This window comes from Achromobacter sp. D7-1 (genome assembly GCF_059760445.1).
Genome location: NZ_JCBAMT010000023.1, coordinates 1 through 52,430, shown reverse-complemented (window position 1 = coordinate 52,430; position 52,430 = coordinate 1). Strand labels below are relative to the sequence as shown.

Sequence of the window (52,430 nt, the reverse complement as noted above, 5' to 3'; positions counted from 1 at the left end):
CAAGGTGGTGTCGGTGACGAATTCAGGCGGGCTGTCGCCGGTGGGTTTCGTCGATGTGCAGCCGCTCGTCAACCAGCTCGATGGGGCCGGCAATGCCGTGCCACATGGCGTCCTGCATCGCCTTCCTTACTTCCGCCTGCAGGGCGGAGCGGACGCCATCATCCTGGACCCGAAGGTCGGTGATGTTGGCATGGCGGCTTTCGCGAATCGGGACATCTCGCTAGTGAAGACTTCGAAGGCGCAGAACAACCCTGGTTCCTGGCGTTCGCACGACATGGCGGATGGACTGTATTTCGGCGGTCTGCTGAATGGGACGCCGATCCAGTACGTGCAGTTCACGGCCGGCGGCATCAACGTGGTCTCACCCTCCAAGGTGACAGTCAGCGCGCCCGACATCGAATTGAACGCCAGCGCGCAATGCGCGTTGAACTCTCCCCAGATCGTGCTTAACGGCACGGTGCGGCAGGGCGGCGGATCCTTGGGCGGCACGTCCACCTGGCAAGGCGACATGAACACGCTGGGTACGCTGCGCAACAACGGCAAGGACGTGGGCAGTACCCACACGCATTCCGGCGTGCAGAGCGGGCCGGCAAATACAGGAGCGCCTAATTGAACACCCTGCTGCTAGACCGGACGGCTTGGGATCTGGTGCTCGACGCCGCGGGCAATATCGCGCTGGCGTCCAAGCCCTACGCCGTTGCGCAGGACGTCGCCAGCGCCATCAAGCTGTTCAAGGGCGAACTGTTCTACAACACCCTCCCTGGCGTTCCCTACTGGGAAGAATTCCTGGGCCATCAGCCGCCGCTGGCCTTGGTGCGAGAGCACGTCAGGCGTGCCGCGATGACGGTCCCCGAAGTGGCCAGCGCGATTTGCACGCTGACCTCCTATACCGACCGCGCCCTGGCGGGCTACGTCGAGATCACCCTGCAAGACGGAACGACGCATACCGTCAGCTTCTGAGGAAACCATGCCGAACAACTCGAAAGTGCCGCGCGTGCAGTTCACGCCGGAAGGGCTGGTGTTGCCCAACGAATCCGACATCCTGGCCGGCGTCCTGTCCGACATGGACGCCGCGTTCGGCGGCGGGCTGAATCCCGCGCTGGAAACGCCCCAGGGCCAGTTGGCCTCCAGCACCACCGCCATCATCGGCGACAAGAACAACGAATTCGCGGCCTACGTGAACCAGGTTGACCCGGCCTTCGCGCAAGGGCGCATGCAGGACGCCATCGGGCGGATCTACTTCCTGGACCGCAAGCCTGGTACGCCCACCGCCGTCATTGCCACGTGCACAGGCCTGGTGGGAGTGACCATCCCAGTGGGCGCCCGCGCCCAGGCGGTGGATGGCAATCTGTACCTGTGCACCCAGGCGGGAACCATCCCTGCCAGCGGGCGCATCGATCTTCCCTTCGCCTGCTCGGTCGATGGACCGGTGGATTGCGCGCCTGGCGCACTGAACCAGATCTATCAGGCCATCCCCGGTTGGGACTCGGTGTCGAACGCAGACGCCGCAACGGTGGGCAGCCATGTCGAAAGCAGGGTGGAGTTCGAGGAGCGCCGGCGGCAGTCGGTGGCGCTGAACGCCCGCGGCTCGATCCCCGCGATCTACGCCAACGTGGCGAACGTGGAGGGCGTCATCGATGTTTATGTGACAGAGAATGATCTCGCCGTGCCGAAGACAGTAGGCGGCGTCGTCCTGCGTCCGCATTCCATCTGGGTGGCGGTGACGGGCGGGGAGGCAGCGGATATTGCCGATGCCATCTGGCGCAAGAAGAGCAACGGTTCCGACTACAACGGCAACACCTCCTACACCATGGAGGACAAGGAGGGCTACGCCTATCCCTATCCCTCGTATGTCGTGACGTGGGAAACGCCTGCGGCATTGCCCGTGCGCTTTGCTGTGCAGCTGGCTGACAACCCGGCCTTGCCGTCCGACATTGTTGCCTTGGCCAAGCAGGCGATCGCGGACGCCTTCAACGGCGGGGATGGCGGGCAGAGGGCGCGCATCGGCTCAACCATTTACGCGAGCCGGTTCTATGCGCCCATTTCGGCGCTGAGTCCCGTGGTCTCCATCCTCTCCTTGCTTCTGGGCTCCGAGACGCCGTCGGCCGCCAGCCTGGTCGTTCCGATCAACCGCCGGCCCACGGTCACGGCGGATGATATTTCGGTGACCTTGATATGAGCATCATCCCAAAACCGGGACTGGTGGCTCGCACCCTCATCAGTCAGTACGCCAACAGTCCCACGCTGGTCCAGTTGATCAACGACATGGACGACTACATCAACCCGGACGCTGATTTCGACGCCTTCCATGACTTCGTCTGGAACGTCGAGACTGCGCAGGGCTTTGGCCTGGACATTTGGGGCAGGATCGTCGATGTCGGCCGGATGCTGACCATCCCGGGCGACGTCACCTATTTGGGCTATGACGAGGCGGCGAGCTGGCAGCCCTTCAATCAGGCGCCGCTGTACATCGGCGACCAAGCGACGCAGACCTATCGGCTGGCGGACGATGCGTACCGCCGTCTAATTCTGGTCAAGGCGTTGGCGAACATCACCGATTGCACGTCGCCGAGCTTGAATCGCCTGCTTTCCAATCTATTCGAGGGGCGCGGCCGGTGCTATGTGAGCGATACCGGAAACATGGAGTTCCGCTATGTGTTCGAGTTTGCTCTGGAACCGTATGAAATCGCGATCCTGACCCAGTCAGGAACCATTCCAAAGCCGGCCGCCGTTTTGGCCAACGTTCTGCAGGTCGACCTGCCTTCCACCTTCGGATTCATCGAGGGGCTGATGCAGCCTTTCGGGTCCGGCGTATTCTTTACTTCATCGAGGCTCATCAATGCAGGCTAGCAACGCACCTTCCAAGTCGCCGGTCCCCTTCGCCGAGAGCGGCTCCAAGAACACGATCCCTGTAGCGTCGCAGATCGGCGTCACGCCAGGCCTGGCGTCCTTCACCGACGGATTTCCGCCCTTGACCATGACGCCACTGGCGGCTGGTGGCATCCCGCCGCGTGGGCAGGACTTCAACGGCATTCTGTACTTTCTTAGCAACGCGGCGCGCTGGAGTCAGGCGGGTGGCCGGTACCCCTATGACGCAGCGTTTGCTACAGCGATCGGTGGGTACCCCAAGGGAGCCATATTGACAGCGGCTACCGGAAACGGAAGTTGGCTGAACCTGGTCGAAAACAATACCGGGAATCCAGACGCTGGCGGTGCAAATTGGGTTGCGTTGGCCGCAGGGATCGCGACCACCGCTCAAGCACAGGCGTGGACCGACGACACTGCGACGATTACTGCCAAGAAACTGGCGGATGCGTTCAAGGGTTCCAATCAGGACCTTGCCGTGAGCGGCTACCAGAAGCTTCCAGGTGGCCTGATTCTTCAATGGGGTGTTGCTTCCGGTTCCCTGGGAGGCACTGCTGCCATTACCTTTCCTATCGCATTCCCTAACTCGGTGTTTCACGCCCAAGCATCCTATGTCGCAGGCGTTGACCCTGGAACGGGTCCTTCCCCGGGAACGGGCGGGACGCTTTTTTTTCCTCTGACGAATACAGGCGTAAGCGTTCGTTTCGCCTCTGGCTATGCAAGCTGCCGCTACCTTGCGTGGGGTTATTGACGGTCTTATCAGAGTAGGGAAAGAGCTATGCATACTTATTACGCCGCTTCCACGGGCGGATTCTATCTCGACGGAATTCATGATCAAGCGGCCATACCCTCAGACGCCGTGGCGCTCATTGGGGGAGATGCCGAGCGCCTGAGGTTGCTCGATGGAATATCGAGAAACAAGCGAATTGTTCCCGATGAATCCGGTTATCCAATCTCGCAGGACTACCCCCCGGTTTCGGACGAAGAAGTGGTCCAATTGATTCGACAGGAGCGGACCTTGAAGTTGCGGAACAGCGACTGGTCTCAATTGGCGGACGTACCTGAATCTATCAGGGCCGCGTGGGCAATATACCGTCAGGCCCTCAGGGATGTGACGAAACAGCCAGGATTCCCCCATCAGGTAGATTGGCCCGTTTTCCCAACCGAGAATTGGCAGGCGCCATAGATGTGAGTTCGTACGTACCCGCAACCGCCCTTTGAACGTTTGACGAACAGTCGAGCCTACGCCATGGACATTACCTATCATGACCAGGCGATTTGAGCCTCAATCGACCATGTCGCAACCCGCTATGGCGGGTTTTTTTTGCGCCTGTAGGGGAAGCAAGCAATGAGCAATTTCGAACTATCGCAATGCAGCCTGTCCCGTCTCGTAGGCGTGCACCCCGATCTGGTCGAGGTGGTGAAGCTGACCATCCAGCGTACGGCTGTCGATTTCACTGTTATCGAGGGTGTGCGCACGCCGGAACGCCAGTTGGAATTGGTCGCGCGGGGAGCCAGTCGGACTCAGAACAGCTATCACATCAAGCAGGCCGACGGTTACGGCCACGCGGTCGACCTGGCTCCCCTGGTGGGCGGCGCCATCCCCTGGAATGACTGGGCGACGTTCCGCGGGCTGGCGGACGCTGTGAAGGCGTGCGCCGCCGAGCTGGGCGTGCCGGTGGAATGGGGCGGTGATTGGAAGCGCTTCAAGGACGGTCCGCATTTCCAGATCCCGCGCGATTGGAAGGGCCCTACTGGCGGCACGTTGTTGGGGTAGCGATGGATTTCGAAAAGGGAGTCTACGCAGGCCTGGCGCTGCTGGTTACCGGATTCGTCGGCAAATGGCTGGTGCCGCTGCTCATGCGGATGCTGGAAAACAGCGTCGCCAGCGCCGCGGCGTCAGGCGGTGCGCTAGCCACGATCACCCTCGAACGCGACCAGTGGAAGATGCGGGCGATCGACCTCGACCGGCAACTTCAGGAAATGCGCGCGGATTGGGCATCGATGAAAGGTGACATGCGCCTGATCAAATACCAGTTGCACGAGGCGCGTGTCCGCATTGCTCAATTGACAGGCGAACCGCTGCCTGCGAGCGAGGACGATATGGGAGAGGATCTTGGGAAAGGTCACTGAGCGGATGAACCCGTTCTGGAAGATGGCCGCGCCTTGGATCGGCGGCGCGGCCGTGGCGCTGGTGCTGAGCGCCGGCGTCGTGCTGTACGGATCCAGCCGCTACCACGACGGCGTGGCCAAGGCGAAAGCCGACCATGCGTTGGCCGAGCTCAACGAGTTCAAGGTCCAGACCGGCCGCCTGGCCGGCATCGCTACCACATTCGAGGCGAACGTAGCCGCGCTGCGCGGCGCCGAGCCCAAGGTCATTGAGAGGTACACCCGTGTCGAAGGCCAAAGCCCTTTGCCTGCTGGCTGCCGCATTGATGCTGGCCGGCTGCGGCATATCAACGAAGCCGCCCGCCTGGCCAATGCTCCCAGCCAATTTGGCGTGGCCGTGCCCGCCATTACCGGAAGTGACAAGCGATAGTTGGGACGACTTCGCTCGGAGCTACATTGTCTTGGCGATTCAATATGGAGAGTGCGCCGCGCAGCATCGAGCGGTGGTGGAAGCTTGGCCGGGGCCAACTTATGGCCCGGTCCACAACGTAATGCAGTCCAGCAATCAGGGGAGTAATGGCTGGTGACCTGCGTCGAATGCCCACTACGGAGGGAGACGCATGTTCATGCCACGTGACGGCCGGCCGCAGACCGTCTTTCACCACCCCAAGCAAAAGCCCGCAAGCGCAAGCCGCGGGCTTTTCATTCCTACCCTTCAAAAGGACTCTTCTTCTTCCTGCGATTCACCGGCCGGAGGATTTCACCTGATTTGAGCCGGTACACGTCTTTACCCTCCCAGATCACGGTGCCGCCGGTGGACAGGCGGCATTGCAGCACTATGTGTGGATCGGGACTGTCGTCCGTCGCGGGTTCTTGAATGATATGTCGCTCGATCCGGTATTGGTCTCCAGCTGCCGAGACCGCAATCACATCCTCCAGTCGTCTACATGAGATTGACATGATGAGCCTCCTTCACTGCGCCACGTTGAAACCTGTGGTGCCGAGGTCATCGTCTCGATTGGCCGTATCGCTGTCAATGCTGCTGGGGCCCATCATCCAAGCGTATGCACGGCGCTTCCCCTGGGAGCGTCGTGCATACGCATGAGGCGGTGCATGCGTTTGATCTAGGCTGTTTTCAAGGCCGGGCGGGCGTTGAAATGAAGTCGCGGTTTGATGTATCGGCGGTCGCCGCGGAGCCTGGACTCGACCTTATTCAAGCTTCACGTTGGCGGACTGGATGACGCCGCGCCACTTCTTGTAGTCTGCCGCGATGGTCTGCGAGAACTGCGCGGGCGTGGTGGGCATGGCAGTTGCGCCTTGCGCCGCCAGCGCATCCTGTACATCCTTCAGCGCGAGGATCTTGTTGAGTTCCGTGTTCAGCGTCTGGATGATGGGCTTGGGCGTGTTCGCGGGGGCCAGCAGTCCGTACCAGACGCGCACGTCGAAGTCGGGATAGCCGGATTCGGCGATGGTGGGTACGTCGGGCATGGCCGGGCTGCGCTTGAGCGAGGTCACGGCCAGCGGGACGGCGCTGCCGGCCTTGATCTGCGGCGCGGCCGAGGGGATCGACGTGAAGATGACGGGCACCTGGCCGCCGAGCAGGTCGGCCATGGCCGGCCCCGATCCCTTGTAGGGCACGTGGACGAGCTTGATGCCTGCCTGGAGCTGCAGCAGTTCGGCGGCCAGGTGGGTGATGGTGCCTGCTCCCGGCGAGCCGTAGTTGATTGTTCCCGGCGCCTTCTTGGCGGCAGCGATCAGGTCCTTGAGGGATTTGTACGGACCGTTCTTGCCGGCCACGACCACCAGCGGGGCTTCGCCGACGATACCGATCGGCTCGAAGTCCTTGACCGGGTCATAGGCCAGCTTGGTGTAGAGCGAAGGGGCGACGGCCAGGTTGTCGACCTGGCCCATGACGATCTCGTAGCCGTCCGGCTTGGCGCGCGCGGCGGTGGTGATGCCTATGGTGCCGCCGGCGCCGGGCCGGTTCTCGGCGACGACGTTCCATTTGACCGAGTCGGACAGTTTGGCGGCGACGGTGCGCGACAGGAAGTCGGTGCCGCCGCCAGGGGTGAACGGCACGATGACCCGTATGGGCTGGTTCGGGTACTGCTGTGCGGCGGCGGGGGCGCAGGCGGCGAGCGCGCAGGCCGAGAGCATAAGGGCACGTAGCATGGTTGTGGTCTCCATTCCTTGGTGGGTGCGTCCGGTCGTGAGCGCCAGACGTCGGTTACTGCGGATGCTGCTGATGCGTACTGCGGGTTCGGTTGCCGCGGGCGGCCATAAATAAGGTCATGCTGGCTAGACGGCTCCTGTCTCGTGAAGTTCCCGGATCCGGTCGCGGGACAGGCCCAGTTCCTCCAGGACCGCGTCGGTGTCCGCGCCTAGCGCGGGCGCGGCGCAGCGGGCCTGGCAGGGGGCCTCGGCGAATTTGATGGGAAAGCCCAGCATGCGCACCTGCTGGCCGTCGGGATGCGGGACGTCGATCGCCATTTGCTGGTCCGCCACCTGCGGATCGTCGAAGACTTCCTGCAGGTTCAACACTTGCCCGCAAGGCACGCCATACTGGTTCAGGCGTTCGATCCAATAGTGGCTGTCCCTCTGGCGGGTGCGGGCTTCGATGGCGTTCTTGATGGAGGCGCGATTCAGCATGCGGTCGGCGTTGGCCCGGAAATCCGGATGCGCGCGCAGTTCGGGCAGTTCCAGCGCGTCCAGCAGTTTCTCGTACATGGCGTCGTTGGACGGAGCGATCGCGACCTGGCCGTCGGCGGTCTCGAACAGCCCGTAGGGCGCGACGATCCCGTGGTCATTGCCGGTGCGCGGGGGCAGCTCGCCGCTGGCGAAGTAGTTCGACGCCTGGAAGCTGAGCAGTCCTATCATGCTGGACAGCAGGCTGACGCTGATGGAGTCGCCGCGGCCGGTGCGTTCGCGGCGCAACAGCGCGGCGACCACGCCCAGCGCGCCGTTCAGGCCGGCGACCAGGTCGCTGATGGGCGGGCCGGCGCGCATGGGCGGATCGTCCTCGCCGCCGTTCAGGCTCATGAAGCCGCTCATGGCCTGGGCTATGAAGTCGAACGCGGGCCGGTCGCGATAGGGACCGGAGGTGCCGAAGCCGTTGATGCTGCAATGGATGATGTCCGGCCGCAGGGCTTTCAGGGCCTCGTCGCCGAAGCCCATCTTGTCCATGATGCCGGGTCGGTAGTTCTCGACCACGACGTCGCAATGCGGTATCAGCTGGCGCAGGATGTCCTTGCCTTCCGCGCTGTACAGGTCCAGCGTCACCGAGCGCTTGTTGCGGTTGTAGTTGGCGAAGTACCAGCTCAGGCCGTCCTTGACCACGCCCTGGCGGCGGATAGGGTCGCCTTCGCCGGGGGCTTCGATCTTGATCACTTCTGCGCCCATGTCGGCGAGGATGGAGGTGCAGTACGGTCCCGAGATGATGCGGGTCAGGTCCAGGACGCGGATTCCGGTAAGTGGCATGGTGTGCATCTGCTCAGGTTTTGGTTTTCGGTCAGCCGCCCAGTCCTGGCAGCCATAAGGTCAATGGAGGAAAGGCGCAGATCAGCGCAAGCACGATCAGCGACCAGATGAAGAAGGGAATGATCTCGCGCACGATGGGGCCTATTGGAGTGCGGCCCACGGCGGATGTGACGAACAGCAGGATGCCGACAGGCGGGGTCAGCATGCCCGTCATCAGGTTCAGGATCAGGATCATGGCGTACTGGATGGGGTCCATGCCCAGCTGGACTCCGATAGGCAGCAGCGCCGGCAAGGTGATGATCATCGCCGGCAGCGGCTCCAGGATCTTGCCCACCAGGATCAGGAACACGTTCACCGTCAACAGCACGACCCAGGGCTGGTCGGAAATGCCCAATATGCCCTGGGCAATGGTGGCCGCCACGCGCGACTCGCTGATCAGCCAGCTGAACGGACCTGCGGCGGCCAGCAGGAACAGGACCACCGCCATGGTGCGTCCGGCCGAATAGAACGCCGATCCCAGTTCGGCCGGCTTCAGTTCCCTGTACACGGCCAGGCCCACGAGCAGGGCGTACATGGCAACGAACGCGGCCGCTTCGGTGTCGGTCAGGAGGCCGAAGCGTATGCCGGCGATGATCAGGACTGGCATCATCAGCGCCCAGATGGAGGCGCGCGTGACCTTGGCCCGTTCGGGCCAACTGGCCCGTGGACGCGATTTGTAGCCGTGCCGCCGCGCCTGCCAGGCGCAAATCGCCATGTAGCCTGCCAGCAGCATGAAGCCGGGAATGATGCCGGCCAGGAACAGGCGGATGATGGAGAGGTTGGCCAGCACCGCGTACACGATCATCGGGATCGACGGCGGCAGGATGGGGCCCAACATGGCGCCGCAGGCGATGACGGCCTCGGGATAGCCGCGCCGGTAGCCCTCCCGCTTCATCGAGGGGATCATCGCGGTGCCGATGGCGCTTGCATCCGCCACGGCGGAACCGCTGATGCCGGCCATGACCAGGTTGGTGGTCAGGGACACTTGCGACAGGCTGCCGCGCATGTGTCCGACCATGGCCATGGACCAGTTGATGAGCCGCAGCGTGACGCCGCCGCGGTTCATGAGTTCGCCCGCCAGGATGAACAGCGGAATCGCGACCAGCGCGGTCTCGTCTATGCCGCCCAGCATCGAGAGCGGAGCCTGCGCGATATCGACCCCGCCGCCGCCCTTGAACAGCATGCCGATCAGGGCCGCGGTGATCATGGCGAAGCCTATGTCCAGCCCCACCAGGATGAGCACAACGAAAAGCACGACGGAGAAGAGGATCATGGATGCGTTCCCTGAGTGTCCAGCTCGTCGTGCGCGAAGGCGTCATGCGGCGGGGGAGCGTTGGGGATCAGCAGGCGCAAGGCGAGGAACAGCATGAAGAACACCATGCCCACGGTCAGCGAGGCGTAGCTGACCGCGTAGGTGAACGGCGTCCCCACGATGTCCTGGAAGTTCCCCACGGCGACGACGTCCAGGCCCTTGTAGAACAGGGTCGCTGCCAGTGCCAGCAGCAGGACATCGAACAGGCGGTCGCGCGCGCGCCGCAAGCGTTCCGGCAAATGGCGGTCGATGATGTCTATCACCACGTTGCGGCGTTCGCGCAGGGCCATGGCGGCGCCGACGAACGCACACCACAGCATGCCTATGCGGGCGACCTGGTCCCAGGCGTCGAACTGCGTTTTCAGCAGATACCGGTCCAGTACCTGGGCGAAGCAGAACACCAGGATCATGGCCAGGGTGAGGGCGACAGCGAGCCGGCCGATCCAGCACACGGTGCGGTCGGCTCGCAGGACCAGGCCGCGCCAGCCGGATGTGGCGTGAACCGCCGGGCGTACCGTCGTCGCGGGCATGGGCGCGGTCATCTGCTACTCCTGCATCTTCTGGATGCGCTCGACCATACCGGCCGGCCAATCCTTGCCTTCGTACTGCTGATAGACGGTGGCCAGGGCCGCCTTGAACGCCGCCTTGTCGGGCTGCGTGTACGTGACGCCGGCTTGCTTCAGGATCTTGACCGCGTTGTCGTCCAGTTCCTGGTCGAGCTTGGTGGCGACCTTGCCGCCGGCCTTGGCTGCCTCGGTCAGCGCCTGGCGCTGCTTGGCGTCCAGGCTTTGCCAGACGCGCTCGGAAATGAACCAGCCGGTCAACTCGTAGGCGTGATCCGTGGTCGCCCAGTACTTGGCCTCTTCATGGAAACGCAGCGGAATCGACAGGTCGAAGCCGTTGTCCTGGCCGTCTATCATGCCGCGGCCCAGCGCGGTGTAGATCTCGGTCATGCCCAGCGGCACGACCTGCGCGCCGAGCTTCTCGAAGGTGGTTTTCAGGATGGGAATGGACGGAACGCGCAGCTTCAGGCCCTTGACGTCTTCTGGCTTGTTGATCGGGCGCGACACGGTTTGCAGCGCGCGCGGCGAGCGTATGCCGAAGGCCGCGAATACCCTGACGCCTGATTTCTTGGCCACGTCGTCGAAGATCTGGGCGAACTCGTCGCTGTTGATGATGCGCTCGGCCTGTTCGCCGCTCTTGAACAGATAGGGCGCGTACAGGATGTTCAGCGGCTGGGCGCCGCGCAGGAACACGACGGAGCCCAGGCCGAAGTAGCCCATGTCCAGGGTGCCCAATTGCATGGAAGACAGGATCTTGCTGATGTCGCCCAATTGCCCGTCTGTGTAGATGTGGACTTGCAGGTCGTTCTGGGATTGCTTGGCGGCTTCCTCGGCGAAGGCGCGCATGGCGTGGTCCCAGGGGCTGTTGGACGCGGCGATGGTCGCGATCTTCATTTCCCGCGCCTGCGCCTCGTCCATGGGCGCGAACACCCCGGCGAGGGTTACCGACAGCGCCAGCAGGGATGCCGAGGCGCGGACCAGGAACGGCGAGTGTTTTTTGTTCATGATGTCTCCTCCGGAATGCGGATCCGGCCTACCAGTTCCAGTGCACGGGCTTGATGCCCGCTACCGGCGAATCGAACACCGCCAGGCTTGAACCATTGATGCAGCCCATGTATGCGGTCTTGCGGTCGGGGCCGCCGAACGCCAGGCTGGTGATGTTCTGCAGCCGCTTGCTGTGGTTGTCGTAGACCATGGGGCGGCTCAGGCGGTTGGCCAGGTACTCGGCCTCCAGCCGATCGATGTGCGCGGCGTCGCCGTCTTCCAGCACGAGTTGCTGCTCCCCTTTGGGGCTGACCCGTATCACCCGGTTGGAGACCACGCTGACCACCCAGATGTGGCCTTCTTCATCGACCGCCATGCCGTCGGGATAGGTGCCCTTGCCGAACTCCGTGATGACTGTGCGTTCGCTGAGGTCGCCGTTGGCGCCGATGCGAAAGCGCAGCAGGCGCCGGCCGAAGGTTTCGTTGACGTACAGGTGCGTGCCCGCGGGATCGGTACGGCATTCGTTGGTCCAATGCACGTCCTGCGCGACGATGCGCGTGCCATTTTCATCATGCAGGGCGATGAAGCCGTCGGCGATGTCGCGGCGGAACTGATGGTCGCCGCGGCGCACGGTGCTGACGCAGATCCACAGGCGCTCACGGTCGTCCAGCCAGACGAAGTTGACGCTGGGCAGGCCCACGCCGTCGATCTCCATGATGTGAGGCGCGGCGGCGCCGTCGCGCTGCACACGCCAGACGCCGCCGTCGTCGGCCAGGTTCGCCACGGCGAACGAGCCGTCGCGCAGCAGCGCGAAGCCGTTGGGGATCAGGCCAGGCTGGGCGCCGATCAGGCGGGCGTCGCCGTTGGGCAGGATGTGGCGTATGCCACCGGCCTTGTCCGACACGTAGAGATCGCCCGCCGCGGTGCTCAGCACGCATTCGGGGCGGTTCAGGTTGACGCCGGTCTCGCGCACGGCCGAGAGGCCGATCAGCGGGTCGCGATTCGATTCTCTGTCCATGCGGCCTCCTTAACCGACCGCGCCGGCGGCGACGTTGTAGTCGTGCAGACGCAGGCGCGGCCCCGCCTTCATCAGCTGGCCGGGCAGGCCGCGGCCGACGATGCCTTCCAGCCGCTGGGCCACCTTGATCAGCGCGCCCAGGTCGATGCCGCTGTCCACACCCATCTCGTCGAGCAGGTAGACCAGGTCTTCAGTGCAGATGTTGCCGGTGGCGCCGGGTGCGAACGGACAGCCGCCCAGCCCCGCCAGCGAGGATTCGTAAGAGGTGACGCCGGCGCGCAGGCCTTCCACCACATTCACCAGACCGATGCCGCGCGTGTTGTGGAAGTGCAGCGAGATCTTGACGTCGGGATGATCGGCGCGCAGCGCTTCCACCGTGCTGCGCACCAGTTTGGGCGTAGCCATGCCGGTGGTGTCTCCCAGCGTCACGGCGTCGAAGCCCTGCCGGACGAAATGGTCGAAGATGGTCCGGATGCGGCCCAGGTCGACGTCGCCGTCGAAGGGGCAGCCGAAGGCGACGGCGATCGCGCCCTTGCGCTTGATCGGATGGCCCTTCAGCAGTTGCGCGATGTCCTCGATGTCGCGCAGCGACTGTTCGACGGGACGGTTCAGGTTCTTGGTGTTGTGGCTTTCGGTGGCGGACAGGAACACGACGATCTCGTCGGCCTGCGATTGCAGGGCGCGTTCGACGCCCTTGCGGTTGGGTGCCAGCGCGCCCAGCACAACGCCGGGGCGCTTGCGCACGCCCTGCAGCACTTCCTGGGCGTCGCGCATCTGCGGCACGGCGCGTGGCGAGACGAAGGACGTGGCTTCGAAGTGCCGTACGCCTGCATCTATCAACGCGTTCAGGATCTGGATTTTGGTGTCGGTGGGCACGAATTCGGACTCGATCTGCAGTCCGTCGCGCAGGCCGACTTCCACGATTTCGACTCGGTCTGGAAGGCTCACGGCTTCGGTCTCCTGGCGCCCGGATCCTGCGCCCGCAGGGGCCTTGCGCGGCGATGTCCGGGACATGGGTTGTCGGCCACCATCTTCTGCGATGGGACCCAGGCAGGACAAATCGTGAATCTTCGGCGGGGTATCGCGAAATGCGATGGCTGGAGCCGGATGCTTCGCGCGCGGGCAGACCTGGTTGCCTTATTGCTGCGTTGCGGCTTGGACGATCAGGTGATCCAGCAGCAGCCGGGCGGCTCCCGACAGCGATTCGTTGCTGCGCACGCACAATTTCAATTGGCGGCGCGCCCAGGCATCGGTCAGCGGAATGATGCAAAGCTCGTCACACACGTACGCGGACAGAGCCTTGGTGGGCACGATGCCTATCCCCAGGTCCGCGCGCACCATGGATACCAGCGCGTCATAGGATGTGACCTGGAAGCGCAGCCGAAGCGAGCGGTTCATGGAGGCGGCCTCGCGCGTGAACAGATAGTTTGCGGCGCTGCCCCGGTGCATGCCCACGTGGTCGTAATCCAGCGTATCGGCGAACGATACCTGCCGGTGCCGCGACAAGGGATGCCCCGCCGGCGCCACCAGCGCCATGACGTCGCGATGGTAGGGAAATATGTCCAATCCGTTCTCGTCATCGGACTGCGTGTAGACGCCGATGTCGGCAGCGTTGTCGATCACGGCGCGCGTGACGCCGGCGCTGACGGATTCCTCCAGATCGATCTGCACATTGGGATGCTGCGTCAGGAAGCGGCGCAATTCCATGGGCAGGAACTGGGCGATGGAGGACAGGTTCGCCGCGACGCGCACGCGGCCGCGCAATCCGGTGGAGTAGTCGCGGATCTCCGCGGCCAGATCCTGGGTTTGATGCAGCAGGGTGCGTGCGCGCCGCGCCAGCGCATGCGCGGCGCTGGTCGGCTCCACGCCGCGCGCATGGCGCTGGAACAGCGGCACGTCCAGGACGCGTTCGAGCTCGGACAGGCGCTTGGAGAGCGCGGATGGCGCGATGTGCTCGCGCGTGGCGGCAGCGGCGATGCTGCCTTCTTCCAGCACTGCCAGGAACACCTGCAGGGTATATAGATCCAGACGAGGGGTCATGGGTAGCTGCGCATAGACACGTCCGCGAGGATAGCGGGTGTCTCGCGCGGCGGACCTAGGGGATTACGCCTAGCCGATTTCCACCCAGCCCGACGCCGCGTCCTGGGCCAACAGCTCGCCGATGGTGGTTACTGCTATCCGGCCGTCGGCTGTTCCCAGGGCCAGTTGTTCGCCCTGCGCGTCCATGGCGTGGACCAGCGTAGGCAGACCGTCCAACCGCATTGCGGCGCGCAGCCGGACTGCGCCCGACGCGGCGTCCAGCAGCAACAGGCCGCCGTCCAGGAATGCGGCCGCGATCAGTCCGGGGCGGGGCAGGAATATGACCGCGCTGGCCGACGCGGTGGTTGGATGGCGCCAGAGTTCGCGGTCGCGCTCCAGCGGCTTGCGGTATATGAAGCCGGCGCAGGCGACGTGGACGGCGGGAGAGTAGTGCCGGCCGCTGACGACCAGGCCGGCGCCTTGCGCATCCTCGAGATAGCAGCCGCAAAGCTCCATGGCGTGGCTGTCGGGCTTGCCGTTGGCCTTGAGCACGGGCCAAAGCGGTTTGATCTGGCCATCGGGCGCGACCATGCACAGGCGCTTGGCCTCGTGGGAGCTTGCGGGTGTGCCCTGCACGCAGAACAGCGACGGCGCGCCGCTGATGCGGATGTAGTGATTGAAGCAGTCGTAGTGTCCCAGGTCCACGCGCCGTTCGGCGCCCGAATGCAGGTCGCGCAACCGATCCTGCGCGTTCCTGGCCGCGGGGACGCGGTTCATGCGCCCCAGCAATATGCCGGGGGCTGATGCCGAGAATGTGAATTCGCCGTCGTACTCGGCGACGAGGTTCAGTCCTTCGTCCGTCAGCGAGTAAAGCCTGGAGTCCTGGCGCCACGTCATGCCGGGCCGGTTCGAAGGCTCCACGACGTGCACGTGGATGCCCGCCGCCCGGATGATCTCGGTTCCGTATCCGGCGCCCGTGTATGTTGCTATCGGGCCGCCGCCGGTGTCATGGATTTCGAGCAGGCAACCGTCGTGCGCCACGGCGATGCGTTGGTGGTCCAGCCAGGCGAGATCGCAGATCGCGCCCCGGTTCGCCAGCTCGGGCAGACCGAGCCATTGCGCAAGGCGGGCCTGGGGCGCCGGCGTGTCGGCGGACGGCTCGTCCGCTGATGAGCCCCCATCGCGGGAGAGTTCCAGATCCTTGGAGCAGGGCGAGGACCAGCTCGCTTGGTCGTAGGGGATGCGCACCGCAAACAGGGTGTTGAACGCGGCGTCGTGTACGTCCTCGGGCAGTCCCTCCCACTCCTCGTCCCAGGGCCGGACCCACGCTTCGATCTGGTCGCCGGCGGCGTTGTAGGCGCAGCGCACGACTTCGGGGATGCGGTTGAAGAATCGCTGCCGCAGGCCGCTATGCCAGTCCCAGGCGAGCAGGTCGCCTTCGAACAGGTAGCCGCCGTCATAGCTGCCGGCGCCAATCGCAACGACGCTCTGGGCCGGATGGAAGGCCACGTCGTTGACGGGGAAGCGCAGATCGTCGAGGGCGGCGAAAGGGGCGAGGCCGCCGCGGCGGTACAGGGCGACGCGGTATCGCAAGGCTTGTCCGCCATAAGCGGCGCGCGCACGCGGATTCGCCAGCAAGGGAAATTCGGAAGCCACGGCGGCGATTTCGCCGGTCGGGTCGAAAAAAACTCCGGTAATCTTGCCGCTGCCTCGCAGCGGCGGATCCGTGATCATGGCCATTGCCAGTTCTCCGCGCGGCTGCGCCTTGTCGATGCCGAATGCTAGCGCAGCTTGCGCAGTCGTTCCGCCTGCGCCGCTAGCGCTCGGCCACCGTCCGGAGCAGGGGGGAATCGAACATGGCGGCAGGCGAAATGATGGGTTCATCCCAGGGGATGTCCCGTCCGTAGCGCTCCTGCATCTTGGCGCGCACCGCCGGGGATGAAAGGTCGAAGCGCTTGAGCGGCGCGAGCGCCCCGATTTCCACGCCCAGCGCGCGCTGGTAAACCTTCCAGACCAATTCCGAGCAGTAGATCCTGTCGTCCGACCAGGCAAACACCAGGTCGTAAGGCTTGCCCACGAACGCGGCGCCGGCGTTTGCCAGCTGCGTCTGCGCGACAGGCGTGAGCCGCGCATCGTCGCGCAGGCGCTTGATCACGTAGTGGCCGCGTTCGCCTTGCGCGGCCCATTGTTCGAGCGGCGTGTAGCTGACGCTGGCCGCGGCTTCCAGCACATAGGGGGCGCCCTGGCGCATGACGATCATGCCCATGTGGCTGTATGGCGAATGCGTGGCCTGCTGGATGGCCAGGCTTTGCGCAGAGCGGGATTGCTGGAATACCAGGTCGCCCGTCTGGACATCGGCGGTTGCGGCTGCGGCCAGGGAAAGCGCGGACAGTACGGCCGCGGTGGCGGCGCGCGCCCACGGCGCCGGGCTCATGTGCGAGCCCGGCTGGCGGCCGGCGTCTCCTTCTTGGCGCGGGGTTTGGCCGCGGGTTTGGGGTCTTGGGCGGGAGCGTCGAACTCCTGTTTGTTGCGTTCGCCCCGCGGGGTATTTTCCGGATGCGGCTTGGGAAAAGCCCAGGGCTTGGTTTTCTGATCCATTGCATGTACTCCTTGCACAGGCGGAACAGTAGCATTAGCCGTGGCGCTGGGTAAGTGAGGGTTGACGTCAATATTCATCACATCGTGATTTTCAGGTGAAAAAACGATGGATTCGACCCGCTCCAGCCTCTTATGTTCCGCCCTGCAGGATCAGGGCCTGTCAACTCTGACAGGACGCTCCCTTGGCATGGACGCAGGCGCTAGCCGGCTTCCGGCCGGTCTTCCAGCCAGATGCGGTCGAACTGTTCGCGTGCGTGGAGCGCCCAGTCGTCGATGGCGCTGCGCACGTCGTCCGCGGTGGGCTTGCGGTCCGCGGGCAGATTGCCGCCCGTGACGGTGCCCAGCGAGGTGATGAGCAACTCGTTGGTATTGGCGTCGCGCAAGGCGGCTTCGAGCAGCAGGCGCGCGGACTGGTCGCGGTAGCCGGCCGCCTTGACGGTCTGGCCGATCACGAAGCCGATGGGGATGTATTCCATCATCCTGGGGTCGCGTTCGTTGCGGAACGTGCCGGTGATGGCGGCGCTCAGGCGCAGCGCGTGCGGCGTGGGCCGGGTCAGCAGTTGATAGCCGGCTTGTTCGAACTCGCGCCGGAGCGCCTCGTTCAAGTAGGCCAGCGCGCGCTCGCGCATGGCGCTGTCGCCCTTCATGTCCAGTTCGTCCGGCCGGTCGCCTTGAATGTATTGCACCGGTTCCAGGATGAGCTTTTTCTGATACTGGCTGGCGATGGGCGGACCGGGCCGCACCCAGACCATGCCGGCGCTCCAGTCGGGATCCTGCTTGAGGCGGCTTTGGTTTTCGCCCAGAGAGGTGGAGTAGTTCTGCGGCTTGGGCAGGTTGGTGCAGCCGGCAAGGCCGATCGCCGCACAGCAGACGGCCAGAGCGAGGCGGATCTTCATGTTCTTCTCTTTTCCTGAAAGTGATGCCCGGCGCGGCGGGCGGAAAGGGCCGCACGCGCGCCGGGGGCGGGCCAATTATTGCTCCATTCCGATCCGGCTTTAGCGCTACAGGCGGCATGAAACTCTTGTTCCGCCGGAAAGCAGAATTCCATTTTGGGAAAACCGGATGCTGCTTTTGGCAAGCGGAAGCGCCATTCCGGGTAGGCCGCAATAGCCGCCGCAAGAAGCCGCAGCGGGACTACGATGGACGAGTGCACATAGGGAGACAACTATGGACACCGCCAAGCAGTGGTATGCCGCCGTCAAGGATTGGCAGCGGTCCCGCGACGAGCTCACCGCCGCGATCGCCGCGATCAAGTGGCCGAATCCCACACAGGATTGCCTGGACACCTACGACCGCGCCTACGCCAACGAAACCGGGGCGCGGGACCGCATGAACCAGGCATACGAACGCGTGCGACGATAGCCGCGCGCGCATCTGCTTCGAGGCCACGGCGGGCATTGCTACACTGCCGCGCATGACGGACCAACAACAGAAATTCTTGATCAGGCCGGCCCGGCCTGAGGACGCAGCCTGGCTGGAAGACTTGTTGATGCGCACCTACGAAGGCACGTGGATGCCTGAGATGACGGCGGAAAGGGACCGGCAGTTCCGCGCCAGCGGCAAGACGGCCGAGTACGTGCGCACGCGGGGAAACCTCTTCATGGTGTGCGAGATGGACGGCGTGCCGGCGGGCATGGCGGATCGGGAGAACGACTTCATCTGGGCCTTGCATGTGCACCCCGCAAGGCAAGGCCGGGGCGTTGGCGGCGCCTTGCTGGCCTGGATGGAAGCGGCCATCCGCGACGCGGGATTCGGACGCGCGCGGCTGGAGACCGACTCCTTCAACCAGCGCAGCCGCCGGTTCTATGGGAAGCACGGCTACGCCGAAATCGACACCTATCCCGATGAAGAATGGGACAGCGGCTTCACCACCATCCTGCTGGAAAAGCGGTTGCCGGCGTGACGCCTCTGGCTCCATGAAATGGACCCTGGCTGGTCCTGGAAATGGAGCCACGATGGCGGTATGTTGTGGTTTTACCCGCAACCGCCGAATCCGCCATGTACCTGCCGTCCGCCTTTCGCGAAGACTCGCTCGAAGTCCAGCATGATTTCATCCGCGCCCATCCCCTTGCGGTGCTCACGACCAGCGGGGAGGGCGGGCTGATGGCGAACCACATCCCCTGTCTGCTGTATCCCGAGGGGCCGCATGGCGTGCTGCGCCTGCATGTGGCCCGCGCCAATCCGCAGCTTGCCGACCTGGCGTCGGGGCGGGAATGCCTGGCCGTTTTCCATGGGCCGCAGGCCTACGTCACGCCGTCCTGGTATCCGACCAAGGCCGAGACGCACAAGGTCGTGCCTACGTGGAATTTCGTCGCCGTGCATGTGTGGGGCACGCCGGTGATCCAGGACGATCCGGCCTGGCTGCGTGCGCAGCTCGATGCGCTGACCGACAGCCAGGAAAAAGCGCGCGCGCAGCCTTGGCGTGTGGCCGACGCGCCGGAAGATTTCATCGCGGCGCAGATGCGCGCCATCGTGGGCGTGGAGATTCCCATCACGCGCATCGAAGGCAAATGGAAGGTCAGCCAGAACCGCACGGTTGCCGACCGGCGCGGCGTAGCGGAAGGCCTGGCGGGCGAAAACGGCGATGCCGTCATGGCCGGGCTGGTTGCCCGCCGCGGCGGGCTGGAGTAGTCCGCCCCAGGGCAAAACTGACGATGGCGGCGGCCTGCAGGCTGGCTGCCAAGGCCAGGAACCAGAGCAGCGGCTGTCCGGCCTGTTCCGACCATGCCCGCAGCAGGCCGAACAGCGCCGGCGCGAAGGCATAGGCGCCTTGCGATATGGCGACGATCAGCGGCACCACGCGCTGCGTGTCTTCGCGGGCGAATTCGGTTTGCGCGATCAGCGGCGGCAGCGAGGTCGCGTTTCCTATGCCCGAGCCGAACAGCAACACGCCCAGCCAGATGGCCCAGGCGTGTTCAGCGGCCAGCATCAGGACCAGCGAACCGGCGATCTGGATGGCGTAAGCCACGCAAGCCACTTTGCGCCGGTCTGCGCCGGCGGGCATCAACCATCCCACCAGCGTGCGCCCGCCGATGGCCGCGGCCGTCGCCAGTCCCATGGCCAGGCCGGCGGTTTGCGCGCCCAGCAGCGGCGCCAGCAGGGAAAGCAGATGCGCGATCAGGCCGATCTGGGCGAACAGGCCCAATGACATGCCGGCGGCCAAAGTAAGAAAGGGCCGGTTGCGCCACAGGTCCGCCACCGGCGCAGGCGTTGCGGCGCTTATGGCCGCCGCTGGCGTCTGGGTTGGCCCCAAGGCGCCGTCGGGATGCTGCCCGAGGTGTTGCGGCGTAACGGCAAAAACCTTGCGTGCAAGCACGGCGATCACCGCCACCATCGGTACGCCTACCCACAAGGCCGCCTGGGCGAATCCTGCGTGGCTGATCAGGTAGACCCACAAGGGCGAAAAGACGATGCCGCCGACGCTGGCGCCGTTGTAGGCCATGCCTAGCGCGGCAGGCCGTTGACGCACGAACCAGGGCGAGATCAGCGCGTTGACGGCGGCGGCGCCCAGCGTCACCCAGCCCATGCCCGAGAACAGCGCGGAGGCATACAACTGCCAGGGTTGCGCGGCCGTGGCCCAGCCGCCCACGCCCAGCGCCAGCAGCACGGCGCCGCCCAGCGTTACCGCGGGCACGCCGCAGTGCCGGTACAGTCGCGGCAGATTGGCGACCACCAAGGTGCCGCAAAGAAAGTGCAGCGTGACGGCGCCCGACACCAGCGCCACGCCCCAGCCGGTGCGCTGTGCCACCGCGTGCAGGAATACGGGCGGGCCGTAGAAGCCGACGCCCCAGCCGAAGACCGCCAGCGCGAAGGTGGCGTGAAGAACCGTCCAGCCAAAGAATTTCCGGGGTGCGCGCATGAATGTCCGGCGGAGCCGGCTGTCTTGTTGTGTTGAGTCGCAGTATGCTTGAGACTGCACACAACACTTTGGTCTGAGCCGAATCATGGAATCCGAGTTCGCCGACGCCAGTCTTTCCGCCGTGGCGGGCGCCATCGCCGATCCGGCGCGCGCGCGCATGCTGTGCGTGCTGCTGGACGGCCGCGCCCGCACGGCGACCGAACTGGCCGCCGCCGCTGACATCGGCGCCTCTACGGCGAGCAGCCATTTCCAACGCCTGCGGGAGCAGGGCCTGGTGGAAATGGCCGTGCAGGGCAAGCATCGCTATTACCGCCTGGCGAACAGCGAGGTCGGGCATGCGCTGGAGGCCCTACTGGTGGTAGCGGGCGCCGAACGGGTGCCGTTCAAGCCGAATACCCCTTCCGCGCTGCGCGAAGCGCGCACCTGCTACGACCACATGGCGGGCACGCTGGCCGTGCGCATCCACGACGCCATGCTGTCGCGCCAGTGGCTGGCGGCGGACGGGCGCGACTACATGCTGACGCCCCTGGGCGAGGCCGCCCTGGCACAGATCGGCGTGGACGTGGCGCAGGCGCGCCAACGCCGGCGGCGCTTCGCGTGTTCCTGCCTGGATTGGAGCGAGCGCCGTTCGCACCTGGGCGGCGCCTTGGGCGCGGCCCTGCTGGATGCGCTGGCGCGCCGCGGCTGGATCAGCAAGGACCTGGATTCGCGCGCGCTGAGCGTCACGAAAAAGGGCGAAAAGCAGTTTCCTGCCTTCTTCGGCCCAGCCGATGACCAGTCCGCAGCAGGCGCCGCGCAGCGCGACCGGCATGTTGCCGCGTAGCCGCGGCGCGACCGGCGTCGGCTTGCGGCAAAGTGTGCATATGCAACAGATCTAGGGAAATCCCCGGGAGTCGGTGCGTAGAGGTGATGGAATAGCGCTGCGCGTCGCGCCGCAAGCCGCATCAGGCCTTGCCATGCGCGCCTGGCTGGTTCCCTGTGCAGCGGCTCCAAAAAATGGGGACACAATTCGTGCGATGCAACAGTGTTTCTATTTTCTGCGCGCGTTACAAAACATATCCGAACTGTCATGGACAGCCAGGGTATGCTGGGTCGCACAAAGAGGGCATCCGAAGTGCATCAGAACAATTTGATCTACAAGGGATACCGGCTGACGGCCAAAGTGTCCCGGGGCGCAGACGCCGAGGTTCAGGCGCAATCCAGCGGCCCCGTATTTATCGCGTCAGTGATGGTGGTCCAGGCAGGCGCCGTGCTCGAAGGCGGCGACGAATATCCGGTCCCGCGCTTTGCCGAGGGCGGTTTTGTCTACAGTCCGCGCGAAGCGGTGCATGCAGCCATCCTGCATGGCCGCGAAATCGTCGACGGCCTGACCAACATGCCAGCCTGACGCTGGCCTAGCCGGAAAAGACTTCCCGCCAATCGCGCGTCTTGGCCAGCGTCTGCACGCTCGCCGACTGTTCCAGGATGGTCACCGCCTTCTTGAACTCCTCGGCCGAGGCGCCGTCCTCCAGGATGACCATGCGCGAGTTGCGCGCGTCCGCCATCTTCACGTCCGACATCTTGCCGTGGGTCTGGTAGACCTGCGTCCAATCCATTTTCTTGCCGGCCTTCAGGGCGATGGGCTCGATGTACGTCAGCGCGGTGCTGCTGGCTGCGCGCACGGCGAAGGCGAAATCCGCCGTGTGGCCGCTGCTGCCCTTGGCGCGCGCGCCCTTGACCATGCGGTTCGCGCCCACGCCTGCCGCCAGCGCCCGCCCGACTTGCGCGCGGAAGCGCAGCTGGCTGAACTTGGGCATCCACTTGGCGCATTGGAACGACAGCGCCATCGCCAGCTTGACCGCATCCCACAGGGCTTCCTGCAACTGCTCATTGGGGCCGGACGCGACGATGGCGCCGTCGCGGTCGAAATGCGCCAAGCTGACGCCCGGGGTTTCGTTCAGGATGTCGATGCGCTTGGCCGCCAGGTCGATGCCGTAGCTGGACGCGTGCATCGAGGTCTCACAGGCGTCGGTCAGGTAGAACGTGGACTCGTCGGGATGCGCGATGAAGAAGGCCGCGTGCTGTCCGTCCAGGCCCAGCGTCATGGGCGATATGGCGCGGATGGCGTGTTCGCCCGCCGGCAGGACGGTCCAGCCGGAGGCTTCCAGGAAAGTGCTCATAGGATCAGTTCGATTTGGCGGCCTTTGAGGGGATGCGCGAATCCGCCGGTCAGCGTCAGGTTCGCCCGCGGCAGGAAGTACTGCATCAGCGCGCCGATATTCTGCAGGGCGGGCACGATGGGTTCGGCATAGCCTTCGCCTTCGTCCACCCAGATGTGTTCATGGCTGCGGTCCGCAAGCGGCTTGCGGTACTGCGGCCGGCCTTCGCCCACCAGGCTGGTGTGGAAGGAGTCGTCGGTGTCCACGCCGAACACGCGGTGCGGGCCCACGAAGAGGCTGGCACAGAACGCCTCGGCCAGGAAGATGGTGGCCTGGCCGTGCACGGCCGTGCGCGCGCCGCGATAGATCGCGCGGAAGATCACGTCTTCGCGCACGTCGCCCTTGACCCGGCAGGCACAGGCGAATTCCAGCCACTGGAGATTGCTGGCGGCGGGTTTCGGCACCCAGGCGATCGGTTTTACGGTTTCCTTGGGTTCGGCAAGAATCTCTTGCACCTCATCAACGGTGATTAACGGTTCGAACTTGTTGGCCATGGAACTGATCTAGGGTCTTGGAAATGCGCGCGCCGGAAGCGCGCCTGGCATGCGCCGCGCGGCGGCGGGCGCACACGCAACACTGCGAGGGGGCGTCATCTTACAAGATGAAGACCGCGCCGCTCTTTTTGCTGTATGGATGTACAGCTCAAGAGGCGGCGCGGCGGCGGGCGCTCATGCGTCTACAGCGAGGTGGCGCCGAACGTGTCGCACTGCTTGATGCTGCCGCTCTCCAGCCCGCGCTTGAACCAGCGCACGCGCTGCGCCGACGATCCGTGGGTGAAGGAATCGGGCACCGCATAGCCCTGGCTTTGCTTCTGCAGGCGGTCGTCGCCGATCGCGGTGGCGGCGCCCAGCGCCTCTTCCACGTCGCCGCTTTCCAGGATGTTGCGCGCGGCGTTGGCGCGTTGCGCCCACAAGCCCGCGAAGCAGTCGGCCTGCAATTCCATGCGCACCGACAAGGCATTGGCCTGGGACGGATTGCGGCGGCGCAGGTTGTCTACCTGGTCCGAGATGCCGAGCAGGTGCTGGACATGATGTCCGACCTCATGGGCGATCACATAGGCCTGGGCAAAATCGCCCGGCGCCTTGAAGCGGTTCTGCAATTCGTCGAAGAAGGCCAGGTCGATGTACACCTTGCTGTCGCCCGGACAGTAGAACGGACCCATGGCCGACTGGCCGGTGCCGCAGGCCGTGGGCGTGGCGCCGCGGAACAGCACCAGCTTGGGCGCCACGTACTGGCGGTTCAGGTCCTTCTGGAAGATGGCGCTCCAGGTGTCTTCGGTTTCGCCCAGCACCTTCGAGACGAAGATGGCCTGCGGATCGTTGGCGGGCGGACGCGTGGCCGGCCCCTGTTGTTGCTGCGCGGGCGGGCCTTCGGCCATCTGCAGGACCACGCTGGGATCCACGCCGAAATACATGGCGACCAGGGCCAGCACGATCGTGCCTATGCCGATGGTGCCGCGGCCGCCGATGCGTGGGCCGCTGGAACGGCGGTCTTCCACATTGTCGCTTTCGCGCGAGTCATCAAGGCGCATACTGTTTCTCCGGGCGGGTCGGCGTTCCCGCCATTTTGCATCGCCGCTCTGTACTGAGCAGCCTTCAAGAGTGTTAGGATAAACCCATGGCCTTGTATTTCGATATCCATCCCGCGAATCCGCAACCGCGCCTGCTGAAGCAGGCGGCCCAATGGCTGGCCGATGGCGGGCTGGTCGCGGTGCCTACCGATTCGAGCTATGCCGTGGTCGCGCGGCTGGACGACAAGAACGCCGCCGACGGGCTGCGCCGCCTGCGAGGCCTGGACGAACGCCATCATCTCACGCTGCTGTGCCGTGACCTGGCCGAAATCGGCCACTTCGCGCGCGTCGACAACCGCCAGTACAGATTGCTGAAGGCCGCCACGCCGGGGCCCTGGACCTTCATCCTCGAAGCCACCAAGGAAGTGCCGCGCCGCGTGTCGCACCCGTCGCGCAAGACCATCGGCATCCGCGTGCCGGATCATGCGGTCATGCTGGGCCTGCTGGAGCAGGTGGGGGCGCCCCTGCTGTCCACCACGCTCATCCCCAAGGACGAGACCGAAGCGTTGAACGACGCGGAAGAAATCCGCGAACGCTACGACCACGACCTGGCGGCCATCATCGACGCGGGCGCCTGCCCGCAATCGCCCACTACCGTGATCGACCTTACCAGCGAAGAGCCGGTGGTGGTGCGTGTCGGACGCGGCGATCCTGCCACCCTCGGTCTTGCCTGAGCGCGTCCGCCGCGCCGACCTGCACGCCGGCACGCGCCGGCGCGCGGCTCATCTACAATCCGGTTCGCCATGAACGACATCATCCAAACCATTGCGGTCTACGCGATACCGGTCATCTTCGCCATTACCCTGCACGAAGCCGCGCACGGCTTTGTCGCGCGCATGTTTGGGGATCCCACGGCCTATGAGGCCGGGCGCATCAGCCTGAATCCCGCGCGGCACATCGATCCGGTCGGCACGCTGCTGGTGCCGGTGGCGATCCTGCTGGCGTCCAAGCTGCTGGGCAGCCCGGGCATGCTGTTCGGCTGGGCCAAGCCCGTGCCGGTGGATTTCGGCCGCTTGCGCCGTCCTAAGCAGGACATGCTGTGGGTGGCGCTGGCAGGTCCTGCGGCCAACCTGTTCATGGCGGTGCTGTGGGCGTTTTCGCTGCGCCTCTTCCTGGAGTCCGGCCTGCAGGAATCGTTCTGGTTCGAAATGGCCGTGGCCGGCGTGAACGTCAACCTGGTGCTCATGGCCCTGAATCTGCTGCCGATTCTGCCGCTGGACGGGGGACGCATCCTCTTCAGCCTGCTGCCCAACCGCCTGGCCTGGCAATACTCGAAAATCGAGCCGTATGGCCTGGTGATCGTCGTCATCCTGCTGGTGACGGACGTGCTCTGGCTATTGATGCGCCCCGTGCTCGCCCTGGGGACGACCATCGTCCAGTGGTTTCTGTAGGATTTCAGCCAATATCCGTTAAACTCAACGGTTTCATTGATTCTGGCCCCGGGGCATCCCGCCGTGGGGTGTTGGAGCCCTACATTTATGGCATCCCCTGCAACCGCCGCAGGCGTTAATTTCCAAGGCAGCATGGTGGCCCTGGTCACCCCCATGCAGCCCGACGGCAGCCTGGACTACGCTGCCTACCGGTCGCTGATCGACTGGCATATCCAGGAAGGCACCGACGCGCTGGTGGTGGTGGGCACCACCGGGGAGTCGCCCACGGTCTCCATGGAAGAACATGCGGAGTTGATCCGCGTTGCAGTCGAACACGCCGCGGGCCGCATTCCGGTCATCGCCGGCGTGGGCGCCAACTCCACCGACGAAGCCATCCACCTGACGCGCCATGCCAAGGCGGTGGGCGCGCAGGCCGGCCTGTCGGTCGTTCCTTATTACAACAAGCCCTCGCAAGAAGGCCTGTACCGCCACTTCCGCACCATCGCGGAAGCCGTCGATCTGCCCACCATCCTGTACAACGTGCCGGGCCGTACCGTTGCCGACATGAGCAACGAAACGATCCTGCGCCTGGCGCAGGTGCCGGGCATCATCGGCATCAAGGACGCCACGGGCGACATCGCCCGCGGCGGCCTGCTGTTGCGCGAAGCGCCGGCCAGTTTCCAGGTCTTCAGCGGCGATGATCCCACCGCCGCCGCCCTGATCCTGCTGGGCGCGCGTGGCAATATTTCCGTTACGGCCAACGTGGCGCCGAAGCTCATGCGCGAGCTCTGTGCCGCCGCCCTGGCCGGCAATGTGCCCAAGGTGCGTGAACTTAATGCGTACCTGGCGCGTCTGAACAAGGCTTTGTTCGTTGAAGCCAACCCCATCCCTGTCAAGTGGGCGTTGGCCGAAATGGGCCGCAGCGCACTGGGTTACCGGCTGCCGCTGGTGGAACTGGGAACACAGCACCACGCGACCGTGCGCGCTGCGCTCCAGGAAACGGGCCTGCTCTAAATATCGTGAGGATACGTATGAACAAGCGTCATGCCGGTTTGTCGGCATTGATGTCTCTGGTGTTGTTGGCCGGTTGCAGCGAGGTCAATCAATTCCTGGGCAATGAAGAGTCCGTCAACTACAAGAGCGCAGTCACGCAGCGTGGAGAGCCTCTCAGCATCCCGCCCGACCTGACCCAGGCCAACGCCGATCCGCGCTACCGCGCGCCGGCTTCGGGCTCGACCACCTATTCGCAGTTCCAGCAGCAGGGCCAGGCGCAAGCCAGCCAGCCGAAGACCAGCAACGTGCTGCCCGGCCGCCAGGACATGCGCGTCGAGCGCGACGGCGACCTGCGCTGGCTGGTGGTGGACCGTCCGCCGGAAGACATCTTCCCGCGTCTGGTCGACTTCTGGACCGAAAGCGGCTTTACCGTGGCCAGCAACAACCCGAGCGCCGGCCTGATCGAAACCGACTGGGCGGAAAACCGCGCCAAGATCCCGGAAAGCTGGCTGCGCCAGGCGCTGGGCATGATCCTGGAATCGGCCTGGGATAGCGGCGAGCGCGAGAAATTCCGCACTCGCGTCGAACGCGTCAACGGCCATACCGAGGTCTACGTCAGCCATCGCCAGATGCTGGAAAAGCGCGTGGGCGCCGACGGCAACCAGGTGCAATGGCAGAACGGCAAGGAAGATCCGGGCCTGAACGCCGCCATGCTGGCGCGCATGATGGTCTACCTGGGTTCCGACGTCGACAATGCCCGCAAGCTGGTGCAGCAGGCCGAGGCCGCGCCGCAGAAGCCCGCCGTGCAGCAGGACGTCCGTGCTCAAGGCGCCTCGCTCGTGGTCAGCGAATCCTTCGACCGCGCATGGCGCCGTGTCGGCGTGGCGCTGGACGGCGGCGGTTTCGCCGTGGATGACCGCGACCGCTCCGCTGGCGACTACTTCGTCCGCTATGTCGACACCGACACGGGCGAGAAGATCGAGCAGCCGGGCTTCTTCAGCCGCATGTTCTCGGGCGACAAGAAGGCCGAGGCGCCCCAGTACCGCATCCACCTGGCCGCCACCGGCGACCAGACCACGGTGACCGTGCTGGACGCCAATGGCGCCCGCGACAACAGCGCCACCGCCCAGCGCTTGCTGAGCGTGCTGAAGGACAAGATGTAAGACCGGCCCGGTTCTGCGCTTATGCGCAGGCCTGCGCAAGAGAGGCCCCGCTGGGGCCTCTTTTTTATTTGAGCGCGGTTTGCAAGGGTCTTGCAGACTGCGGGACGCGCGAACCCTGAGCCGCGATGCGGTACGGTTGCGGTGTCTTGCTCATAGACCATCTGGACACAAAAAAGCCCTGGCTGCAAACAGCCAGGGCTTTTTCTTGCGTCCTCAGAGCGGGGGTTCGTCTCTGCGTTTTTATTAGGACGCGGGCGTGGTCGAGCCGCCCGGGGTGGTCGAACCGCCGCCCGGCGTGGTGTTGGGCGTGGGCGCCGGAGCCGGCGAGGTGGCCGGGGGCGTCGTGGTGGGGGCAGGCGTGCTTGCGCCCGGAGCGGGGTTGGTCGCGGGCGCCGGGGCATCTTCCTTCTTGTTGCAGGCGCTCAGCGCAACGGCCAGCACCGAGGCAATAATCAAGGTTTTGCTCATCATTTTTAGACTCCTGTAGATGACGACTCTTGAAACCCCATTAGGGGAAACCAGAGGTCAGGCTACAGGAACACACGGGCGCAACGCGTATGAAAGTTAAAAAGGTCGCATCCTAACGGCAACAAACCTTTCAGCTTCGTGTTATCTCTTTCTTGATGTGTCCCGCGTATCAGACCTGATTTCCTTCTGTACAGGACTGATACGCGAGGGTGTCCGGATGCTACGCAGACTGGTAGCGGATCCAGCCCGAGTCCAGCCAGTCCGCGAGGCAGGAGCGAGCTTCGTCGGTGAGGCGGGCGCAGGACGGGTCCGAGCAATCCAGGCTGCGCGCATCCGCCAGCGTGCGCAAGGCGGCGTCGGCCGGCGTCATGGCGGTCTCGCCATTGATGAAGAGCTGCTTGCCGCGATACAGCATGCGGCTGCGGCGGTCCAGCACCAGCCTGCCGCTGGCGGGCCAATCCTCTTCCAGATCCACGTCCATGCTTTCGGGCGCGTCGAACACGCTGAGGTTGCTGGGCTCGGTCAGCCAGCAGCCCAGGAAGCGCGAGGCCAGCGCATCGTCGAAGCGCAGCTTTTCCACGGTTTCCAGCGTCGCGGCCACCAGCGCGTCCGGCAGGGCGGCGGGCGTGTCGACGGCGGGCTGGCCGGGGTCGCGATAGACCGCGGACAGTTTGGGGCCGGGCAGGGCGGGTTCGCCGTAGGGGCCGCCCAGGAGGCCGACGCGCGCCATGACCTGGTCCGCGGCCGCTTCCAGCAGCCCGCGCGCCAGCGTCGCCTGCGTGGGCGCACGAAAGCCGATGGAGATGGTCATGCAGCCGTCGCCCACGGCGACGCCGTCATGGGCGGCCTGCGGCGGCAGGTAAAGCATGTCGCCCGGGGCCAGCACGGCGGTTTCCTCGGGCTCGAATCGGCTCAGGATCTTCAGCGGCAGGCCGGGTTCCAGCGACAGGTCCTTCTGGCGGCCATAACGCCATTCGCGCTCGCCCGCCGCCTGCAGCAGGAACACGTCGTAGCTGTCGAAGTGCGGACCCACGCCGCCGCCGTGGCTGGCGATGCTGATCATCACGTCATCCAGGCGCGCGTCGGGGATGAAGCGGAACAGCTGCATCAGTTCGGATGCGGCGTCGCTGTGCAGGTCCACGCTTTGCACCAGCAGGGTCCAGTCTCCTTCATTGTCCTTGGGCAGGCGCGCGAAGGGGCCTTTCTCCATTTGCCACTCGCCGTTCTCGCGCCAGATCAGGCGCGACTCCACGTCGTCGCGGCGCGCCAGCTTCTTGATGGCGGCGATCGTGAGCGGGGGCTTGAAACCGGGGATGGCCTGGCGGATCAGCAAGGGCTTGCGCTGCCAATGGCGGCGCATGAAGTCGTTGGGACTCTGGTTGCCCAGCAGGGCCAAGGGATGGTCGAGGTTCATTGCAGGTGCTTCTTCAGGCGGTAGAGGGCGTCCAGCGCTTCGCGCGGGGTCAGGCTGTCCGGGTCGACGGCGGCGAGTTCCTCGCGCAGGGCGTCCAGGGCTTCCAGGTCGTCGGTGCGGTCGGCTTCGGCATAGGCCTGGGCGTCGGCGTCCGCCGCGGCCGCGAACAGGCCCAACTGCGGCGTGGGGGCGCCCTGGGCTTCCAGGCGTTCCAGTTCGCGCGTGGCCTGGCGGATCACGGCGGCGGGCACGCCCGCGCGCTGCGCCACCTGGATCCCGTAGCTGCGGCTGGCCGGGCCTTCGCGCACTTCATGCAGGAAGACGATGCCGCCGGCTGATTCCGCCGCGGCCAGGTGCACGTTGGCCGAGGCCGGCTGTTCCGCGGGCAGGCGGGTCAGTTCGAAATAGTGGGTGGCAAACAGCGTCAGCGCGCGGTTGTGGGCCAGCAGGCGGCAAGCGATGGCCCAGGCCAGCGCCAGGCCGTCATAGGTCGACGTGCCGCGGCCGATCTCGTCCATCAGCACCAGGCTGTTGGGCGTGCTGGCCGACAGGATGGCGGCCGCTTCGGTCATTTCCATCATGAAGGTCGAGCGGCCGCCCGCCAGGTCGTCGGCCGCGCCGATGCGGGTGAAGATGCGGTCGATCTTGCCGATGCGGGCGCGCGAAGCGGGCACGAAGCTGCCGATGCGCGCCAGCAGCGCGATCAGCGCCACCTGCCGCATATAGGTCGATTTACCGCCCATGTTCGGGCCGGTGATCAACAGCATGCGGCGCGCAGGTTCCAGCCGGCAGCCATTGGGCGTGAAGCGTTCGATGGCATGTTCCACCACCGGGTGGCGGCCGGCCTCGATGTCGATGTCGGCCTGCTCGGACAATTCGGGCGCGATCCAGTCGTGGCGGCGGGCGTGTTCGGCCAGGGCGGCCAGCGAGTCCAGTTCGGCCAGCGCGGCGGCGCAGTCGGATAGCGGCCGCACGTGTTCGGCCAGCACGTCCAGCAATTGCTCGAACAGCCATTTCTCGCGGGCCAGCGCGCGGTCCTGGGCCGACAGCACCTTGTCTTCCCAGGTCTTGAGTTCAGGCGTGATGTAGCGTTCGGCGTTCTTCAGCGTCTGGCGGCGGCGGTAGTCCTCCGGCACCTTGGCGGTCTGGCCCTTGGTGACTTCGATGTAGAAGCCGTGCACGCGGTTGAATTCCACGCGCAGATTGCTGATGCCGGTGCGCTCGCGCTCGCGCGCTTCCAGCTGCACCAGGAAGTCGCCGCCGTCGGCCGCCAGGCCGCGCAGCTCGTCGAGTTCGGCGTCGAAGCCCGCCGCCAGCACGCCGCCGTCGCGGATGGCGACAGCGGGTTCGGCGGCGATGGCGCGCACCAGCAGGGCGGCCAGGGCCGGATCCACCGACAGGTGCGAGATCAGTTCGCCCAGCCGCGGCGAGTCCGCCATCGGTTCCACCAGGTCGCGCAGCGCCGGCAGCGCCTGCAGCGCGTCGCGCAGGCTGGCCAGTTCGCGCGGACGCACAGAACGCAGCGCCAGCCGGGCGGCGATGCGCTCGATGTCCGGGAATGCATTCAGCGCGCCGCGCAGGGACTCCAGCAGGCCGGCCGAACCAAATCCAGCCGCGCCAAAGCCGGCCGCGCCAAAGGTCTGCTCCACGTCCATGCGGCCCGCCAGCAGCGCCGAGATGGCCTGCTGGCGCGCCAGCGCCTGCTCGTTCTCGCGCAGCGGATGGTGCAGCCACCGGCGCAGCAGCCGGCTGCCCATGGGCGTGCGGCAGCCGTCCAATAGCGAGAACAGCGTCGGCGAATCTTCGCCGGACAGCGTCTGCGTCAGTTCCAGGTTGCGGCGCGTGACCGGGTCTAGCAGCACGTACTGGCCGGGGCGCTCCGCCGACAGGCTCTGCACGTGGGCAAGGGCCTGCGACTGGGTGCGGGCCGCGTAGCGCAGCAGGGCGCCCGCGGCGCAGATGCCGGCCGGCATGTCCTCGATGTCGAAACCCGCCAGGGTGTCGGTCTTGAAGTGCGCCAGCAGGTGGGCGCGCGCGCTGTCGCCTTCGAAGTGCCAGTCGGGCACGCGGGCGCGAGCGCCTTCGAAGGGAAAGTCGAATTCGGCGCTCTCGGCGCAGATGATCTCGGCCGGCGCGATGCGGTGCAGTTCGGATTCCAGCTGCGCCGGCGCGCATTCGGTCACGCGGAACTCGCCGCTGGCCAGGTTCAGCCAGGCCAGCCCAGCACGCGGCGCGCGCGCCGTGCCGCCGACGAACACGGCGGCCAGCGCGCGGTCCGCCTTGGCCGGCAGCAGCGCGTCGTCCGTCAGCGTACCGGGCGTGACGATGCGAACGATGCGGCGCTCGACCGGCCCCTTGGAGGTCGCCGGGTCGCCGATCTGCTCGCAGATGGCGATGGACTCGCCCATGGCGACCAGCCGCGCCAGGTACTGCTCCATGGCATGCACCGGCAGCCCGGCCATCGGGATCGGCGTGCCATTGGACGAGCCGCGCTTGGTCAGCGTCAGGTTCAGCAGACGCGCGCCGCGCTCCGCGTCTTCGTAGAACATTTCATAGAAGTCGCCCATGCGGTAGAACAGCAGCAGGGGGCCGGCCTCCGCCTTCAGGCGGAGGTACTGCTGCATCATGGGGGTGTGGCCCGGGTGGGCGTCGGCGGCGGTGTTTTGCGTTGCGGAATTCATGCCCGTGATTGTATCGGGCGCTTGGACTGCTGCGGGGAGGGACGGATGCTGGTTTTATCCGGAACTCATTTGTTCATGATATTGCCCAACTTCTTGATGACCTCGTGCCCTGTGTCGGCGCAGGTCTCTGCTGCCCCAGGTCGCATCAATATGGCCATGCCGACTGCTCGGTCGCCGGCGCTTGGCGAGAACAGAAGCAATTGAATTGCTACGCCGGCAGGCAGGGCGGGCGTACGGAAAATGAGGCCAGGAAACCGACTGAACCGGCCCGAAACCGGCTGAAATTGCTTTGCGCAAAACCGCTGCATCCGCTCGCGGGAATAGTCGCTATGGTGGTCGCCACGCCGCACAACAGCGCGGCGATGACGGCATCAGCCTCCACGCCATAGGAAAAAATGAAAATCGCACCCATGTTGTCTTTCGTCGTGCTTGCCGTGTTCGCAGCCGCGGCCGCCCAGGCGGAAAGATGCACGTCCAATCTGTCGGGCGGGCAAGATTGCACCTATGACGACGGCACTACCTCGCGGAGCACGTCCAACCTGAGTGGCGGCTACGACACGACTTACAGCGACGGGCGGACTTCGCGCAGCACATCCAACTTGAGCGGCGGCTTGGACACGAGGTACAGCGACGGCACCACCTCCCGGAGCACGTCCAACCTGAGCGGCGGCTACGACACGACTTACAGCGATGGGCGGAACTCGCGCAGCACGTCCAACTTGAGCGGTGGCTACGACACGAGCTACAGCGATGGCGCCAGTTCCCGAAGTACGTCCAATCTGAGCGGCGGCTACGACACGACGACCAGCAAGGGGAGAAACAACAAAGCCGATACCCGTCATCCAGCAGGCGCCCGCTGAATTGAAGAGAACGGGCGGTGGTCTTGTCGAAAGCCGCAGGCCGCGGGCATGGCGGCCTGGTTGCAGGTTCCTGCGAAAGAGTGCGATTGCAATCGCCGTCAGTTCTGCAACGGCGGTTCAAACGGCTTGTTCAAGACCGGCTACTTGATCTTGCTGCAGCGGAAGGCCTCGATGCCTTTTTCCACATAGTGCGGTTCGCGTGCGCAGGCCGCGCGCATGGCCTGGTTTGCCAGGCTCATGAGGTTGGCTGCATTGGTCATGGCTTCCAGACCGTCGGCGCCCGGGCCGATCTTGTCGAAGCGTGCCTTGAACTCAGCGGCTTGCTTGCTGTAGGCGTAGGCGCGCATCACGTCGGTATAGGCGATAGCCCGGGAAATGTCGCCTTCCGTGGGCTTTTTCTCGGCGCCGAAGGCAGGGCCGGACAGCAGAGCTAGGGCGAGCAAGGGGATGAGGGTGGTTTTCATGTTCGTCATCAGGAATTCTCTTGCGGGTTGTCCGATGGGAGGCCGGTTGGCGAGGCGCATGGGCGATCCGCCTGGCGCCGCCATCACCACATTTTGCAGGTCGTGCCGTTGTTGACGAGGTCGCCGCCGACGACGATGCCCTTCTCGTCGACGTGGAGCATGGTGTAGCAGCTGGCGACGCCGGTGCGGCGCTGGTAGATGGTGCCCGTGTTGTTGCCGAAGCCGTAGCTGACGCCGCCCGGCGGGGGAACGTAGAAGCTGCCGACGGCCTCGTCCCACGAGACTTCGCCGGAGGTCTGCCACATGTAGACCAATTGCCCGATCGGCAGGTCTTCACTGGCGTACACGCGATCGGGGACGCCCCACTCGGTCACGATGTCGTTGACTGGCTTGCCCTTGTGGCGCAGCATCGCCACGTCCCAGGTGGTGCAGGCGCTCAGCATGGCGCCGCACAGGCAGACTAGCAGGGCCTTGAGAAAACTGAATCGCACTTTTTCTTCCTTGTTCAGATGCTTGACAGGTGCCCTACGCGCCGCATGATGCCAGCAGGTCGCCGACATGGAAAGTGGGGGGTGTGGCGTGTATTCCACATCCCGCGTGCGCCGGAATCCAGCCCAACGGAAAACGCCCCATTGCTGGGGCGTTTCTTGGGTACTTGGGATTTTACGTTTTATTACAGTTGAGGGGGCGTTGGATCCGACGCACGCGGACCTTGCCTGTACCTCATTTGTTCATGATGTTCCCCAACTTCTTGATGACCTCACGCTCCGTCTCCGCGCTGGCCTGGGCAGCCTTGGTGTAGGTCGCGGTATCCATGTATTGCGGCGACACGCCGGACTGGCGTAGCAGGGCGAGGAAAGCCTCGTCCTTGAGGGTGTCGCGGAAGGCGCCGTCGAGCTTGGCGATAACGGCCGGGTCCATGCCCTTGGGGCCGGCGATGCCGAAAGGCGAGGTGTGCACCACGGGATAGCCGGCTTCCTTCAGGGTGGGTACGTCCGGCAGGTCCGGCGAACGCTTGTCGCCCAGCGACGCAAGGATGCGGACCTTGCCCGAGGCCACGTAGGGCAGGATGGTGCTGGCGCCGACCAGCACCTGGATGTGGCCGCCCAGCATGGCGGTCAGCGCGTCGGCGTCGCCCTTGTAAGGGACGTGGGTCCACTTGGCCTGGGCGGCTTCGCCCAGCTGCACCATGGCGATGTGCTGGCTGCTGTAGGCGCCCGGCGTGCCATAGGAAATCGTGTCGGGCTTGGACTTGGCGTAGGCGACCAGGTCGTCCAGCGTCTTCCAGGGCGAGTCCGCGGCGACTGCGACGTAGTAGTTGTAGCCGGCGATCATCGAGATGTAGGTCAGGTCCTTGATCGGGTCGTAGCGCGTGCCGGTGATGTGCGGCATGCGGAAGATGCCGATGGGCACCATGGTGACGGTATAGCCGTCGGGCGCGGTGTTGAGCATCTGGGTGGCGCCCAGCGTGCCGTTGGCGCCGGTCTTGTTTTCGACCACCAAGGTCTGGCCGAGGCGCTTGCCGGACTGCTCGGCCAGGGCGCGGCCGACCACGTCGGTGACGCCGCCGGCGGAGTAGGGGATGATCAGGCGGATCGGGTGGTTGGGGAAGTCCTGCGCCAGCGCGGGGGCGCTGCTTGCGCTTGCCAGGACCATCATGCCTGCTGCCAAGATCTTCTTCATGTCATTCCTCCTTTGTGTGCCGCCGGCTCGCCGGCCGGCTCCAGGTCTAGCGGGATGCCTGGTATTGAACGTCAATCGATAATGCGCGCCCGGCTTGCACCGAAGCCGATGCACTGGAAACCCTCGCGGCTGCAATGGGCCGTCAGGGTGACTTCGTCTCCGGCCTCCAGGAACAGCCGGGTTTCGCCCGAGGGCAGGGTAATGGGCTGTTTGCCGCCATGCGTCAGTTCGAGCAGGCTGCCGTGGCCGCTGTCGTCGGGCGTGGAGATGGTGCCCGAGCCCAGCAAGTCGCCCGGGCGCAGGTTGCAGCCGCCCAGCGTGTGCTGCGCCACCATCTGCGCCGGAGTCCAGTACAGATGGCGCGCATCGGATGCCGCCAGCCGTTGCGGCGCTTGCGAGCGTTCACGCATCAGCGGCGTGGACAGCCACGCTTGCAGCGCGATGGCCAGTCCGCCCGTGGCGGCGTCGTCGGCGTTGCGCAGATAGGGCAGCAGTTCAGGATCGCCATCGCCGCGCGCCATCGCGGCGCTGCGGAACGGGGCCAGCGCTTCGGCAGTCACCACCCAGGGCGAAACCGTGGACGCGAAATTCTTGCCCTGGAAGGGGCCTAGCGGCTGGTATTCCCAAGCCTGGATGTCGCGGGCTGACCAGTCGTTCAACAGGCCATAGCCGGCCACGTGGCCGGCGGCCTGCTCCAGCGGCACGGGCTCGCCGAGCGCGTTGCCGGGGCCGATCCAGATCGCCAGTTCGAGTTCGAAGTCCAGCTGCGCCGACGGCCGGTAGGCCGGGACGTCGACGCCGGTCGCCGTCCTCACCTGGCCGCGCGGCCGCCGCACGGGCGTGTCGGAGGCGCAGATGGAGGAGGCGCGGCCGTGATAGGCGATAGGCACGTGCTTGTAGTTCGGCATCAGCGGGTTGTTGGGCCGGAACAGCTTGCCCACGTGGCTGGCGTGATGGATGCCGGCATAGAAATCGGTGTAGTCGCCCACGTCCGCAGGCAGCAGCAGCTCGCATTCGGCCTGCGGATGTAGCAGGCGCGCGGCCTGCGTCGCGTGCCGCGCGCTGGCAGGGTGTGCGGCGTCCAGCAGCGCGAACAGGGCGTGCCGCACGGCCTTGCGGGCGGCGGCGCGCAAGGCCATCCAGTCGTTGAGCCTGTGCGTCGATAGCGCTTGGCGCGCGGCCGGCTCCAGCTCGTCCAGCAGGCCCAGTTCCACGGCGGCCCGGACATCCAGCACCTGCTCGCCGATGGCGACGCCGATTCGCGGCGTGCCGCCATCGTGGCGGAACACGCCCATCGGCAGATTCTGCAACGGGAAATCCGGATGGCCGTCGGCGCCGTCGACCCAGCTCTTGGCGGTGGGCGCGTGGGTGTGGTCCAGCATCTTGTACTCCTCGGGGGCGTTGTCGGTATCGCTGCGCGGCCTGCGCGCATGTTCAATGGAGGCCGCCGCTGCGGCTTCAGGCTGCGGTGGTGCCGCCGTCCATGGCCCAGGCCACGCCGCGGACTTCGTCGGCGTCGGGCGAGCAGAAGAATTCGCACAGGCCGGCAATCTGTTCCAGGGTGACGAACTTGCCCGAAGGCTGGCGCAGGCCGAGCAGCCTGTTTGTGGCCGCGGCATTGTCCAGCCCTTCGCGTTCGGCCAGCGCGTCGATCTGCTTCTGCACCAGCGGCGTGTGTACCCAGCCGGGGCAGATGGCGTTGCAGGTGATGGCGGTCTGCGCGGTTTCCAGCGCCACGGATTTGGTCAGGCCGATCAGGCCGTGCTTGGTGGCGTTGTAGCCGGTCTTGCCGGCGCGGCCGCGCAAGCCGCTGATGGACGCCATGTTGACGATGCGGCCCCAGTTGCGCGCGCGCATGGCCGGCAGCGCGGTGCGCATGGTGTGGAAGCTGGCCGACAGGTTGACGGCGATCATGTCGTCCCACTTGTCGACCGGAAAGGCCTCGATCTGGCTCACATGCTGGATGCCGGCGTTGTTGACCAGGATATCCAGCGCGCCATAGACCTGGTTCAGCTCGGCCATCATGGCCTCGATCTCGGCCGGCTTGCGCAGGTCGCAGGGCTGGAAGCGGACCGGCACGCCATAGGTGTCGCGGAACTCGGCGCAAAGCGCATCGGCTGCGGCAGCGTCGGCCAGGCCATTGAGCACCAGCGTCGCGCCGGAGCGCGCCAGGCGCCGCGCCACGGCCAGGCCGATGCCGCTGGTCGAACCGGTTACCAGGGCCACCCGCCCCGAAAGATCAGCCATGCTTGTCTCCACGCTGTGTGTTTATTGGATGCGTGGCAGGTTAGGGCTTGGGGATTGAGTCGTCCAATTTATTATCGGAACATCATTTATATTCATGGAATATCAATAACCGATACCCGACATGGAACTGCGCCACCTGCATAGCTTCATGGTCCTTGCCACGGAACTGAACTTCACCCGCGCCGCCCTGCGCTTGCACATCGCCCAACCTCCTTTGAGCCAGCGCATCCGCGAACTGGAAGAGGAACTGGGCGTGAAGCTGTTCGACCGCAGCACGCGCAAGGTCGCGCTGACGGTGGCGGGCCGCGTGTTCCTGGACAGCATCCAGCCCATGTTCCGGCAGTTGGACGGCGCGGTGGAGGCCTGCCGCAAGGCCGGCCGGGGCGAGACCGGCAGTCTGCGGCTGGGCTATACCGGACGCGCCAGCCATGTGCGCCTGCCGGGGCTGGTGCGCGACTGCCGGCGCCTATACAGCGATATCGCGCTGGACATCCAGGGGCCGCTGCCGACTGGCGAACTGCGTCTGAAACTGCTGGACGGCACGCTGGATGCGGCGCTGTGCTTTCTGCCCCTGGAGGGCAAACACATCGTGTCGCACGGGTTCATGCTCAGCGAGTTTTCCATCGCGCTGGCCGATGCGCATCCGCTGGCGAGCAAGGCCGAGCTGGGCGTCGCGGATCTTGCGCAAGAGCCGTTCATCGCCTATCCCTCGGGCAAGGGCTTCCACCTGCGCGGCGCAATGGACGCCATCTGCCTGGAGGCGGGTTTCCTGCCGCGCGTGGTGCGGGAAACGGAAGCGTCCCAGACCCTGCTGTGCCTGGTCGCGGCCGGCACCGGCGTGGCCATCATTCCGCGGGACATCGAGTCCCTCAACATGGAGGGCGTGGTGTTCCGCCCGTTGCCGGCGGACGCGCCCAAGCTGCAGCATGGCATCGCCTGGTTGGAGACCAACCGGAATCCTGCGTTGAGCCGGCTGCTGGCGTTGTGCGGCGTCGAAGCCGAGGCGGGATGAGGCGTCCGGCAGTCGCTTGCGCCCGCCAGTCCGGGGACGGCACAATCGCAGCGCGCGGCCCCGTTTCCGCCGCCGGAGTTTCATTCAAATGCAGGCTTTATCCGTCCCGGCCACGCTCGACGCCAGCGAGCGCATCACCATCGCCAGCGGCCCGCACCAGGCCGAATTCGCGCCGGGCGGCGGCGGTCGCCTGACCCGGCTGTCCACGGGTGCGCACGACTGGATCGTGCCGCTGACCGACACGCAATGGCCCGCCGGGAGCTGGCCGCGGGCAGGCTCATATCCGCTGGCGCCGTACTCCAACCGCATCCGCGACGGCGTGTTCACTTTCAACGGCGCCAGGCACGCGTTGCAATCCGTGCCCGGCCGACCTCATGCGATCCATGGCGCGGGCCTGTATCAGGCGTGGAGCGTGCGCAGCCTGAGCGCGGACAGCGTCGACCTGGTGTTGGCGCAGCCCGCCGGCGTGCTGGGCTGGCCCTGGCCCTTCGAATGCGTGCAGCGCTATCAGCTGGACGCGCGCGGCCTGAGCGTGGCGCTGTCCATCGTCAATCTGGGCGACACGTCCATGCCCTGCGGCCTGGGGCTGCATCCTTATTTCACGGCCGAACGCGTCACGCTGCATGCGCGCCGCGAGTGGACCGCGGACGCAGAGGGACTGCCTGCCGGCAGCAAGGCTGTGCACGTGCGCGAACTGCGGCGCTCGGCCAGCGGCTGCGATACCTATCTGTCGCAGTGGGAAGGGCGGGCCACCCTGCATTGGCCAGATGGGCATCAGTTGTCGCTGCATGCCGATCCGGCCTTTGCGCACCTGGTGGTGTACACGGCGGCGGGCTCGGAGTTCCTGTGCGTGGAGCCGGTCACCAATGTGGCGGACGCGTTCAACCTGGCGGCGGGCGGCGAGGCGCGCACCGGCATGCGAGTGCTGGAACCGGGCGCGCGCTTCAGCGCGACCGCGTTGCTGGGCCTGGAGCCGCCCCGGGCGGCGCGTTCCTGATGGTTGCAAGCGGCGCTTGGAAAGCGCCGCTGCCTGCGGCGATAATCCGGGCAAACCAAGATCAGGAGTCCTCGAATGAAAAAGCTCAGCACCGAACAATTGCAGGCCGCAGCCGAGACCCTGCGCCGCGTGCAGGCCAGGCTGGCGCGCGCCGGCAACCTGCCGCTTGAGCCCACCCTCTACGCCTGCGCGCAAGGATTCCGCCGCAACGTGCCCGATTACCTGTGGTCCTGGCTGTCGGGCCTGCTGGCGCCGCACAAGAGCCTGGGCGCGTGGATGGATGCGCATCAGCCGGGCTGGCGCAGCGGCAAGACGCCCGCCGCGGTGGTTTACGCGCGCAGCGAAAACGGCTGGTTGGAGTGGCTGATCGCCGAACTGGAGGCCGAGATCAACGATCCTCATGCCCGCGCCAAGCGGGAAGGGCGCGCCTGACGGCGTGCGCGCGAGGCGCCTGCGGTCCGGACCGCAGGCTTGCCTGCCGCCTCAGGCCCGCTCGGGGCGCGAGCGGCGCAGCAGCAGGAACAGAAGTTCCAGCACGGCAGCCGCCAGCAAGGCGGCCAGCACCGAACCCAGCACCAGCGCGTCCCACAGGCGCGGCGGGCCTACGCGGAACTGGATGGTGTCGAAGACCAGCCCCGCCGTGATGCCGGCGACGATGACGGCCTTCCAGCCTTGCAGGGGCGCCAGCCTCAGCATCAGCAGGGTAAAGGCCACCATACCCCAGAGCAGGGGGTCAAGCGTCTGATTGAGAATGTGGTCGAGCAGAAGAGACTCCCGATGGCGTTGCGCATGCGATTGCGCGCAGTCGAGTTTGTACTGCTTTCTGCTTGCAATTGCGAGATGCCCCGCCGCGGTTGGCGGCGAGGCATGACGCGGGCATCCTAGAAACCTTCCAGCACGATCTTCCCCTGTGCCTTGCCGCTTTCGATGAAGGCGTGGGCGCGACGCAGGTTCTCGGCGTTGATCTTGCCGTAGTGCGCGCCCAGCGTGGTGCGCAATGTGCCTTCGTCGATCAGGCGGGCGGCCTGATTCAGCAGTTCGTGCTGCGCGATCATGTCGGGCGTGCCGTGCAGCGGGCGTGCGAACATGAACTCCCAATGCAGCGACGCCGACTTGGATTTGAGCAGGCGCACGTCGATCGCGGCGGGATCGTCGATCAAGGCGATCTTGCCTTGCGGCGCGATCGCTTCGGCCATCTGCGCGAAGTGCTGATCGGTCTGGGTCAGGCCGGCGATGTGGCTGACGTGCTGGAAGCCGATGCGCTTGAGTTCGGCGGCCAGCAGCTGGCTGTGGTCGATGACGTGATGCGCGCCCAGTTCGCGTACCCAGGCCTGAGTTTCTGGTCGCGAGGCGGTGCCGATCACCGTCAGGCCGGTCAGCTGGCGCGCCAGCTGCACCAGGATGGATCCCACGCCGCCTGCGGCGCCGATGACCAGCAGGCTGCCCTGGCTGGGCGCGCCGTTATCCAGCACGCGCAGCCGGTCGAACAGCAGTTCCCAGGCGGTGATGGTGGTGAGCGGCAGCGCCGCGGCCTGGGCAAAGTCCAGGCTGGCGGGCATGCGGCCGACGATGCGCTCGTCGACCGCATGCAGCTCGCTGTTGGCCCCGGGGCGGTTCAACGCGCCCGCATACCAGACGCGGTCGCCGGGCTTGAAGAGGCTGGTCTTGGCGCCCACCGCGCGCACGATGCCGGCGGCATCCCAGCCTATGACCTCGGGCTGGCCGTCCTTGGGCTTGCGGTTGGCGCGGATCTTCACGTCCACCGGGTTGACCGAAATGGCGCGGACCTCGACCAGCAGGTCGCGCTCGCCGGGTACGGGGTCGGCGAGGGTGATGTCCTGCAGCGCTTCGGGGTGGTCGGCGGGCAGGTTCTTGAAGTAGGCGATGGCTTTCATGGGTTCAGGCCGTGATCAGATGATGGAGCGCACGACGCCGCCGTCCACGCGCAGCGCGGCGCCATTGGTGGCCGCGGCTTGCGTCGAGCAGGTGTAGACGACCATGTTGGCCACTTCTTCCACCGTGGCCAGGCGCCGCAGCAGCGAAGTGGGGCGGTGCTGGGCGATGAAGTCGCGTTCCATCTGGTCTTGCGTCACGCCTTGCTCCTTGGCCATTTCTGCGAAGAAGTCCGACACGCCTTCCGAACGCGTGGGGCCGGGCAGCACGGCATTGACGGTGACGCCGGTGCCGGCGGTCAATTCGGCCAGCCCGCGCGACACGCCCAGCAAGGCGGTCTTGCTGACGCCGTAGTGGATCATTTCCGCGGGGATCTGCACGCCGGATTCGCTGGAGATGAAGACCATGCGGCCCCAGCCGGCGGCCAGCATGCGCGGCAGGTAATAGCGCGACAGGCGCACGCCGCTCATGACGTTGGTGTCCAGCATGTATTGCCAGTCGTCGTCCGTGATTTCGGTAAAGGACTTGGGCGCGAAGTAGCCGGCGTTGTTGACCAGGATATCCACGTCGGGATGGGCGGCCGAGACCGCGGCCGCGCCGTCGGCGGTGGCGAGGTCGGCCTGCACGGTGCTCACGCGGGCAGCGGGAAACTGCTGCGCGAGCGAGGCGGCGGCCTGCGCCAGCTTGTCGGCGCTGCGGCCGTGCAGCACGACTTCGGCGCCGGCCTCGGCCAGGCCCGCGGCGATGGCCAGGCCGATGCCGCCGGACGATCCGGTGACCAGGGCCTTCTTGCCGTTCAGTTCGATTTTCATGGGGTGGCTCCTTGCGTGTCGGGGGAATGCAGCCATGATTACCCAGTCCAGAGCGGGGAAAAAGCGGCTAGCATCGCACTCAGTTTCAATAATTTTTTGAAAATGAGGCCGGCATGGTGCGCTTCGAGGATCTGAGGATATTCATGGCGGCGGCGGACCAGGGCAGCTTTTCCGCCGCCGCGCGCGAACTGGACCTGACGCCCGCCGTCGCCAGCGCGGCGCTCAAGCGCCTGGAACTGGCCCTGGAGGCGCGCCTGTTCGTGCGTTCGACGCGCAGTCTCAGGCTGACCAGCGACGGCGAACGCTATCTGGAGCATGCCCGCTCGGCGCTGTCGGCGCTGGAAGCGGGCCGCAACGCCGTGGCGCGCAACAAGACGGAGATCTCCGGCACCCTGTCCTTGTCCATCCCGTCCGACCTGGGCCGCCATGTGCTGTTGCCGTGGCTGGACGAGTTCCAGGAGCGGCATCCGCGCGTCAACCTCCAGGTGCGCATCAGCGACCGCCTGGCAGACCTGTACCGGCAGCCGGTCGATCTGGCGGTGCGCTATGGCACGCCGAACGACTCCGGGCTGGTGGCGCTGCCTCTGTCCGAGCACAACCGCCGCGTCGTCTGCGCTTCGCCCGCCTATCTGGCGCGCCATGGCGTGCCGCAAGTGCCCGATGACCTGCGCCGCCACAACTGCCTGTCCTTCGTGCTGGGCGAAACCCTGCATGACCGCTGGGCCTTCAGGCACGAGGGCGCCGCGCTCACCGTCCCGGTCAAGGGGGACCGCGTGGGCGATGACGGCGAACTGGTGCGCCGATGGGCGCTGGCCGGCCATGGCCTGGCCTACAAATCACGCTATGACGTGCTGGCCGATCTGCGGGCGGGCCGGCTCATCGAAGTCCTGGCCGACTACACCAGCGAGCCCTCGCCGCTGTATCTGCTGTGCGTGCACCGCATGCTGCTGTCGCCGGCGGTCAAGCGCCTGCGCGAGTTCCTGCACGAGCGCTTCAAGGCGTTCGAGGCCGGCTAGCCCGGCCTCATAGATCGCCTTACGCCTCAATGCGCGTGGCTGGCCCGCTGGTTCGCCGCGCGCGTGCGGGCGGCCTTCTTCGCGGCTGCGGAACGGCCTGCAGCGCCCTTGGTGGCGGCAGCCTTTTTGGCCGCGGCCGAGCGGGCGGCGGCGCTACGCTTGGATGCCGAGGCGCTGGCCTGTCGCGACAAGGCGGTGCGCGACGCGGGCTTGGCGCTTTCCTTCTTCAGGGCGGTGGTGGTGGCCTTGGCGCGTTTGGTGGACTTGGCATGTCCGTCATGGGCCGCATCGCTGTCCTGCTTGGCTTTGCGCTTGGTTGCTGCGCTGGCCTTCTTGGGCGTGGGCAGCGCCACGCCAGCGCGGCGCGCCTTGGACAGCCCGATCGCGATGGCCTGCTTGGTGGAGCGCACGCCGTGCTTGCCTTCGCGCACGTGTTCGATTTCCTCGCGCACGAATTCTCCGGCCTGCGTGGAAGCGGATTTTCCTTGGCGTTTGTCGCGCGCCGCTCGTTCCAGGGTTTTTCGTTCAGGCATGACGGCACCTCCTTGCTTGCGTTGCGGGAACGCGCTCCGCCGCGCCGAGGCCGGTGCGACGGAACTCGTAACACCACTCTAGCGCCGTGGGCGTATGCTGTGTGTTCGAATGGATTGCCGGTCGTAAGCGCCGGAACACCGCCGCCAGGCCGACGATGCACGACTCACCCCCTAAGCGGAGACGAGCTATGTCGAATCATGTCTACAAGCAGATCGAACTGGTGGGCTCTTCCACCAAGTCCACCGACGATGCCATTGCCCAGGCCATTGCGCGCGCGTCCGAGACGCTACGCAACCTGGATTGGTTCGAAGTCACCGAAGTGCGCGGCCACATCAAGGACGGCAAGGTGGCGCACTGGCAGGTCGGCTTGAAGATAGGCATGCGGCTGGAAGGGAACGAGTGAGTCCGCTTGCTGCTCCTTTCTTGAGCACGCCTTCCAAGTGATTGTCGGATAAAGGTTTTTTCAGCTTGTTATCCGACTGTGCAGAGGCTTGTCCACATTCGGTGGGGACAAGCCTGTCTCGCTTTCGTCTCCCGCCGTCCTCTATCGTCGCGGCATCGCCGGGCCGGGGGACTTGAGCGTTTCTTGAGCGGCCCCTGCAAGTGCTTGGCCTGTAAGGCATTTTGCAGGCTGCCCTCATACTGTCCTCAGGCTTATCCACATTTGCCGGGGACAACCGAGGCACGTCGATACGGCGTTTGAGCCATTCTTGACCACCCCTTGCAGGCGCTTGATATGCAAGGGGATTTCCGACCTGCCCTCATACTGTCCTCATGCTTTTCCACAGAACGCGGGGACAAATGCACATTGCCTTGCGGTTGCGGCGCAAGTCCGCCGGTTCATCCCGATTTCAGTGGATAAGTGGGCCAAAAATCATCCAAAAGGATGATTGCGCAATTTTTGATCGGCACTTGCAAGTGCCTGGCGGGAAAGGGGATTTTCACTATGCCCCAAGGCTGTCCTCAACCTTCTCCACAGATGGCGGGGATAAGTGTGAGCCCCCACGCCGCGCAGTAGCGCACACCGGGACGCCCGGCTATCGCTGGGATTGCTCGGGCTTCTTCAAAGCGCGCGATTCCAGTAGACGCCGCGTGTCCTCCAACTCTTTCTGCAACAACTCGGCATCCGGCAGCACCGTCCGATAGTTGGCGGCCATCACCTTGGTCGGCAAGCCATCGAGCGCATACCGCGCCAGAGCATGGCCCTTGTCGGCACACAGGATGAGGCCCACCGGCGGGTTCTCATCCGGGTAGGCCCAATGCTCTTTGGCATAGTTGCAATACATATGCATCTGACCGACATCGGCATGGGTCAGGCTGCCCAGCTTCAGGTCGATGATGACCAGGCAACGCAGCTTGCGATGGAAGAACAACAGATCCACCCGATACCAAGTCTGGTCGATGCGTAGCCGGCGCTGCCGCCCGACGAAGGTGAAGCCTTCGCCCAGCTCCAACAGGAAGTCTTCCAGGCGCTGGATCAAGGCCGCTTCCAGGTCGGATTCTGAATACTCGTCCTTGAGGTCGAGGAACTCCAGCACATACGGGTCTTTGATCGCGTCGTTGGGCGTGACTGCATCCTCGGGCTTGGCGACAGAACCCTTGAGCAGCATCGCCGTTTTGTCTTTGGACAGGGCAGTGCGTTCGTAGAATTGGCTTCCGATCTGCCGATCGAGCTGACGCACGCTCCAGCCCCCACGCAGCGCCTCGGCCTCGTAGAACCGGCGGGCATGGTCATCCTTGACCGAAAGCAGCCGAACATAGGCCGACCACGGCAGGGTGAAGACCTGGGCCAGTTCGGACAGGCTTAATTTCCCAGACACTGTCTGGGATTTCTCTGCGGGAGGCTCGTTTTCCAATTTCCCAGACAGTGTCTGGGAAATCTCGGGCTGGGGGTAGGCGAGGAAGAAACGCCGCATGCTTTCCAGGTTGTTGACGCCGAAGCCGCGACCGAATCGAGCCGTCAGATCGGCGGACAACCGCTCCATCAACTGCTCGCCGTAACCGGCCCGCCGCCTGCCTTTCTGCTCAGCTTCCACGATTCGGCGGCCAATCTCCCAATAGCTGGCCGTCATTAGCGCATTGACGCTGCGCGCCGCTGCCCGGCGCGCAGCATCCAGTAACTCCACAATGCCACCGTGGATGCCGACATAGCCAGCCGGTAGGGCGGCGCGTTTCTCCGCTGCCACAGGCGTCTTCCTTGTCATGTTGTTGCCTCCATAGAACGGGAGGCCCCGATAATCGGAAGCCGCCGATTCGCCACCAGTTCGGCCGCATCCCGCACCGGTTTGTCCTCGGTATGAACATAGTGCATAAACATCGCCACGGTCTTGTGGCCTGTGAGCTTCATGCCCACCTCTAGCCTTGGCGTAATCCGGCGAATTGCGGTACTGGAGTCATCGTTGAACCAAAAAAAGCCCCCCGACGTATCGGGGGGCTGGATCGCCCGGAGGTAGACGGGCGATCTCTGCCGGCCGGGAGGAGCCCGCGCCGGCAGCGGCGGCGATCAGGCGTTGAACTTCTTGATCCAGTCCACGTAGCGGTCCACCCAGCCTTGCAGGAATTTGCGGGTGCCTTCGTTGGTGATGTTGTACTGGTCGTCGACCAGGCCTTCCGTGAATTGCAGGAAGACTTCCGGCGTGGTCAGTGCATTGGCGCCCTCGGCGGCCAGGATGTTGCGCAGGTGCTGCTGCATCAGGGCGGTGCCGGCGGCGCTGGGCGAGGTGCCGACGATGCCGACGGCCTTGCCGGTCCAGGAGTTCTGGCCCCAGGGACGCGAACCCCAGTCGATGGCGTTCTTGATGGCAGCCGGCACGGAGCGGTTGTGCTCGGGCGAAACGAACAGGATGCCCTGGGCGTCGGCGATCTGCTGCTTGAGCTTGGCGGCGGGGGCGGGCAGGTTGTTCTCGTTGTCCTGGTTATAGAGCGGCACGTCGCCCAGGCTCACGTATTCGAACTTGAAGTCCGCGGGCACCAGTTTTTCCAGCGCGCGGGCCAGCCGCAGGTTGAACGAGGCAGCGCGCAGGCTTCCGACGAAAACGGCAATCTTATAGGTGCTCATGGGGCGCAGGCTCCAAGGGGTGGACGGGGAATCTCAGTGTAGACCTGTACGCAGGCACGCTCAATCACGATCGCGGATATGGTTATTCAGGATCATGACGCCCTGATGTCGTCGCAGCTCTGGCCGCGAGAGGCACCAGCGTGGTGCGGAATGCGGGTGCTTCACCATAGTGGTGTGCCACGCGGTGCGCAGTCTCGCTCGCCGCAACCCGGTCGCATGCCATGGCGGGGCCGCAGCGAGGGCAGACAGTCCTGGCATGCCGCTTGCTAGGGTTAATACTGCGTTGATACTGCATGAGTACCGCATAACAAGCTGCGCGCCGTCCCAGGAGTTCCGCCATGTCCAGTCCCGCCCCGATCACCTTGTTGGTCACCCGGCGCATCACCCCCGAACGCTATGGCGATTTCCTGTCCTGGATGCGCCAGGGCGAAATCCTCGCCGCAGGCTTTCCAGGCTTTCTCGGCTCGGGCGTGCTGCAGCCGCCGGAGGGCGGAGACCAGTATCAGATCGTGCTGCGCTTTGCCGACGCGGCCAGCCTCGGCCGCTGGGAAAACTCCCTGCCGCGCCGCATGTGGCTGGAACGCGGCGCGGCGCTGGTGCGCGCCAGCCACGAGCGCCGCGTCAGCGGCACGGACGATTGGTTCGCGCCCAGGACCAGCGCGCCGCCGCGTTGGAAACAGGCCGTCAGCATCTGGCTGGCTTATTTTCCGGTGCTGCTGGCGTTTTCCATTCTGGCCAGCGAACCGCTGAGCCTCCTGCCGGTGTTCTGGCGCGTGCTGATCACCAGCGTGGCCCTGACGCCGGTCATGGTGTACCTCTGCATGCCCCTGGTGTTCCGCCTGCTGCATCGCTGGCTGCGCGCGGGCTGAGGCGCGGTGGGCGCGCACCGCCCGCGTGGGCAGACGTCATGCCGCGCGTGCGCCGCGGGCGGCATGCAGGCGGTGCAGCGTGATCTCGCGCGCCGCGGCCTGGCTGCCCTGGATATGCACGTGCAGCAGCGCCATCGCGCGTGGCGCGTCGCCGGCCAGCGCGGCTTCGAGTGTGGCGGCGTGCTCTTCGTAAACCTTGCCGATGCGCTCGGGCACGGTGAATGCCAAACGGTGCACGATGCGAAGGCGTTCGGTGGCGGCGCGATGCACTCGTGCGATCTCCGGGTTGCCGGCGGCGGCGACCAGATCAATGTGGAAGCGCTCGTCCAGATCCGCCAGCCGCTCGCAATCGCTGGAGCGCTCGCTTTCGTCGACCAGCCAGAGGTCGGCCAACGGGCGCAGCGCGCGCTGCCGCCCAGTGGCGCTGGCGGACACGCACAGCGCCTGCACGGCGGCCGCTTCCAGCACGCTGCGCAGCTCGTAGAAGTGGTCTAGCGTGTTGAAGTCCAGCGGCTTGACCAACCAGCCGTTGCGCTGCCGCACCTCCAGATAGCCTTCGCGCTCCAGGCGGAACAGGGCTTCTCGCACTGGCGTGCGGCTGACCTGGAGGCGGTCGGCGATTTCGGTTTCGGTAAAGCGGTCGCCCGGCGCCAGCCGGAAGTCCAGGATGTCCCGTTTCAGCGTGCCGTATGCGGTATCGGCCAGCGTGCGCGGTATGTCGATGATGGCAAAGGCGGTTCCCATGTAGTGGCCTCGGATCGGTGGTTCAACGAGCGCGGGGAGCGTTGACGGCGGCGGACGCGTTGCGGCGGATCATGCGGGACTCCTGGTGTGCGCGGAAAGCGGCGCTGGTGGACAAGCTGGCATACCAGGCATCAAGCAAGAGCCGTGCCAACTGCCGGCCGTGAGGCCGGCGCTCGGGAGCGGGCCAGGCGGCCCCGCGCTGGTGCCGCGCCTGAGCCACTTTGGTGCGCGACGCACCATTGATGCGGACACACCGCAGCCCATGCCGCGTCCGGCCTTATGGCGGTAGCATGTGGAGGGATCGGAGCTTGCCGCTCCGGGGTTCTGAACCCTTGCGCGATGCCTTGCCGCGTCGTACCGAGATGAATACGCGTTTTGTCGAAGCCTTTCTGTGGTCGGCGCGCCTGGGCAGTTTCCGGGCGGCAAGCGACCGCCTGCACATCACCCAGGCCGCCGTGGCCAACCGCATCGCCTCGCTGGAAGAGGACATCGGCGCGCGCCTGTTCGAGCGCGACGCCAAGGAACTCAGGCTGACCGCCACCGGCACCCGGCTGCTGGACTACGGCGAGCGGCTGCTGGAGATCCGCCAGCAGATCCTGTCGCTGGGCAAGGGCGGCGACGAGGTCTTCGGCCTGGTGCGCATCGGCGCCATCGAGACCGTGGTGCATACCTGGCTGATCGGATTCCTGACCAATCTGCGCTCCACCTATCCGGGCATCGAAGTGCAGCTCACGTCCGAGACCACGCGGGCCCTGCACCGCGGCCTGCGTGAAGGGACGCTCGACATCGCGTTGCAGACCGATCTGCTGAACGACAGCGGCATCATCAGCACTACCTGCCTGCCCATGGAGATGGGCTGGGTCGGGCCGGCCGGCGACGAGGAAGCGCTGACCGCGCAGCAACTGCTGAGCGAGCCGGTGCTGACCATGAGTCCGGGATCGCAGCCGCACGAAGCGCTCAAGGCCCTGTACCGCGAAGTCGGCATGCCGCAGGGCAAGGTGCATTGCGTCAGTTCGATCTCCGCGCTGGCGCGGCTGGTGCGCAGCGGATTCGGCCGCGCGCTGGTGCCGCTGCCGCCCATCTACGAGTACGTGGCGCGCGGCGAAGTGCAGATCATCCGCTGCGACATTCCGGTGCCGCCCCAGCTGCTGGTGGTGAGCTATCTGGAAAGCGCCGGGTCGGATGCGATCCGGCTGGTGGCCGAGCTCGCCAGCCGCGCTTCGGACCAGTTCACCTCCTCGGTCACCGCGCCGCGATTGGGCTCGGCGCAATAGTGTTATCCCTAGGGCGTCTTTCAGTAATTCTGTTGCCGCGCAGAAAAATTACTCGTTTGTCCGCCGCCAGTCGGCCGGCTGAAGATGGAGCCTTCCGCAATCGAAGGAATTTCCTGTCTTCCGCCCATGAGCACGCACACCGAATCATCTCTCCCGCCTCACGGCCTGCTGTTCGTCGCTACTGACGCCGACCCCGCCCACGACGCCGATTTCAACCGCTGGTACGACCGCGAGCACGTGGAAGAGCGCGTGCGCATCCCCGGCTTCCTGTCGGGCGCGCGCTACCTGTCGCGGCAGGGCTGCCGTAAGTACCTGGGCCTGTACCGCACCGAATCGCTGGCGGCCTTCACTACGTCCGATTACCGCGCGGCGTTCGAACGCCAGACCGCATGGTCGGTGACCAACCTGGACCGGATGCGCGATCCCATGCGCCGCGTCTGCGCCGTGCGGGCCGTGACCGGCTTCGGCTCCGGCAGCGAACTCGTGGTCCTGCCGCTGCCGGCGACTGGCGACGGCGAGGCGCAGGTCGTCCGGGCCAGCGCGCTGGGCGCCCAGCTGGCAGAGGCCGACGGCTTCGTGCAGTCCTATCTGCTGGTGCCGGATGCGGCGCTCAGCACGCCCCTGCCGCGCGAGTCCGCCGAGAACCGCGTGCTGGCGCCCCTGTTCGTGGTGGAGGCGAGCTCCGCGGCGGCCGCGCATGCCTTGCGCGACCAGGCCTGCAGCGCTTTCGATACCGATCCGTCCGGCGCCTGGCTGCTGGAACTGGGCTGGAAGCTGACGGCTGGCGACCTGCGCTAAGCCCGTCGTGGCCTGGCAGCAAACATCATATTCAAGGGGAACCCCATGGCTGAAGAAACCTTGTACGACGCCGCGGCGATCAAGACCGCTGCGGCGCCCAACAAGATGCGCAGGCTGGCTCTGGCCAGTTCGGTCGGCACCACGCTGGAGTGGTACGACTTCACCATCTACAACCTTATGGCGGCGTTGGTATTCAACGCCATCTTCTTTCCGTCCTTCGACCCGCTGACGGGCACCATCCTGGCTTTTTCCACCTATGCCGTGGGCTACGTGTCGCGGCCGTTGGGCGGCTTTGTCTTCGGGCATCTGGGCGACCGGCTGGGGCGCAAGTTCGTCCTGGTCGCCACCCTGGTCATCATGGGCATTTCCACCGGCCTGATGGGGCTGTTGCCGACCTACGCGTCCTGGGGCGTGTGGGCGCCGGTGGCGCTGGTGGCCTTGCGCTTCGTGCAGGGCGTGGCCCTGGGCGGCGAATGGGCCGGCGCGGTGCTGCTGTCGATGGAGCACGGCAAGCCGGACCAGCGCGGGCGCAACGCTTCGTTCACGCAGATCGGACCGTCCTGCGGCACGCTGATAGGCACGGGCTTCATCGCGGCGGTCTCGGCCTTCCTCAGCCCCGAGGACTTCCAGGCCTGGGGCTGGCGCCTGCCGTTCGTCTCCAGCGTGGCGCTGGTGCTGTTCGGCCTGTGGCTGCGCCGCGGCGTTGAAGAGACGCCTGTATTCCTGGAAATGGAACAGAAGCGCGAAACCGCCGCCACTCCCATCAAGGAAGTGCTGGGACAGTATTGGCGCCAGCTGCTGATCGCCGGCGGCTCGCGCATCGGTTCCGACGTGCTCTATGCGCTGGTGGTGGTGTTCACGCTGACTTACGTGACGACGGTGCTGCACCTGTCGCGGCCGATGGCCCTGACTGCCACCATGCTGGGCGCCGCGCTGAATGCGCTTGCGGTGCCGCTGTGCGGGCATCTATCCGACAAGATCGGCCGGCGTCCGGTGTACCTGGCAGGCGCAGTGCTGGGCATGATCTGGGCCTTCGTCTTCTTCGTGCTGATGGACACCGCGCATCCCATCGCCATCTGCGCGGCGGTGGTGGTGGGCCTGCTGATCCACGCGCTGATGTACGGCCCGCAGGCCGCATTCGTCACCGAGCAGTTCCCGGGCCGCGTGCGCTATGCGGGGTCTTCGCTGGCATACACGCTGGCCGGCATCGTCGGCGGTGGGTTCGCGCCGCTGATCATCGCCAGCCTGTTCAAGTCCTGGAACTCGACCTTTGCGATCTCGCTGTACGTGGCGGCCGCATTGGCGGTGACGGCGGGGGGGGGGGCGGGCCCCAGGGGGACGGGCCAGGGTCCCCTTCAGGGCCGGGGGGGGGTCTTTTAAAAAACTGGCCCCGCCGCCCGCCACCCTTTTGGGGGGATGTATGCTGGTGCCCGGTACATTAAAAAACAAAAGACTTCAGCAGTAAAGCG

General features: G+C 65.6%; 62 protein-coding genes and 1 pseudogene (1 of these 63 running past the window's edge). 29 read left to right on the top strand and 34 right to left on the bottom strand.

What is annotated here, in order from left to right; genetic code table 11:
• The 10 genes from AC6LKD_RS12720 to lysC form a co-directional block, all read left to right on the top strand.
• On the top strand, nt 1–613 hold the 3' portion of the coding sequence (locus AC6LKD_RS12720; RefSeq protein WP_498116422.1) for an oxidoreductase. 119 nt of this gene lie to the left of the window's left edge; the window shows 613 of its 732 coding nt (coding positions 120–732); the start codon falls outside the window, past its left edge; its stop codon occupies nt 611–613.
• Nucleotides 610–960, top strand: coding sequence for a contractile injection system sheath initiator (locus AC6LKD_RS12715; protein WP_498116421.1), 351 nt, complete (start codon nt 610–612; stop codon nt 958–960). Before AC6LKD_RS12720 ends, AC6LKD_RS12715 begins: the two co-directional genes overlap by 4 nt.
• A 7-nt stretch (nt 961–967) precedes the next feature.
• Nucleotides 968–2,179: a baseplate J/gp47 family protein gene (locus AC6LKD_RS12710; RefSeq protein ID WP_498116419.1), complete on the top strand. Its 1,212-nt coding sequence runs from the start codon at nt 968–970 to the stop codon at nt 2,177–2,179.
• Nucleotides 2,176–2,850, top strand: coding sequence for a DUF2612 domain-containing protein (locus AC6LKD_RS12705; RefSeq protein WP_498116418.1), 675 nt, complete (start codon nt 2,176–2,178; stop codon nt 2,848–2,850). Before AC6LKD_RS12710 ends, AC6LKD_RS12705 begins: the two co-directional genes overlap by 4 nt.
• Nucleotides 2,840–3,616, top strand: coding sequence for a gp53-like domain-containing protein (locus AC6LKD_RS12700; protein ID WP_498116416.1), 777 nt, complete (start codon nt 2,840–2,842; stop codon nt 3,614–3,616). The genes AC6LKD_RS12705 and AC6LKD_RS12700 overlap by 11 nt, the downstream gene beginning before the upstream one ends.
• Nucleotides 3,617–3,643: 27 nt before the next feature.
• Complete coding sequence (locus AC6LKD_RS12695) at nt 3,644–4,051, top strand: tail fiber assembly protein (protein WP_498116415.1); 408 nt, start codon at nt 3,644–3,646, stop codon at nt 4,049–4,051.
• Nucleotides 4,052–4,213: 162 nt separating this feature from the next.
• Nucleotides 4,214–4,642, top strand: a complete 429-nt coding sequence (locus AC6LKD_RS12690; RefSeq protein WP_498116414.1) for a M15 family metallopeptidase — start codon at nt 4,214–4,216, stop codon at nt 4,640–4,642.
• Nucleotides 4,643–4,644: 2 nt separating this feature from the next.
• On the top strand, nt 4,645–4,998 hold the full coding sequence (locus tag AC6LKD_RS12685; RefSeq protein WP_498116413.1) for a hypothetical protein: 354 nt from the start codon (nt 4,645–4,647) through the stop codon (nt 4,996–4,998).
• Nucleotides 4,982–5,404, top strand: coding sequence for a hypothetical protein (locus AC6LKD_RS12680; protein ID WP_498116412.1), 423 nt, complete (start codon nt 4,982–4,984; stop codon nt 5,402–5,404). Before AC6LKD_RS12685 ends, AC6LKD_RS12680 begins: the two co-directional genes overlap by 17 nt.
• Entirely contained in the window at nt 5,301–5,561 is a 261-nt protein-coding gene (gene lysC / locus AC6LKD_RS12675; RefSeq protein WP_498116410.1) for an Rz1-like lysis system protein LysC, read from the top strand. Before AC6LKD_RS12680 ends, lysC begins: the two co-directional genes overlap by 104 nt.
• Nucleotides 5,562–5,682: 121 nt before the next feature.
• Here the strand turns inward: lysC and AC6LKD_RS12670 are convergent, their stop codons facing one another.
• The 13 genes from AC6LKD_RS12670 to AC6LKD_RS12610 form a co-directional block, all read right to left on the bottom strand.
• Complete coding sequence (locus AC6LKD_RS12670; protein WP_492276630.1) at nt 5,683–5,934, bottom strand: hypothetical protein; 252 nt, start codon at nt 5,932–5,934, stop codon at nt 5,683–5,685.
• Between the two features lie 249 nt (nt 5,935–6,183).
• The gene (locus tag AC6LKD_RS12665) at nt 6,184–7,146 is read right to left on the bottom strand and encodes a Bug family tripartite tricarboxylate transporter substrate binding protein (protein ID WP_498116409.1); all 963 of its coding nucleotides are present in this window, start codon (nt 7,144–7,146) and stop codon (nt 6,184–6,186) included.
• 126 nt (nt 7,147–7,272) lie between these two features.
• Nucleotides 7,273–8,451 carry a CaiB/BaiF CoA transferase family protein gene (locus tag AC6LKD_RS12660; protein WP_498116408.1) on the bottom strand — a complete coding sequence of 393 codons (1,179 nt, stop codon included), beginning with the start codon at nt 8,449–8,451 and terminating at the stop codon, nt 7,273–7,275.
• Nucleotides 8,452–8,482: 31 nt separating this feature from the next.
• Nucleotides 8,483–9,763 (bottom strand): TRAP transporter large permease, encoded by a 1,281-nt coding sequence (locus AC6LKD_RS12655; RefSeq protein WP_498116406.1) that lies wholly within the window; start codon nt 9,761–9,763, stop codon nt 8,483–8,485.
• Nucleotides 9,760–10,344 carry a TRAP transporter small permease gene (locus AC6LKD_RS12650; protein ID WP_498116405.1) on the bottom strand — a complete coding sequence of 195 codons (585 nt, stop codon included), beginning with the start codon at nt 10,342–10,344 and terminating at the stop codon, nt 9,760–9,762. The genes AC6LKD_RS12655 and AC6LKD_RS12650 overlap by 4 nt, the downstream gene beginning before the upstream one ends.
• Nucleotides 10,345–10,347: 3 nt before the next feature.
• Nucleotides 10,348–11,370 (bottom strand): TRAP transporter substrate-binding protein, encoded by a 1,023-nt coding sequence (locus AC6LKD_RS12645; protein WP_498116404.1) that lies wholly within the window; start codon nt 11,368–11,370, stop codon nt 10,348–10,350.
• A 28-nt stretch (nt 11,371–11,398) separates the two neighbouring features.
• Nucleotides 11,399–12,367: an SMP-30/gluconolactonase/LRE family protein gene (locus AC6LKD_RS12640; protein WP_498116403.1), complete on the bottom strand. Its 969-nt coding sequence runs from the start codon at nt 12,365–12,367 to the stop codon at nt 11,399–11,401.
• Between the two features lie 9 nt (nt 12,368–12,376).
• Nucleotides 12,377–13,315 (bottom strand): hydroxymethylglutaryl-CoA lyase, encoded by a 939-nt coding sequence (locus AC6LKD_RS12635; RefSeq protein WP_498116402.1) that lies wholly within the window; start codon nt 13,313–13,315, stop codon nt 12,377–12,379.
• Between the two features lie 189 nt (nt 13,316–13,504).
• The gene (locus AC6LKD_RS12630) at nt 13,505–14,407 is read right to left on the bottom strand and encodes a LysR family transcriptional regulator (RefSeq protein ID WP_492276622.1); all 903 of its coding nucleotides are present in this window, start codon (nt 14,405–14,407) and stop codon (nt 13,505–13,507) included.
• Nucleotides 14,408–14,476: 69 nt separating this feature from the next.
• Nucleotides 14,477–16,126, bottom strand: a complete 1,650-nt coding sequence (locus tag AC6LKD_RS12625; RefSeq protein ID WP_498116401.1) for a hypothetical protein — start codon at nt 16,124–16,126, stop codon at nt 14,477–14,479.
• Between the two features lie 76 nt (nt 16,127–16,202).
• Nucleotides 16,203–16,820, bottom strand: coding sequence for a YiiX family permuted papain-like enzyme (locus tag AC6LKD_RS12620; RefSeq protein ID WP_498116400.1), 618 nt, complete (start codon nt 16,818–16,820; stop codon nt 16,203–16,205).
• Nucleotides 16,817–16,984, bottom strand: a complete 168-nt coding sequence (locus AC6LKD_RS12615) for a hypothetical protein (protein WP_013395230.1) — start codon at nt 16,982–16,984, stop codon at nt 16,817–16,819. Before AC6LKD_RS12615 ends, AC6LKD_RS12620 begins: the two co-directional genes overlap by 4 nt.
• Nucleotides 16,985–17,184: 200 nt before the next feature.
• On the bottom strand, nt 17,185–17,880 hold the full coding sequence (locus AC6LKD_RS12610; RefSeq protein ID WP_498116398.1) for a DUF3313 domain-containing protein: 696 nt from the start codon (nt 17,878–17,880) through the stop codon (nt 17,185–17,187).
• Between the two features lie 271 nt (nt 17,881–18,151).
• Between AC6LKD_RS12610 and AC6LKD_RS12605 the strand changes: the two genes are divergently transcribed.
• The 3 genes from AC6LKD_RS12605 to AC6LKD_RS12595 all read left to right on the top strand — a co-directional run bounded on the left by AC6LKD_RS12605 (nt 18,152) and on the right by AC6LKD_RS12595 (nt 19,615).
• Nucleotides 18,152–18,346 carry a hypothetical protein gene (locus AC6LKD_RS12605; protein WP_013395228.1) on the top strand — a complete coding sequence of 65 codons (195 nt, stop codon included), beginning with the start codon at nt 18,152–18,154 and terminating at the stop codon, nt 18,344–18,346.
• 52 nt (nt 18,347–18,398) lie between these two features.
• Nucleotides 18,399–18,887: a GNAT family N-acetyltransferase gene (locus tag AC6LKD_RS12600; protein ID WP_498116397.1), complete on the top strand. Its 489-nt coding sequence runs from the start codon at nt 18,399–18,401 to the stop codon at nt 18,885–18,887.
• Nucleotides 18,888–18,982: 95 nt separating this feature from the next.
• The gene (locus AC6LKD_RS12595; RefSeq protein ID WP_013395226.1) at nt 18,983–19,615 is read left to right on the top strand and encodes an FMN-binding negative transcriptional regulator; all 633 of its coding nucleotides are present in this window, start codon (nt 18,983–18,985) and stop codon (nt 19,613–19,615) included.
• Here the strand turns inward: AC6LKD_RS12595 and AC6LKD_RS12590 are convergent.
• Nucleotides 19,575–20,843, bottom strand: a complete 1,269-nt coding sequence (locus tag AC6LKD_RS12590) for an MFS transporter (RefSeq protein ID WP_498116396.1) — start codon at nt 20,841–20,843, stop codon at nt 19,575–19,577. The genes AC6LKD_RS12595 and AC6LKD_RS12590 overlap by 41 nt on opposite strands.
• Nucleotides 20,844–20,928: 85 nt before the next feature.
• Between AC6LKD_RS12590 and AC6LKD_RS12585 the strand changes: the two genes are divergently transcribed.
• Together AC6LKD_RS12585 and AC6LKD_RS12580 are read left to right on the top strand one after the other, a co-directional pair.
• Nucleotides 20,929–21,666 carry an ArsR/SmtB family transcription factor gene (locus AC6LKD_RS12585; protein ID WP_492276616.1) on the top strand — a complete coding sequence of 246 codons (738 nt, stop codon included), beginning with the start codon at nt 20,929–20,931 and terminating at the stop codon, nt 21,664–21,666.
• Between the two features lie 291 nt (nt 21,667–21,957).
• Nucleotides 21,958–22,230, top strand: coding sequence for a hypothetical protein (locus AC6LKD_RS12580; RefSeq protein WP_041655905.1), 273 nt, complete (start codon nt 21,958–21,960; stop codon nt 22,228–22,230).
• Nucleotides 22,231–22,237: 7 nt separating this feature from the next.
• Here the strand turns inward: AC6LKD_RS12580 and AC6LKD_RS12575 are convergent, their stop codons facing one another.
• The 3 genes from AC6LKD_RS12575 to ypfJ form a co-directional block, all read right to left on the bottom strand.
• Nucleotides 22,238–23,002: a DUF1828 domain-containing protein gene (locus tag AC6LKD_RS12575; RefSeq protein ID WP_492276615.1), complete on the bottom strand. Its 765-nt coding sequence runs from the start codon at nt 23,000–23,002 to the stop codon at nt 22,238–22,240.
• Nucleotides 22,999–23,535: a hypothetical protein gene (locus AC6LKD_RS12570; protein WP_013395221.1), complete on the bottom strand. Its 537-nt coding sequence runs from the start codon at nt 23,533–23,535 to the stop codon at nt 22,999–23,001. The genes AC6LKD_RS12575 and AC6LKD_RS12570 overlap by 4 nt, the downstream gene beginning before the upstream one ends.
• Before the next feature lie 182 nt (nt 23,536–23,717).
• Nucleotides 23,718–24,572 carry a KPN_02809 family neutral zinc metallopeptidase gene (gene ypfJ / locus AC6LKD_RS12565; RefSeq protein WP_013395220.1) on the bottom strand — a complete coding sequence of 285 codons (855 nt, stop codon included), beginning with the start codon at nt 24,570–24,572 and terminating at the stop codon, nt 23,718–23,720.
• A gap of 86 nt (nt 24,573–24,658) precedes the next feature.
• Between ypfJ and AC6LKD_RS12560 the strand changes: the two genes are divergently transcribed.
• The 4 genes from AC6LKD_RS12560 (at nt 24,659) to bamC (ending at nt 28,137) form a co-directional block, all read left to right on the top strand.
• On the top strand, nt 24,659–25,285 hold the full coding sequence (locus tag AC6LKD_RS12560) for an L-threonylcarbamoyladenylate synthase (protein ID WP_088141980.1): 627 nt from the start codon (nt 24,659–24,661) through the stop codon (nt 25,283–25,285).
• A gap of 69 nt (nt 25,286–25,354) precedes the next feature.
• Nucleotides 25,355–26,002: a site-2 protease family protein gene (locus AC6LKD_RS12555; RefSeq protein WP_013395218.1), complete on the top strand. Its 648-nt coding sequence runs from the start codon at nt 25,355–25,357 to the stop codon at nt 26,000–26,002.
• A gap of 87 nt (nt 26,003–26,089) precedes the next feature.
• Nucleotides 26,090–26,995, top strand: a complete 906-nt coding sequence (gene dapA, locus AC6LKD_RS12550) for a 4-hydroxy-tetrahydrodipicolinate synthase (protein ID WP_498116394.1) — start codon at nt 26,090–26,092, stop codon at nt 26,993–26,995.
• Between the two features lie 17 nt (nt 26,996–27,012).
• On the top strand, nt 27,013–28,137 hold the full coding sequence (bamC, locus tag AC6LKD_RS12545) for an NlpB/DapX family lipoprotein (RefSeq protein ID WP_013395216.1): 1,125 nt from the start codon (nt 27,013–27,015) through the stop codon (nt 28,135–28,137).
• A gap of 243 nt (nt 28,138–28,380) precedes the next feature.
• On the opposite strand, the gene AC6LKD_RS12540 is transcribed toward bamC, so the two are convergent.
• The 4 genes from AC6LKD_RS12540 to AC6LKD_RS12525 all read right to left on the bottom strand — a co-directional run bounded on the left by AC6LKD_RS12540 (nt 28,381) and on the right by AC6LKD_RS12525 (nt 33,112).
• Nucleotides 28,381–28,608 carry a hypothetical protein gene (locus AC6LKD_RS12540; protein WP_013395215.1) on the bottom strand — a complete coding sequence of 76 codons (228 nt, stop codon included), beginning with the start codon at nt 28,606–28,608 and terminating at the stop codon, nt 28,381–28,383.
• Nucleotides 28,609–28,825: 217 nt separating this feature from the next.
• Nucleotides 28,826–30,019: a ribosomal protein uL16 3-hydroxylase gene (locus AC6LKD_RS12535; RefSeq protein ID WP_498116393.1), complete on the bottom strand. Its 1,194-nt coding sequence runs from the start codon at nt 30,017–30,019 to the stop codon at nt 28,826–28,828.
• Nucleotides 30,016–32,700, bottom strand: a complete 2,685-nt coding sequence (gene mutS / locus AC6LKD_RS12530; RefSeq protein WP_498116392.1) for a DNA mismatch repair protein MutS — start codon at nt 32,698–32,700, stop codon at nt 30,016–30,018. The genes AC6LKD_RS12535 and mutS overlap by 4 nt, the downstream gene beginning before the upstream one ends.
• 208 nt (nt 32,701–32,908) lie before the next feature.
• On the bottom strand, nt 32,909–33,112 hold the full coding sequence (locus AC6LKD_RS12525) for a hypothetical protein (RefSeq protein ID WP_492276612.1): 204 nt from the start codon (nt 33,110–33,112) through the stop codon (nt 32,909–32,911).
• Between AC6LKD_RS12525 and AC6LKD_RS12520 the strand changes: the two genes are divergently transcribed.
• Complete coding sequence (locus AC6LKD_RS12520; RefSeq protein ID WP_492276611.1) at nt 33,096–33,560, top strand: hypothetical protein; 465 nt, start codon at nt 33,096–33,098, stop codon at nt 33,558–33,560. The two genes, AC6LKD_RS12525 and AC6LKD_RS12520, sit on opposite strands and share 17 nt — an antisense overlap.
• A 140-nt stretch (nt 33,561–33,700) precedes the next feature.
• On the opposite strand, the gene AC6LKD_RS12515 is transcribed toward AC6LKD_RS12520, so the two are convergent.
• The 5 genes from AC6LKD_RS12515 to AC6LKD_RS12495 all read right to left on the bottom strand — a co-directional run bounded on the left by AC6LKD_RS12515 (nt 33,701) and on the right by AC6LKD_RS12495 (nt 37,954).
• Nucleotides 33,701–34,033: a hypothetical protein gene (locus tag AC6LKD_RS12515; RefSeq protein WP_013395211.1), complete on the bottom strand. Its 333-nt coding sequence runs from the start codon at nt 34,031–34,033 to the stop codon at nt 33,701–33,703.
• Between the two features lie 74 nt (nt 34,034–34,107).
• Nucleotides 34,108–34,515 (bottom strand): hypothetical protein, encoded by a 408-nt coding sequence (locus AC6LKD_RS12510; RefSeq protein ID WP_013395210.1) that lies wholly within the window; start codon nt 34,513–34,515, stop codon nt 34,108–34,110.
• A 232-nt stretch (nt 34,516–34,747) separates the two neighbouring features.
• Nucleotides 34,748–35,707 carry a tripartite tricarboxylate transporter substrate binding protein gene (locus tag AC6LKD_RS12505; protein ID WP_492276609.1) on the bottom strand — a complete coding sequence of 320 codons (960 nt, stop codon included), beginning with the start codon at nt 35,705–35,707 and terminating at the stop codon, nt 34,748–34,750.
• A 71-nt stretch (nt 35,708–35,778) separates the two neighbouring features.
• Entirely contained in the window at nt 35,779–37,089 is a 1,311-nt protein-coding gene (fahA, locus tag AC6LKD_RS12500; protein WP_498116391.1) for a fumarylacetoacetase, read from the bottom strand.
• Between the two features lie 76 nt (nt 37,090–37,165).
• Complete coding sequence (locus AC6LKD_RS12495) at nt 37,166–37,954, bottom strand: 3-hydroxybutyrate dehydrogenase (RefSeq protein ID WP_013395207.1); 789 nt, start codon at nt 37,952–37,954, stop codon at nt 37,166–37,168.
• Nucleotides 37,955–38,075: 121 nt separating this feature from the next.
• Between AC6LKD_RS12495 and AC6LKD_RS12490 the strand changes: the two genes are divergently transcribed.
• The 3 genes from AC6LKD_RS12490 to AC6LKD_RS12480 all read left to right on the top strand — a co-directional run bounded on the left by AC6LKD_RS12490 (nt 38,076) and on the right by AC6LKD_RS12480 (nt 40,395).
• On the top strand, nt 38,076–38,966 hold the full coding sequence (locus AC6LKD_RS12490; RefSeq protein WP_498116390.1) for a LysR substrate-binding domain-containing protein: 891 nt from the start codon (nt 38,076–38,078) through the stop codon (nt 38,964–38,966).
• Nucleotides 38,967–39,054: 88 nt separating this feature from the next.
• On the top strand, nt 39,055–39,963 hold the full coding sequence (locus AC6LKD_RS12485; protein ID WP_498116389.1) for an aldose epimerase family protein: 909 nt from the start codon (nt 39,055–39,057) through the stop codon (nt 39,961–39,963).
• A gap of 75 nt (nt 39,964–40,038) precedes the next feature.
• A complete protein-coding gene (locus AC6LKD_RS12480) occupies nt 40,039–40,395 on the top strand; it encodes a hypothetical protein (protein WP_013395204.1) in 357 nt (118 codons plus the stop codon).
• Between the two features lie 51 nt (nt 40,396–40,446).
• Here AC6LKD_RS12480 and AC6LKD_RS12475 read toward each other — a convergent pair whose 3' ends face one another.
• The 3 genes from AC6LKD_RS12475 to AC6LKD_RS12465 all read right to left on the bottom strand — a co-directional run bounded on the left by AC6LKD_RS12475 (nt 40,447) and on the right by AC6LKD_RS12465 (nt 42,668).
• Nucleotides 40,447–40,680 (bottom strand): hypothetical protein, encoded by a 234-nt coding sequence (locus AC6LKD_RS12475; protein WP_013395203.1) that lies wholly within the window; start codon nt 40,678–40,680, stop codon nt 40,447–40,449.
• Nucleotides 40,681–40,844: 164 nt separating this feature from the next.
• Nucleotides 40,845–41,858 (bottom strand): zinc-binding alcohol dehydrogenase family protein, encoded by a 1,014-nt coding sequence (locus AC6LKD_RS12470; RefSeq protein WP_492276604.1) that lies wholly within the window; start codon nt 41,856–41,858, stop codon nt 40,845–40,847.
• 15 nt (nt 41,859–41,873) lie between these two features.
• Nucleotides 41,874–42,668 (bottom strand): SDR family NAD(P)-dependent oxidoreductase, encoded by a 795-nt coding sequence (locus tag AC6LKD_RS12465; protein ID WP_013395201.1) that lies wholly within the window; start codon nt 42,666–42,668, stop codon nt 41,874–41,876.
• 113 nt (nt 42,669–42,781) lie between these two features.
• On the opposite strand from AC6LKD_RS12465, the gene AC6LKD_RS12460 reads away from it, so the two are divergent.
• Complete coding sequence (locus AC6LKD_RS12460) at nt 42,782–43,684, top strand: LysR family transcriptional regulator (protein ID WP_013395200.1); 903 nt, start codon at nt 42,782–42,784, stop codon at nt 43,682–43,684.
• 26 nt (nt 43,685–43,710) lie between these two features.
• Here AC6LKD_RS12460 and AC6LKD_RS12455 read toward each other — a convergent pair whose 3' ends face one another.
• A complete protein-coding gene (locus AC6LKD_RS12455; protein ID WP_013395199.1) occupies nt 43,711–44,217 on the bottom strand; it encodes a DUF6496 domain-containing protein in 507 nt (168 codons plus the stop codon).
• A gap of 188 nt (nt 44,218–44,405) precedes the next feature.
• On the opposite strand from AC6LKD_RS12455, the gene AC6LKD_RS12450 reads away from it, so the two are divergent.
• Nucleotides 44,406–44,621, top strand: coding sequence for a dodecin (locus AC6LKD_RS12450; protein ID WP_013395198.1), 216 nt, complete (start codon nt 44,406–44,408; stop codon nt 44,619–44,621).
• Between the two features lie 634 nt (nt 44,622–45,255).
• Here AC6LKD_RS12450 and AC6LKD_RS12445 read toward each other — a convergent pair.
• From AC6LKD_RS12445 to AC6LKD_RS12435, 3 genes and pseudogenes are all read right to left on the bottom strand, one after another.
• Nucleotides 45,256–46,422 carry a PDDEXK nuclease domain-containing protein gene (locus tag AC6LKD_RS12445; protein ID WP_498116388.1) on the bottom strand — a complete coding sequence of 389 codons (1,167 nt, stop codon included), beginning with the start codon at nt 46,420–46,422 and terminating at the stop codon, nt 45,256–45,258.
• Nucleotides 46,419–46,574: pseudogene (locus AC6LKD_RS12440) on the bottom strand (integrase); the annotation flags it as partial. The gene AC6LKD_RS12445 and the pseudogene AC6LKD_RS12440, both read right to left, overlap by 4 nt.
• A gap of 147 nt (nt 46,575–46,721) precedes the next feature.
• Nucleotides 46,722–47,276, bottom strand: a complete 555-nt coding sequence (locus AC6LKD_RS12435; protein ID WP_013395195.1) for an NADPH-dependent FMN reductase — start codon at nt 47,274–47,276, stop codon at nt 46,722–46,724.
• Nucleotides 47,277–47,614: 338 nt separating this feature from the next.
• Between AC6LKD_RS12435 and AC6LKD_RS12430 the strand changes: the two genes are divergently transcribed.
• The gene (locus tag AC6LKD_RS12430) at nt 47,615–48,145 is read left to right on the top strand and encodes an antibiotic biosynthesis monooxygenase (protein ID WP_013395194.1); all 531 of its coding nucleotides are present in this window, start codon (nt 47,615–47,617) and stop codon (nt 48,143–48,145) included.
• A 36-nt stretch (nt 48,146–48,181) separates the two neighbouring features.
• Here the strand turns inward: AC6LKD_RS12430 and AC6LKD_RS12425 are convergent, their stop codons facing one another.
• The gene (locus tag AC6LKD_RS12425) at nt 48,182–48,889 is read right to left on the bottom strand and encodes a GntR family transcriptional regulator (protein WP_013395193.1); all 708 of its coding nucleotides are present in this window, start codon (nt 48,887–48,889) and stop codon (nt 48,182–48,184) included.
• A 362-nt stretch (nt 48,890–49,251) separates the two neighbouring features.
• Here AC6LKD_RS12425 and AC6LKD_RS12420 point away from each other — a divergent pair, with 362 nt between their 5' ends.
• From AC6LKD_RS12420 to AC6LKD_RS12410, 3 genes are all read left to right on the top strand, one after another.
• Nucleotides 49,252–50,163, top strand: coding sequence for a LysR family transcriptional regulator (locus tag AC6LKD_RS12420; RefSeq protein ID WP_492276600.1), 912 nt, complete (start codon nt 49,252–49,254; stop codon nt 50,161–50,163).
• Between the two features lie 126 nt (nt 50,164–50,289).
• Nucleotides 50,290–50,961 (top strand): hypothetical protein, encoded by a 672-nt coding sequence (locus AC6LKD_RS12415; protein ID WP_498116387.1) that lies wholly within the window; start codon nt 50,290–50,292, stop codon nt 50,959–50,961.
• Between the two features lie 45 nt (nt 50,962–51,006).
• Nucleotides 51,007–52,341 (top strand): MFS transporter, encoded by a 1,335-nt coding sequence (locus AC6LKD_RS12410; protein ID WP_498116386.1) that lies wholly within the window; start codon nt 51,007–51,009, stop codon nt 52,339–52,341.
• Nucleotides 52,342–52,430 lie beyond the last annotated feature (89 nt).

Excerpts from the sequence above, each read along its gene's own strand:
- dapA (WP_498116394.1), top strand. The coding sequence starts at position 26,090 with ATGGCATCCCCTGCAACCGCCGCAGGCGTTAATTTCCAAGGCAGCATG.
- AC6LKD_RS12650 (WP_498116405.1), bottom strand. The coding sequence starts at position 10,344 with ATGACCGCGCCCATGCCCGCGACGACGGTACGCCCGGCGGTTCACGCC.
- AC6LKD_RS12630 (WP_492276622.1), bottom strand. The coding sequence starts at position 14,407 with ATGACCCCTCGTCTGGATCTATATACCCTGCAGGTGTTCCTGGCAGTG.
- AC6LKD_RS12705 (WP_498116418.1), top strand. The coding sequence starts at position 2,176 with ATGAGCATCATCCCAAAACCGGGACTGGTGGCTCGCACCCTCATCAGT.
- AC6LKD_RS12570 (WP_013395221.1), bottom strand. The coding sequence starts at position 23,535 with ATGGCCAACAAGTTCGAACCGTTAATCACCGTTGATGAGGTGCAAGAG.
- AC6LKD_RS12685 (WP_498116413.1), top strand. The coding sequence starts at position 4,645 with ATGGATTTCGAAAAGGGAGTCTACGCAGGCCTGGCGCTGCTGGTTACC.
- AC6LKD_RS12610 (WP_498116398.1), bottom strand. The coding sequence starts at position 17,880 with ATGAAGATCCGCCTCGCTCTGGCCGTCTGCTGTGCGGCGATCGGCCTT.
- AC6LKD_RS12695 (WP_498116415.1), top strand. The coding sequence starts at position 3,644 with ATGCATACTTATTACGCCGCTTCCACGGGCGGATTCTATCTCGACGGA.
- AC6LKD_RS12490 (WP_498116390.1), top strand. The coding sequence starts at position 38,076 with ATGGAACTGCGCCACCTGCATAGCTTCATGGTCCTTGCCACGGAACTG.
- lysC (WP_498116410.1), top strand. The coding sequence starts at position 5,301 with ATGCTGGCCGGCTGCGGCATATCAACGAAGCCGCCCGCCTGGCCAATG.
- AC6LKD_RS12410 (WP_498116386.1), top strand. The coding sequence starts at position 51,007 with ATGGCTGAAGAAACCTTGTACGACGCCGCGGCGATCAAGACCGCTGCG.
- fahA (WP_498116391.1), bottom strand. The coding sequence starts at position 37,089 with ATGCTGGACCACACCCACGCGCCCACCGCCAAGAGCTGGGTCGACGGC.
- AC6LKD_RS12590 (WP_498116396.1), bottom strand. The coding sequence starts at position 20,843 with ATGCGCGCACCCCGGAAATTCTTTGGCTGGACGGTTCTTCACGCCACC.
- AC6LKD_RS12480 (WP_013395204.1), top strand. The coding sequence starts at position 40,039 with ATGAAAAAGCTCAGCACCGAACAATTGCAGGCCGCAGCCGAGACCCTG.
- AC6LKD_RS12660 (WP_498116408.1), bottom strand. The coding sequence starts at position 8,451 with ATGCCACTTACCGGAATCCGCGTCCTGGACCTGACCCGCATCATCTCG.
- AC6LKD_RS12575 (WP_492276615.1), bottom strand. The coding sequence starts at position 23,002 with ATGAGCACTTTCCTGGAAGCCTCCGGCTGGACCGTCCTGCCGGCGGGC.
- AC6LKD_RS12665 (WP_498116409.1), bottom strand. The coding sequence starts at position 7,146 with ATGCTACGTGCCCTTATGCTCTCGGCCTGCGCGCTCGCCGCCTGCGCC.
- AC6LKD_RS12540 (WP_013395215.1), bottom strand. The coding sequence starts at position 28,608 with ATGATGAGCAAAACCTTGATTATTGCCTCGGTGCTGGCCGTTGCGCTG.
- ypfJ (WP_013395220.1), bottom strand. The coding sequence starts at position 24,572 with ATGCGCCTTGATGACTCGCGCGAAAGCGACAATGTGGAAGACCGCCGT.
- AC6LKD_RS12430 (WP_013395194.1), top strand. The coding sequence starts at position 47,615 with ATGTCCAGTCCCGCCCCGATCACCTTGTTGGTCACCCGGCGCATCACC.
- AC6LKD_RS12690 (WP_498116414.1), top strand. The coding sequence starts at position 4,214 with ATGAGCAATTTCGAACTATCGCAATGCAGCCTGTCCCGTCTCGTAGGC.
- AC6LKD_RS12465 (WP_013395201.1), bottom strand. The coding sequence starts at position 42,668 with ATGAAAATCGAACTGAACGGCAAGAAGGCCCTGGTCACCGGATCGTCC.
- AC6LKD_RS12455 (WP_013395199.1), bottom strand. The coding sequence starts at position 44,217 with ATGCCTGAACGAAAAACCCTGGAACGAGCGGCGCGCGACAAACGCCAA.
- AC6LKD_RS12435 (WP_013395195.1), bottom strand. The coding sequence starts at position 47,276 with ATGAGCACCTATAAGATTGCCGTTTTCGTCGGAAGCCTGCGCGCTGCC.
- AC6LKD_RS12645 (WP_498116404.1), bottom strand. The coding sequence starts at position 11,370 with ATGAACAAAAAACACTCGCCGTTCCTGGTCCGCGCCTCGGCATCCCTG.
- AC6LKD_RS12445 (WP_498116388.1), bottom strand. The coding sequence starts at position 46,422 with ATGACAAGGAAGACGCCTGTGGCAGCGGAGAAACGCGCCGCCCTACCG.
- AC6LKD_RS12450 (WP_013395198.1), top strand. The coding sequence starts at position 44,406 with ATGTCGAATCATGTCTACAAGCAGATCGAACTGGTGGGCTCTTCCACC.
- AC6LKD_RS12670 (WP_492276630.1), bottom strand. The coding sequence starts at position 5,934 with ATGTCAATCTCATGTAGACGACTGGAGGATGTGATTGCGGTCTCGGCA.
- AC6LKD_RS12700 (WP_498116416.1), top strand. The coding sequence starts at position 2,840 with ATGCAGGCTAGCAACGCACCTTCCAAGTCGCCGGTCCCCTTCGCCGAG.
- AC6LKD_RS12555 (WP_013395218.1), top strand. The coding sequence starts at position 25,355 with ATGAACGACATCATCCAAACCATTGCGGTCTACGCGATACCGGTCATC.
- AC6LKD_RS12640 (WP_498116403.1), bottom strand. The coding sequence starts at position 12,367 with ATGGACAGAGAATCGAATCGCGACCCGCTGATCGGCCTCTCGGCCGTG.
- bamC (WP_013395216.1), top strand. The coding sequence starts at position 27,013 with ATGAACAAGCGTCATGCCGGTTTGTCGGCATTGATGTCTCTGGTGTTG.
- AC6LKD_RS12585 (WP_492276616.1), top strand. The coding sequence starts at position 20,929 with ATGGAATCCGAGTTCGCCGACGCCAGTCTTTCCGCCGTGGCGGGCGCC.
- AC6LKD_RS12655 (WP_498116406.1), bottom strand. The coding sequence starts at position 9,763 with ATGATCCTCTTCTCCGTCGTGCTTTTCGTTGTGCTCATCCTGGTGGGG.
- AC6LKD_RS12525 (WP_492276612.1), bottom strand. The coding sequence starts at position 33,112 with ATGGGTGCGATTTTCATTTTTTCCTATGGCGTGGAGGCTGATGCCGTC.
- AC6LKD_RS12625 (WP_498116401.1), bottom strand. The coding sequence starts at position 16,126 with ATGGCCATGATCACGGATCCGCCGCTGCGAGGCAGCGGCAAGATTACC.
- AC6LKD_RS12470 (WP_492276604.1), bottom strand. The coding sequence starts at position 41,858 with ATGAAAGCCATCGCCTACTTCAAGAACCTGCCCGCCGACCACCCCGAA.
- AC6LKD_RS12595 (WP_013395226.1), top strand. The coding sequence starts at position 18,983 with ATGTACCTGCCGTCCGCCTTTCGCGAAGACTCGCTCGAAGTCCAGCAT.
- AC6LKD_RS12460 (WP_013395200.1), top strand. The coding sequence starts at position 42,782 with ATGGTGCGCTTCGAGGATCTGAGGATATTCATGGCGGCGGCGGACCAG.
- AC6LKD_RS12605 (WP_013395228.1), top strand. The coding sequence starts at position 18,152 with ATGGACACCGCCAAGCAGTGGTATGCCGCCGTCAAGGATTGGCAGCGG.
- AC6LKD_RS12475 (WP_013395203.1), bottom strand. The coding sequence starts at position 40,680 with ATGGTGGCCTTTACCCTGCTGATGCTGAGGCTGGCGCCCCTGCAAGGC.
- AC6LKD_RS12505 (WP_492276609.1), bottom strand. The coding sequence starts at position 35,707 with ATGAAGAAGATCTTGGCAGCAGGCATGATGGTCCTGGCAAGCGCAAGC.
- AC6LKD_RS12615 (WP_013395230.1), bottom strand. The coding sequence starts at position 16,984 with ATGGATCAGAAAACCAAGCCCTGGGCTTTTCCCAAGCCGCATCCGGAA.
- AC6LKD_RS12485 (WP_498116389.1), top strand. The coding sequence starts at position 39,055 with ATGCAGGCTTTATCCGTCCCGGCCACGCTCGACGCCAGCGAGCGCATC.
- AC6LKD_RS12495 (WP_013395207.1), bottom strand. The coding sequence starts at position 37,954 with ATGGCTGATCTTTCGGGGCGGGTGGCCCTGGTAACCGGTTCGACCAGC.
- AC6LKD_RS12515 (WP_013395211.1), bottom strand. The coding sequence starts at position 34,033 with ATGACGAACATGAAAACCACCCTCATCCCCTTGCTCGCCCTAGCTCTG.
- AC6LKD_RS12415 (WP_498116387.1), top strand. The coding sequence starts at position 50,290 with ATGAGCACGCACACCGAATCATCTCTCCCGCCTCACGGCCTGCTGTTC.
- AC6LKD_RS12560 (WP_088141980.1), top strand. The coding sequence starts at position 24,659 with ATGGCCTTGTATTTCGATATCCATCCCGCGAATCCGCAACCGCGCCTG.
- AC6LKD_RS12710 (WP_498116419.1), top strand. The coding sequence starts at position 968 with ATGCCGAACAACTCGAAAGTGCCGCGCGTGCAGTTCACGCCGGAAGGG.
- AC6LKD_RS12520 (WP_492276611.1), top strand. The coding sequence starts at position 33,096 with ATGAAAATCGCACCCATGTTGTCTTTCGTCGTGCTTGCCGTGTTCGCA.
- AC6LKD_RS12600 (WP_498116397.1), top strand. The coding sequence starts at position 18,399 with ATGACGGACCAACAACAGAAATTCTTGATCAGGCCGGCCCGGCCTGAG.
- AC6LKD_RS12620 (WP_498116400.1), bottom strand. The coding sequence starts at position 16,820 with ATGAGCCCGGCGCCGTGGGCGCGCGCCGCCACCGCGGCCGTACTGTCC.
- AC6LKD_RS12425 (WP_013395193.1), bottom strand. The coding sequence starts at position 48,889 with ATGGGAACCGCCTTTGCCATCATCGACATACCGCGCACGCTGGCCGAT.
- AC6LKD_RS12535 (WP_498116393.1), bottom strand. The coding sequence starts at position 30,019 with ATGAACCTCGACCATCCCTTGGCCCTGCTGGGCAACCAGAGTCCCAAC.
- mutS (WP_498116392.1), bottom strand. The coding sequence starts at position 32,700 with ATGAATTCCGCAACGCAAAACACCGCCGCCGACGCCCACCCGGGCCAC.
- AC6LKD_RS12420 (WP_492276600.1), top strand. The coding sequence starts at position 49,252 with ATGAATACGCGTTTTGTCGAAGCCTTTCTGTGGTCGGCGCGCCTGGGC.